50 protein-coding genes (2 of these 50 running past the window's edge) are annotated in these 54,827 nt (G+C 69.1%); 29 read left to right on the forward strand and 21 right to left on the reverse strand.

Going from position 1 to position 54,827, the window contains the following annotated elements; translation table 11 throughout:
* From Q0Q47_RS02425 to Q0Q47_RS02450, 6 genes are all read right to left on the reverse strand, one after another.
* A protein-coding gene (locus tag Q0Q47_RS02425; protein ID WP_293853877.1) for an ABC transporter substrate-binding protein crosses the window boundary here: on the reverse strand, window positions 1-792 show its 5' portion. 120 nt of this gene lie to the left of the window's left edge; only the first 792 of its 912 coding nucleotides appear in the window; its start codon is at window positions 790-792; its stop codon lies beyond the left edge, outside the window.
* A gap of 141 nt (window positions 793-933) precedes the next feature.
* Window positions 934-2,337, reverse strand: a complete 1,404-nt coding sequence (locus Q0Q47_RS02430) for a dipeptidase (RefSeq protein ID WP_293853879.1) — start codon at window positions 2,335-2,337, stop codon at window positions 934-936.
* Window positions 2,334-3,074, reverse strand: a complete 741-nt coding sequence (locus tag Q0Q47_RS02435) for an SDR family NAD(P)-dependent oxidoreductase (protein ID WP_293853881.1) — start codon at window positions 3,072-3,074, stop codon at window positions 2,334-2,336. Before Q0Q47_RS02435 ends, Q0Q47_RS02430 begins: the two co-directional genes overlap by 4 nt.
* 30 nt (window positions 3,075-3,104) lie before the next feature.
* Window positions 3,105-4,142 (reverse strand): ketopantoate reductase family protein, encoded by a 1,038-nt coding sequence (locus Q0Q47_RS02440; RefSeq protein ID WP_293853882.1) that lies wholly within the window; start codon window positions 4,140-4,142, stop codon window positions 3,105-3,107.
* Window positions 4,139-4,840, reverse strand: a complete 702-nt coding sequence (locus Q0Q47_RS02445; RefSeq protein ID WP_293853884.1) for a creatininase family protein — start codon at window positions 4,838-4,840, stop codon at window positions 4,139-4,141. The genes Q0Q47_RS02440 and Q0Q47_RS02445 overlap by 4 nt, the downstream gene beginning before the upstream one ends.
* Window positions 4,837-5,847 carry a GntR family transcriptional regulator gene (locus tag Q0Q47_RS02450; RefSeq protein ID WP_293853885.1) on the reverse strand — a complete coding sequence of 337 codons (1,011 nt, stop codon included), beginning with the start codon at window positions 5,845-5,847 and terminating at the stop codon, window positions 4,837-4,839. The genes Q0Q47_RS02445 and Q0Q47_RS02450 overlap by 4 nt, the downstream gene beginning before the upstream one ends.
* A 141-nt stretch (window positions 5,848-5,988) precedes the next feature.
* On the opposite strand from Q0Q47_RS02450, the gene Q0Q47_RS02455 reads away from it, so the two are divergent.
* From Q0Q47_RS02455 to Q0Q47_RS02510, 12 genes are all read left to right on the forward strand, one after another.
* Complete coding sequence (locus tag Q0Q47_RS02455; RefSeq protein WP_293853887.1) at window positions 5,989-7,584, forward strand: ABC transporter substrate-binding protein; 1,596 nt, start codon at window positions 5,989-5,991, stop codon at window positions 7,582-7,584.
* A gap of 76 nt (window positions 7,585-7,660) precedes the next feature.
* The gene (locus Q0Q47_RS02460; RefSeq protein WP_293853889.1) at window positions 7,661-8,599 is read left to right on the forward strand and encodes an ABC transporter permease; all 939 of its coding nucleotides are present in this window, start codon (window positions 7,661-7,663) and stop codon (window positions 8,597-8,599) included.
* Between the two features lie 8 nt (window positions 8,600-8,607).
* Entirely contained in the window at window positions 8,608-9,420 is an 813-nt protein-coding gene (locus tag Q0Q47_RS02465; protein WP_293853890.1) for an ABC transporter permease, read from the forward strand.
* Window positions 9,417-10,415, forward strand: a complete 999-nt coding sequence (locus tag Q0Q47_RS02470; protein WP_293853892.1) for an ABC transporter ATP-binding protein — start codon at window positions 9,417-9,419, stop codon at window positions 10,413-10,415. The genes Q0Q47_RS02465 and Q0Q47_RS02470 overlap by 4 nt, the downstream gene beginning before the upstream one ends.
* Window positions 10,412-11,404 (forward strand): ABC transporter ATP-binding protein, encoded by a 993-nt coding sequence (locus Q0Q47_RS02475; protein ID WP_293853894.1) that lies wholly within the window; start codon window positions 10,412-10,414, stop codon window positions 11,402-11,404. Before Q0Q47_RS02470 ends, Q0Q47_RS02475 begins: the two co-directional genes overlap by 4 nt.
* 196 nt (window positions 11,405-11,600) lie before the next feature.
* A complete protein-coding gene (locus Q0Q47_RS02480) occupies window positions 11,601-12,857 on the forward strand; it encodes an extracellular solute-binding protein (RefSeq protein ID WP_293853896.1) in 1,257 nt (418 codons plus the stop codon).
* 57 nt (window positions 12,858-12,914) lie between these two features.
* A complete protein-coding gene (locus Q0Q47_RS02485) occupies window positions 12,915-13,817 on the forward strand; it encodes a carbohydrate ABC transporter permease (RefSeq protein WP_293853898.1) in 903 nt (300 codons plus the stop codon).
* Window positions 13,810-14,658, forward strand: coding sequence for a carbohydrate ABC transporter permease (locus Q0Q47_RS02490; protein WP_293853899.1), 849 nt, complete (start codon window positions 13,810-13,812; stop codon window positions 14,656-14,658). Before Q0Q47_RS02485 ends, Q0Q47_RS02490 begins: the two co-directional genes overlap by 8 nt.
* Window positions 14,659-14,686: 28 nt before the next feature.
* A complete protein-coding gene (locus Q0Q47_RS02495; protein WP_293853901.1) occupies window positions 14,687-15,784 on the forward strand; it encodes a Gfo/Idh/MocA family oxidoreductase in 1,098 nt (365 codons plus the stop codon).
* A 17-nt stretch (window positions 15,785-15,801) separates the two neighbouring features.
* The gene (locus tag Q0Q47_RS02500; protein WP_293853903.1) at window positions 15,802-16,443 is read left to right on the forward strand and encodes a ThuA domain-containing protein; all 642 of its coding nucleotides are present in this window, start codon (window positions 15,802-15,804) and stop codon (window positions 16,441-16,443) included.
* 307 nt (window positions 16,444-16,750) lie between these two features.
* Window positions 16,751-18,421, forward strand: coding sequence for a methyl-accepting chemotaxis protein (locus Q0Q47_RS02505; RefSeq protein WP_293853904.1), 1,671 nt, complete (start codon window positions 16,751-16,753; stop codon window positions 18,419-18,421).
* Window positions 18,422-18,467: 46 nt separating this feature from the next.
* A complete protein-coding gene (locus Q0Q47_RS02510; protein ID WP_293854079.1) occupies window positions 18,468-19,475 on the forward strand; it encodes an LLM class flavin-dependent oxidoreductase in 1,008 nt (335 codons plus the stop codon).
* Window positions 19,476-19,563: 88 nt separating this feature from the next.
* On the opposite strand, the gene Q0Q47_RS02515 is transcribed toward Q0Q47_RS02510, so the two are convergent.
* The 4 genes from Q0Q47_RS02515 to Q0Q47_RS02530 form a co-directional block, all read right to left on the reverse strand.
* On the reverse strand, window positions 19,564-20,568 hold the full coding sequence (locus Q0Q47_RS02515) for a hypothetical protein (RefSeq protein ID WP_293853906.1): 1,005 nt from the start codon (window positions 20,566-20,568) through the stop codon (window positions 19,564-19,566).
* 77 nt (window positions 20,569-20,645) lie between these two features.
* Window positions 20,646-21,194 carry an SRPBCC family protein gene (locus tag Q0Q47_RS02520; RefSeq protein WP_293853907.1) on the reverse strand — a complete coding sequence of 183 codons (549 nt, stop codon included), beginning with the start codon at window positions 21,192-21,194 and terminating at the stop codon, window positions 20,646-20,648.
* Window positions 21,191-21,550: a helix-turn-helix transcriptional regulator gene (locus tag Q0Q47_RS02525; RefSeq protein WP_293853909.1), complete on the reverse strand. Its 360-nt coding sequence runs from the start codon at window positions 21,548-21,550 to the stop codon at window positions 21,191-21,193. The genes Q0Q47_RS02520 and Q0Q47_RS02525 overlap by 4 nt, the downstream gene beginning before the upstream one ends.
* 73 nt (window positions 21,551-21,623) lie before the next feature.
* On the reverse strand, window positions 21,624-22,598 hold the full coding sequence (locus Q0Q47_RS02530) for a dihydrodipicolinate synthase family protein (RefSeq protein ID WP_293853911.1): 975 nt from the start codon (window positions 22,596-22,598) through the stop codon (window positions 21,624-21,626).
* A 336-nt stretch (window positions 22,599-22,934) separates the two neighbouring features.
* Here Q0Q47_RS02530 and Q0Q47_RS02535 point away from each other — a divergent pair, with 336 nt between their 5' ends.
* Complete coding sequence (locus Q0Q47_RS02535) at window positions 22,935-24,449, forward strand: glucan biosynthesis protein (protein WP_293853913.1); 1,515 nt, start codon at window positions 22,935-22,937, stop codon at window positions 24,447-24,449.
* An 8-nt stretch (window positions 24,450-24,457) separates the two neighbouring features.
* Here the strand turns inward: Q0Q47_RS02535 and Q0Q47_RS02540 are convergent, their stop codons facing one another.
* From Q0Q47_RS02540 to Q0Q47_RS02550, 3 genes are all read right to left on the reverse strand, one after another.
* Window positions 24,458-25,183: a DUF1028 domain-containing protein gene (locus tag Q0Q47_RS02540; protein ID WP_293853916.1), complete on the reverse strand. Its 726-nt coding sequence runs from the start codon at window positions 25,181-25,183 to the stop codon at window positions 24,458-24,460.
* An 80-nt stretch (window positions 25,184-25,263) separates the two neighbouring features.
* Window positions 25,264-26,541 carry a TadE/TadG family type IV pilus assembly protein gene (locus tag Q0Q47_RS02545; RefSeq protein WP_293853919.1) on the reverse strand — a complete coding sequence of 426 codons (1,278 nt, stop codon included), beginning with the start codon at window positions 26,539-26,541 and terminating at the stop codon, window positions 25,264-25,266.
* A 90-nt stretch (window positions 26,542-26,631) separates the two neighbouring features.
* Complete coding sequence (locus Q0Q47_RS02550) at window positions 26,632-27,399, reverse strand: sulfite exporter TauE/SafE family protein (RefSeq protein ID WP_293853921.1); 768 nt, start codon at window positions 27,397-27,399, stop codon at window positions 26,632-26,634.
* 328 nt (window positions 27,400-27,727) lie between these two features.
* Here Q0Q47_RS02550 and Q0Q47_RS02555 point away from each other — a divergent pair, with 328 nt between their 5' ends.
* From Q0Q47_RS02555 to Q0Q47_RS02580, 6 genes are all read left to right on the forward strand, one after another.
* Complete coding sequence (locus tag Q0Q47_RS02555; RefSeq protein ID WP_293853924.1) at window positions 27,728-29,380, forward strand: ABC transporter substrate-binding protein; 1,653 nt, start codon at window positions 27,728-27,730, stop codon at window positions 29,378-29,380.
* Window positions 29,381-29,461: 81 nt separating this feature from the next.
* The gene (locus tag Q0Q47_RS02560) at window positions 29,462-30,475 is read left to right on the forward strand and encodes an ABC transporter permease (protein ID WP_293853926.1); all 1,014 of its coding nucleotides are present in this window, start codon (window positions 29,462-29,464) and stop codon (window positions 30,473-30,475) included.
* Window positions 30,472-31,350 carry an ABC transporter permease gene (locus tag Q0Q47_RS02565; RefSeq protein ID WP_293853929.1) on the forward strand — a complete coding sequence of 293 codons (879 nt, stop codon included), beginning with the start codon at window positions 30,472-30,474 and terminating at the stop codon, window positions 31,348-31,350. The genes Q0Q47_RS02560 and Q0Q47_RS02565 overlap by 4 nt, the downstream gene beginning before the upstream one ends.
* A gap of 4 nt (window positions 31,351-31,354) precedes the next feature.
* The gene (locus Q0Q47_RS02570; protein ID WP_293853931.1) at window positions 31,355-33,403 is read left to right on the forward strand and encodes an ABC transporter ATP-binding protein; all 2,049 of its coding nucleotides are present in this window, start codon (window positions 31,355-31,357) and stop codon (window positions 33,401-33,403) included.
* 328 nt (window positions 33,404-33,731) lie between these two features.
* A complete protein-coding gene (locus tag Q0Q47_RS02575; protein ID WP_293853934.1) occupies window positions 33,732-35,534 on the forward strand; it encodes a methyl-accepting chemotaxis protein in 1,803 nt (600 codons plus the stop codon).
* A gap of 264 nt (window positions 35,535-35,798) precedes the next feature.
* The gene (locus tag Q0Q47_RS02580) at window positions 35,799-37,004 is read left to right on the forward strand and encodes a nitrate/nitrite transporter (RefSeq protein ID WP_293853937.1); all 1,206 of its coding nucleotides are present in this window, start codon (window positions 35,799-35,801) and stop codon (window positions 37,002-37,004) included.
* An 8-nt stretch (window positions 37,005-37,012) separates the two neighbouring features.
* Here the strand turns inward: Q0Q47_RS02580 and Q0Q47_RS02585 are convergent, their stop codons facing one another.
* Complete coding sequence (locus Q0Q47_RS02585; RefSeq protein WP_293853940.1) at window positions 37,013-38,158, reverse strand: DegT/DnrJ/EryC1/StrS aminotransferase family protein; 1,146 nt, start codon at window positions 38,156-38,158, stop codon at window positions 37,013-37,015.
* Window positions 38,159-38,324: 166 nt separating this feature from the next.
* On the opposite strand from Q0Q47_RS02585, the gene Q0Q47_RS02590 reads away from it, so the two are divergent.
* Window positions 38,325-38,978 (forward strand): GntR family transcriptional regulator, encoded by a 654-nt coding sequence (locus Q0Q47_RS02590; protein ID WP_293853943.1) that lies wholly within the window; start codon window positions 38,325-38,327, stop codon window positions 38,976-38,978.
* A 172-nt stretch (window positions 38,979-39,150) separates the two neighbouring features.
* Here the strand turns inward: Q0Q47_RS02590 and Q0Q47_RS02595 are convergent, their stop codons facing one another.
* From Q0Q47_RS02595 to Q0Q47_RS02610, 4 genes are all read right to left on the reverse strand, one after another.
* On the reverse strand, window positions 39,151-40,209 hold the full coding sequence (locus Q0Q47_RS02595; RefSeq protein WP_293853945.1) for a mannonate dehydratase: 1,059 nt from the start codon (window positions 40,207-40,209) through the stop codon (window positions 39,151-39,153).
* Window positions 40,210-40,253: 44 nt separating this feature from the next.
* Entirely contained in the window at window positions 40,254-41,102 is an 849-nt protein-coding gene (locus tag Q0Q47_RS02600) for a carbohydrate ABC transporter permease (RefSeq protein ID WP_293853948.1), read from the reverse strand.
* Entirely contained in the window at window positions 41,102-42,016 is a 915-nt protein-coding gene (locus Q0Q47_RS02605; protein ID WP_293853950.1) for a carbohydrate ABC transporter permease, read from the reverse strand. The genes Q0Q47_RS02600 and Q0Q47_RS02605 overlap by 1 nt, the downstream gene beginning before the upstream one ends.
* Window positions 42,017-42,175: 159 nt before the next feature.
* Window positions 42,176-43,501 carry an extracellular solute-binding protein gene (locus Q0Q47_RS02610; protein WP_293853953.1) on the reverse strand — a complete coding sequence of 442 codons (1,326 nt, stop codon included), beginning with the start codon at window positions 43,499-43,501 and terminating at the stop codon, window positions 42,176-42,178.
* 176 nt (window positions 43,502-43,677) lie between these two features.
* Between Q0Q47_RS02610 and Q0Q47_RS02615 the strand changes: the two genes are divergently transcribed.
* The 7 genes from Q0Q47_RS02615 (at window position 43,678) to Q0Q47_RS02645 (ending at window position 50,001) form a co-directional block, all read left to right on the forward strand.
* On the forward strand, window positions 43,678-44,370 hold the full coding sequence (locus Q0Q47_RS02615; protein ID WP_293853955.1) for an ankyrin repeat domain-containing protein: 693 nt from the start codon (window positions 43,678-43,680) through the stop codon (window positions 44,368-44,370).
* Between the two features lie 271 nt (window positions 44,371-44,641).
* Window positions 44,642-45,118 carry a DUF3830 family protein gene (locus tag Q0Q47_RS02620; RefSeq protein ID WP_293853958.1) on the forward strand — a complete coding sequence of 159 codons (477 nt, stop codon included), beginning with the start codon at window positions 44,642-44,644 and terminating at the stop codon, window positions 45,116-45,118.
* Between the two features lie 59 nt (window positions 45,119-45,177).
* Complete coding sequence (locus tag Q0Q47_RS02625; protein ID WP_293853960.1) at window positions 45,178-46,212, forward strand: ABC transporter substrate-binding protein; 1,035 nt, start codon at window positions 45,178-45,180, stop codon at window positions 46,210-46,212.
* 195 nt (window positions 46,213-46,407) lie between these two features.
* Window positions 46,408-47,229 carry an ABC transporter permease gene (locus tag Q0Q47_RS02630; RefSeq protein WP_293853963.1) on the forward strand — a complete coding sequence of 274 codons (822 nt, stop codon included), beginning with the start codon at window positions 46,408-46,410 and terminating at the stop codon, window positions 47,227-47,229.
* On the forward strand, window positions 47,222-48,022 hold the full coding sequence (locus Q0Q47_RS02635; RefSeq protein ID WP_293853965.1) for an ABC transporter permease: 801 nt from the start codon (window positions 47,222-47,224) through the stop codon (window positions 48,020-48,022). Before Q0Q47_RS02630 ends, Q0Q47_RS02635 begins: the two co-directional genes overlap by 8 nt.
* Window positions 48,022-49,068, forward strand: coding sequence for an ABC transporter ATP-binding protein (locus tag Q0Q47_RS02640; RefSeq protein ID WP_293853968.1), 1,047 nt, complete (start codon window positions 48,022-48,024; stop codon window positions 49,066-49,068). Before Q0Q47_RS02635 ends, Q0Q47_RS02640 begins: the two co-directional genes overlap by 1 nt.
* 12 nt (window positions 49,069-49,080) lie before the next feature.
* Window positions 49,081-50,001 carry a LysR family transcriptional regulator gene (locus Q0Q47_RS02645; RefSeq protein ID WP_293853970.1) on the forward strand — a complete coding sequence of 307 codons (921 nt, stop codon included), beginning with the start codon at window positions 49,081-49,083 and terminating at the stop codon, window positions 49,999-50,001.
* A 143-nt stretch (window positions 50,002-50,144) separates the two neighbouring features.
* Here Q0Q47_RS02645 and Q0Q47_RS02650 read toward each other — a convergent pair whose 3' ends face one another.
* Window positions 50,145-50,558, reverse strand: coding sequence for a DUF1236 domain-containing protein (locus Q0Q47_RS02650; protein ID WP_293853973.1), 414 nt, complete (start codon window positions 50,556-50,558; stop codon window positions 50,145-50,147).
* A 152-nt stretch (window positions 50,559-50,710) separates the two neighbouring features.
* Between Q0Q47_RS02650 and Q0Q47_RS02655 the strand changes: the two genes are divergently transcribed.
* Window positions 50,711-51,889, forward strand: coding sequence for an HlyD family secretion protein (locus Q0Q47_RS02655; protein WP_293853976.1), 1,179 nt, complete (start codon window positions 50,711-50,713; stop codon window positions 51,887-51,889).
* A gap of 20 nt (window positions 51,890-51,909) precedes the next feature.
* On the forward strand, window positions 51,910-53,427 hold the full coding sequence (locus Q0Q47_RS02660; protein ID WP_293854082.1) for a DHA2 family efflux MFS transporter permease subunit: 1,518 nt from the start codon (window positions 51,910-51,912) through the stop codon (window positions 53,425-53,427).
* A gap of 36 nt (window positions 53,428-53,463) precedes the next feature.
* Here the strand turns inward: Q0Q47_RS02660 and Q0Q47_RS02665 are convergent, their stop codons facing one another.
* The gene (locus Q0Q47_RS02665) at window positions 53,464-53,832 is read right to left on the reverse strand and encodes a hypothetical protein (protein ID WP_293853978.1); all 369 of its coding nucleotides are present in this window, start codon (window positions 53,830-53,832) and stop codon (window positions 53,464-53,466) included.
* Window positions 53,829-54,827: the 3' portion of an MFS transporter gene (locus tag Q0Q47_RS02670; RefSeq protein WP_293853981.1), read on the reverse strand. Its footprint extends 246 nt past the window's final position; only the last 999 of its 1,245 coding nucleotides appear in the window; its start codon lies beyond the right edge, outside the window — the gene reads right to left on this strand; the stop codon is at window positions 53,829-53,831. The genes Q0Q47_RS02665 and Q0Q47_RS02670 overlap by 4 nt, the downstream gene beginning before the upstream one ends.

The following is a 54,827-nucleotide window of genomic DNA, read 5'->3' on the forward strand; positions in this document are numbered from 1 at the left end:
GGGCTTCAGCAGCGTCTCGATCTGCGGATACTTCTTCAGCACCTCCTCGCGCACGATGGGTGCCGGCGCGTAGACGGGCTGGTCGTACTTGTCGTCGTCGAGGACGACCAGGTTCGACGCGGCGATGCCCCCGTCGGTGCCGTAGACCATGGCCACGTTGGCGCCGTTGGTGCGCGACGCCGCGGCCTTGATGGTGGCCGCCGTGTCGCCCCCGGACAGGACGATCATCTGGTCCGGCTTGAGGGAGAAGCCGTAGGTCTTCTGGAACGACGGGAGCGCGGCAGGCGAGTTCACGAACTCGGCCGATCCGGCGAGCTTGACCTGACCGCCGCGTCCGACCCAGGCCGCGAAATCGCTCATGGTCTTGAGCTTCTCGGCTGACGCGACGTCCTTGCGCACCGCGATCGCCCAGGTGTTGTTGGCCGGGGCCGGCGCGAGCCAGACGATCTTGTTGGCGTCGTAGTCGAGCTTCTTGGCGAGTTCGTAGCCTTTGCGCAGGTCCTTCCAGAACGGATCGTCGGCCCGGTTGAAGAAGAACGCCGCGTTGCCGGTGTACTCGGGATAGACGTCGATCTCCCCCGCGATGATCGCCTTGCGGACGACGGGCGTGCCGCCCAGGGTCAGCCGATCCGTCGTCTTGACGCCATTCGCTTCGAGAACGGTCTTGATCACCGTGCCGAGCAGCGTGGCCTCGGTGTCGAGCTTGGAGGACACGACGACCTGCGCCGAGGCGCTCGCGGCCCAGGCAAAGGTCAGTCCGGCGGCGAGGCCGAGCAGGCGGGAAACACGCATCGGGATGATCTCCGGCTAGGAAGGCTGGTCTCGACGAGGCTGCCGCACCTCAATCTCGCGGCAACGTTCGAGCCCGCCTTCGGGTTCCGTCCGGCGGGATCGTCCAACGTTACAGCAGTCGGCGGTCTTTCGCTGGCCCGATCAGGTGCCCGGCCGCGGCGGTGCCGCGCCGAGACGCCGCAGATAGCGCGTCCAGGCCACGAGCCCCTGTTCGAAGCTCGACAGCCGGAAGAACTCGTTGGGCGCGTGGTAGTCCTCGTCCACTGTCGCGAACGAGAAGAAGATCGTGTCGATGCCCAGGACGCGTTTGAAGATCTCGCCGATGGGGATCGTGGCGCCCATGCGCACCCGCACGGGGCGGCGGCCCAGGACGGTCTCGAGAACGTCCTCGGAGAGGGCGAGCCCGGGATGGTCGTGCGGGACGCCCGCGGCACGTGCCCCGCCGGGCTCCCGGTGGACGGACACGCGGACGCCGGCGGGCGCATGCCGCAGCAGATGGCGCTCCAGGCTGTCGAGGACGCGCGCCGGGTCCTGGCCGGGCACGAGGCGGCACGTGATCTTGGCGGATGCGCTGGCCGGGATCACGGTCTTCTTCCCTGCGCCGGTGTAGCCCCCGACGATGCCGTTGAACTCGAGCGTCGGGCGCACCCAGTTGCGCTGGAGCAGGGTATAGCCCTCTTCCCCGGCGCCTTCCGGTGCGCCCACCTCGGCGAGATAGGCGGCCTCGTCGAACGGAATGTCCGCGATGGCGGCGAGCTCGGCCTCGGTGACCGGCTCGGCGCCGTCCATGAACCCCTCGACCGCCACACCGCCACCGGGGGCGTGCAGGGTCGCGAGCAGCTTCACCAGGGCCTGGATCGGATTGGCGACGGACCCGCCGTGCCGTCCGGAATGCAGGTCCTTGGCCGCGCCGCGCACCGTCACTTCCAGGCCGCAGATCCCGCGGCTGCCAACGATGACGCTCGGCAGGTCGGCGCGCCATTGGGCGCCATCGGCGGAGAGGGCGAAATCGGCCCGCAGCATCGCGCGGTTATCCGCGACGAAGTCCTCGAGGTTGGCGCTGCCCACCTCCTCTTCGCCCTCGAACAGGAACACCATGTTCACCGGCAGGCGCCCGTCCTCGCGCAGGAAGGCCTCGGCGACCGCGATGGGAATCAGCAGCGGACCCTTGTCGTCCGCCACGCCGCGCCCGTAGAGGCGGTTGTCGCGGATCGTCGGCTCGAAGGGCGGCGACCGCCACTGGTCCACCGGATCCGGCGGCTGGACGTCGTAGTGCCCGTAGACGAGCACGGTCGGCGCTCCGGGTGCGCCGCGCCAGGCGGCGGTGACGGCGGGATGACCCGCCGTGGCGTGGATTTCCACCTCCCCGAGCCCGGCCGCCCGCAGCCGGTTCGCCAGCCAGGCCGAGCCGGCCGCGATCCCGTCGCGATAGGCGGGGTCGGTCGAGACGCTGGGGATGCGTACGAAGGCCTTCAGCTCCTCGACGAGCCGGCCTTGCTCCGCCGCGAGCCGCGCCTCGACGGGGTCGGTCGAGGGAGCGCTCATTTGCCGCCGTCCACGGAGAGCGTCTGGCCGGAGATCCAGCTCGCCTGGTCGCTCAGGAGGAACAGCACGGCGGAGGCGATGTCCTCGGCCCGGCCGAGGCGGCGCGTGGCGATGCGCGACAGCAGGGCCTTCTGCCCCTCCTCGCCGTAGCTCTGCCACTGACGCTCGGACGTGGGGTTGGAGCGCACGAAGCCGGGCGCCACGCTGTTGACCGTGATTCCGAACTGGCCGAGCTCGTGGGCGAGCTGGCGGGTGAGCCCGATCTCGCCGGCCTTGGCCGAAGCATAGGCCTGGATGCCGGTGAGGCTGACGCCGAGGCCTGCCCCGGACGAGATCATCACCATCCGGCCCTGCCCTTTCGCCTTCATGGCGGGTGCCACGGCCTGGGCCAGGAAGAAGGCGGCCTTCATGTTGATCGTGACGATGGCGTCCCAGTCGTTCTCGCTGATCTCCTCGAGCGGCCGCCCGACCTGCCCGCAGACGCCGCCGGCACTGTGGACGAGGATGTCGAACGGGCCGTTCGCCGCGACCAGGCTGCTGATGGATTCGACCTTGGAGAGGTCGCAGGTCACCGGCCGGACGCCGCGCGTTTCGCCCAGCGCCGCAACCTCGCTGCCCAGGATGTCGGCGGCGACGACGTCGGCTCCGTCGGCGGCCAGCGCCGTGGCGATGGCGCGACCGATGCCGTGGGCCGCGCCCGTGACGAGGGCGCGGCGCCCTTCGAAAGTGATCTGCATGTGGGAGTGCTCCTGTCCTGTCGCGTAGGGTCAGTGATGGGCGCCGATGCGCGCCGAGAGTTCCGCCAGGTTCGCCCAGTCCATCGGCCGGACGCCGGTCTCGATCTCATGGATCATCGCGAGCACGCCGGCGGTCGCAACGGCGTCGATCCCGACCGTGCGTCCGAACGCCACGATGGGCCCGAGCTGGGCATTCGCCTCGGTCTTGCGCTTGCGGACGGCGAGGTCGCGCCAGATGCCCGAATGCGTCTTCGCCGACTTGGCGTTGTGCGCGACCATGGCGTCGAAGGCGGCGTCGGCCGCGGTGTCCGGTGCGCCGGGAGCGAAGGCCGCGGGGTCGTAGCCGTTGAAGCCGAGCGGCGTGATGCCGAGCGCGAGGGCGATGGCCGTCGCCTCCCCGGCGATCCGCCGGTAGAGCGGGCGCGGCGCGCGGGCGTCGAGCGCCTCGCAGATGCTGGCGTCGGTGAGCGCCGTCGCGAAGAGCAGCGCGCCGTAGCCGAGCTTGCCCCACAGGTAGCCCATGACGTTGTCGGACGCGATGGCGTTGGGTTCGAACTCCGTGAGCAGCGCGTGCAGCGCCCGCACCCGGGGCGTGATCCGCCCGTCGGTCTCGCCCACGACCACCGCGCCGCGGCCGCTGAACTGGACGACGCCGGGGGAGAGATAGTCCGCCCCGAAATTGACGAAGGCCCCGACCGTGCGCTGCGGGCCGACGACGTCGGCGATCTCGACCTCGTTGAGCCCGTTCTGAAGCGAGGCGACGTAGCCGTCCGGAGCGAGGAACGGCGCGAGCTGCAGGCTCGCCGCGCGGGTGTCCTGCGCCTTGGTGCACAGGAGGATCCTCCCGTAGCGCCCGGAGACGGCCTCCGGCGTCGACGCGGCGGCGGGCACCGCGAACTCCTCGATCGGCCCCACGATGCGTAGGCCGCCGGCGTTCATGGCCTCGACGTGGTCGCGGTCGCGGTCGACGAAATGGACCTTGTGGCCCGCGCGCGCCAGGTAGGCGCCGACCGTGCCGCCGATCGCGCCCGCCCCCCAGACCAGGATGGTGTCGTCGATCGCGCTCATGACCACGGGCCTTCGATCAGGGCCCGGGTCTCGGCGACGGCCACGTCCCAGATGGCCTGCATCTCGTCGTCGCTGCGCTGGTAGAGACCGCCGAAATTCCCGTCGCCCAGCACCTCGCGCACGCCCACGGGGTCGTGCAGGCGCATGCGATCGGTGTCGACCATCGGCTTGCCCTGTTCCGGACCGCGGATGTTGGGCAGCCGCGTCCAGGGGAAGTTCTCCATCCACGAGGCGTGGGAGGCGACGCGGTCGATCTCCTGCACCTTGGCGAAGGTCTTCGGCGCGTTCCACCAGTTGTGGAAGCGCACGCAGGCGCCCGGGTGCGAGGCCATCCATTCCACCCCCACCGTCTGCGCCGGCCCGTTGCCGCCGTGCCCGTTGCACAGGAGGATGCGACGGAAACCGGTGCGGTGCAGGGAATCGAGGATGTCGGCGACGATCGCGGCATAGGTCGCCAGGCGGATCGACACCGTGCCCGGATAGGCCATGAAGCCGGGCGTGATGCCGTAGGCGAGTACCGGGAACACGGGCACGCCGAGCGGCTCGGCGGCCTCGAGCGCGACCCGTTCCGACAGGATGGAATCAACGGACAGGCTGAGCTGCGCGTGCTGCTCGGTCGAGCCGAGCGGGACGACGCAGCGGTCGTCGCGCTTCAGGTATTCCTCCACCTGCATCCAGTTCAGGTCGCTGATCTTCATCGGGCGTGCCTCCGGGCGGCGGCCGCTGGAGCGGCGCGAAAACGGGTGGCGTCCACCAGCGGCAGCAGCTCGGTCTGGACGGACAGCGGATCGGGAACGTGGCGGTACTCGATGTCCTCGACGCCGGGCGGCAGCGAGGCCAGCGCGGGCTCGGCCCCCGTCGCGTGGACGACGACGTCGACCCGCTGCAGCAGGTCGTCGAGCCGGGGATCGCCGACGACGGCCGCCTCGACCGAGGCGACGTGCGGGGCGAAGCGCAGGACGCCCGGCTTCATCAGCGCGAGGAACTCCGGGAAGACGGAGACCAGGCCGAGGCGGCACAAGGGATCCACTCCGGCCAGGCGCGCGCGGGTCCGTTCCGAGGGGATGAAGCTGATGCTGAGGACCGTCGCGTCCGGGCCCAGCAGCGCGGCCACCTCCGCCCGCCGGTTGGCGAGGGTCACGTAGATGTCGGTCGCGGGACCGCCCTCGCCCTTCAGCTGGTCGATGGTGATGGCCACGATGGTGTCGCCGGGCTTGAGCTGGCGCTGGATCTCGGCGGCGTAGGCGCGGGTCGCGTCCATGAAGACGCCAACCATGGTGAGCCTGACGCCGCGCGTCTCGCGTGCCCGGCCACGGCCGATGCGCGCGCTCAGCAGGGAGGCGATCTCCTGGGCCTGCAGCCCGGCGGCTTCCCCCTCGGCCAGCGCGGCGTCGAGGTGGGCCTCGATGCGGGCGATCGAGGCCGCCGAGGCCGACGCGACACCGTCCGCCACGAAGGTGCCGGAGCCGGCGCGCGTCGCGATGAGCCCGGACTGTCGCAGTTCCTTGTACACCGACGCCGCGGTCATCGGCGCGATGCCGCCCGCCTCCGCGAGTTCGCGCACCGAGGGCAGCCGCGTGCCCGCCGGAAGCTCCCCGCAGGCGATGCCGTACTCGATCAGCCCCTTGAGCTGCACGCTCAGCGGCACCGGCAGGCTCCGGTCGAGCGCCGACGACAAATCGGAGAAGAGGGCTCTGTCCGGCATCTGTTCTAAGAGACTAGGACACCGCCGGGAAACATTGGCAATTTGCAAGCATTCTGGGCCGGCATCTTGGTTGACGCCTCTTCATAAGGCCATCTAGCATCCTAGGACACAAGCACAATCCAACGATGGCGGAGAGGGGAAATGGCGATCCGACGCACCTTCCTGAAGACGAGCTTTGCTGCCTTGGCCATCGCCGCGGGGCTGGGCACGCTGACGATGCCGGCCGATGCGGCCACCCGCGGCGGCAAGATGGTCTACGCGCGCTACGCCGACTCCCTGTTCCTCGACCCCGTGCTCAACGACGCCAACGTCGACATCTGGGTGCTGACCAACCTCTACGACACGCTGCTCCAGCCGACCAACGACGGCGTCGGCGTGCAGCCGGGCCTGGCGACGAAGTGGGAGACGGCCGCCGACGCCAAGTCGCTCACGTTGACCCTGCGCCAGGGCGTCAAGTTCGCCGACGGCTCGGCGATGACCGCCGACGACGTGAAGTGGTCGCTCGACCGCGCCCGCGACCCGAAGGCGGGGGCCTGGTCGTCCTCGCTCGCGTCCATCGACAGCATCGCCGTCAGCGGCGAGACCGTCACCCTGAAGCTGAAGAACCCCGATCCGACGCTCATTCCCGCGCTGGCGACCTTCAACGCCGCCATCCTGCCGCAGAAGCTGTTCGAGGCGACGCCCGGCGCCACGCCCGAGGAAAAGGCCAAGGCCTTCGCCGAGAAGCCGATCGGCACCGGTCCCTTCATGCTGACGTCGTGGAAGCGCAACCAGTCCATGACGCTGAAGCGCAACCCGTACTACTGGAAGGCGGGCGAGGACGGGAAGGCCCTGCCCTATCTCGACGAACTCGAGTTCCAGATCATCCCCGACGACGCCACGCGGCTCCTCAAGCTGAAGGCCGGCGAGGTCGACGGGACGGAGTTCATCCCGTATGCGCGGGTGAAGGAACTGCAGGGCGACCCCAGCCTGCGCATGGAGCTGTGGCCGTCCACGCGCGTGCGCTACCTGACCTTCTATTGCGGCCCGACCTTCAAGGACGGCAAGGCGAACCCGCTGTCGAACGTGAAGGTGCGCCAGGCCCTGAACTACGCGGTCAACAAGGACGCCATCATCGCCATCACGACGCTGGGGCTCGGCAAGCCCATGCGCTCGTACATGTCCTCCACGACGCCACTGTTCTCGGGCCAGGATCTCTACAAGTACGACGTGGCCAAGGCCAAGGCGCTCCTGGCGGAAGCCGGCTTCGCCAACGGCTTCGAGACCTCGATCTACAGCCTGTCGGGCAACGGCGACGACAGCAACGACCTCGCCGCCGTCCAGCAGATGTGGGCGCAGGTGGGCGTGAAGCTGCGCATCGACCAGGTGGACAACCCCACGCGCACGGCGCGCTATCGCGAGGAGAACTTCGCGATGCGCACCTCCGCCTGGACCAACGACATCTCCGATCCCAGCCAGATCACCTCCTATTTCGCCTACTGGCCGAACATCCACTCCCTGCACTCCAACTGGCAGGACAAGCGGGTGGACGAACTGTTCGAGAAGAGCCAGCAGGAGACCGACGCCAAGGCCCGCGCGGCGGAGTACCAGGAAATCCAGCAGCGCTACAACGAGGCCGCGCCGATCGTCTATCTCTACGAGACGCCCTACCCCGTCGCGTTCCGCAAGAACGCCAAGGGCTTCGTGCAGATCCCGCTGGGCAACAACCTCTTCGAAGCGGCCTACGTCGAGAAGTGAGGGTGGCCTTCCGCGTACAGGCGGCGACCTCGGTCGCCGCCCCGTTCCCGGACGGGCGGCGGCGTGAGGCCCGGTCATGAGCCGGGCCGGTCTCGTGCTGTGGCGGCTGCTGCAGATCGTCCCGACCTTCCTGCTGATCGGCGTCACCATCTTCGTGCTAGCGCGCCTGCTGCCCGGCGATCCGGTGAGCGCCATGCTGGGCGACCGGGCCAGCGACGAGGCGGTGAACCGCCTACGCCAGCAGATGGGGTTCGACCGCTCGATCCTCACGCAGTTCGTTCTGTTCATCGAGGGCATCGCGCGCGGCGACTTCGGTTCCTCGACCGCCTACCGCATCCCGGTGACCCAACTCATCGGGGAACGCCTGCCCGTGACGATCACACTGACGGCGCTCGCCACGGTGATCGCGCTCGTGTTCGCGGTGCCGCTGGCCTTCGTCGCCGCCGTGAAGGCCAACCGCTGGCCGGACTTCCTGATCCGCGGCGTGTTCCAGGTGGGACTTTCCTCCCCCGTCTTCTACGTCGGCCTGATCCTGCTCACGGTGTTCGCGGCCTGGCTGCGGTGGTTTCCCGTCGGCGGCTACGGCGAGACGCTGGGCGACAAGCTCTGGCACCTGTTCCTGCCGGCGCTCACCCTGGCGCTCAGCTTCTCGGCCATCATCATGCGCAACCTGCGGGCCGCGATCCTCGAAGTCTTGACCGCCGAATTCGTCGACTTCGCGCGCTCCAAAGGCCTCGCGCAAAGAATCATCTTGTTCCGGCATGTCCTTCGCAACGCTCTCGTTTCCACCGTCACCCTGGTGGGATTGCATGCCGGCTCGCTGCTCGGCGGCGCGGTCATCACGGAAAGCGTCTTCGCGGTGCCGGGGGTCGGCCGGCTGATGGTCGACTCCATCTTTGCCCGTGACTACCCGGTCATACAGGCCCTGACCCTGGTGCTGGCGGTGGTGGTCTCGCTGGCCTTCCTGGTCACCGACCTGATCCAGATGGCCCTCGACCCCCGGGTGGCCCGATGACGGCGCGGATGCCGCGCCTTCGGCTGCCGGGCTCGCTCGTCGCCGGCGGCGCCATCCTCGCGCTCATGCTGGTGTGCGCGCTGGCTCCCGGCCTGGTCGCGCCCTACGACCCCATCGCCTTCGACTACACCGCCCTGTTGCAGCCGCCCAGCGGCGCCCATCCGTTCGGCACCGACCAGTTCGGTCGCGACATCCTCTCGCGCACCATCGCGGCGGCGACCATCGACATCCAGATCGCCGTGTTCGCGACCGTCGGCCCCCTCGTGGTCGGGACCGTGATCGGGCTCCTGGTCGGCTACTACGGCGGCATCGCGGACATGGTCTTCGGCCGCCTGGTCGACCTCGTGGTGACCTTTCCCTTCCTCGTGCTGGTCATCGCCATTGTGGCGGTGCTCGGGCCGGGGCTCGTCAACATGTACATCGCGGTGGGCGTGGTGGGCTGGGTGTTCTACGCCCGCCTGATGCGCGGCGAGGTGCTGGTGCTGCGCAACCACGACTACGTGTCGGCCGGCAAGGTGCTGGGCTACGGCGAGGCCCGCATCCTGTTCCGCCACATCCTGCCCAACGCGGCCCGGCCGATCCTCGTCTACTGGATGACGGACATGGCGCTCGCCATCCTGCTGGGCTCGTCGCTGGGCTATCTCGGGCTCGGCGCCCAGCCCCCGGCCGCCGAGTGGGGGGTCCTGATCGCCGACGGCAAGAACTTCTTCTCGCAGGCCTGGTGGATCACGGTGTTCCCCGGCATCGCGATCATCCTGGCCGGCATCGGCTTCAGCCTGGCCGGCGACGGCGTGGCCGACCTCCTGGACGTGAAGCGATGAGCGGCGGCCCGGACCCGATCCTCGCCGTGGAGCGCCTGGCGGTCACCTTCGACACGCCGCGCGGCAGCGTGCGCGCCGTCGACGGCGTCGACCTGTCGGTGCGGGAAGGCGAGATCCTGGGGCTGGTGGGCGAATCCGGCTCCGGCAAGAGCGTCACCCTGCGTGGCATCGTCCGCCTGCTGCGCGCCAACGCCGCGGTGGCCGGCCGCGTCCTGTGGAAGGGCGCGGACCTGCTGGCCGCCTCGCCGGAGCGGCTGCAAGCGGTGCGCGGCCGCGAGATCGCGATGATCTTCCAGGAGCCGATGACGGCGCTCAATCCCGTGCTGTCGATCGGCACGCAGATCGAGGAGAGCCTCGTCGCCCACACCACCCTCGACGATGCCGGCCGGAAGCGGCGGGCGGCGGAACTGCTCGATCTCGTGGGGATCGCATCGGCCAAGGTCCGGCTCGCCGCCTATCCGCACGAGTTCTCGGGCGGCATGCGCCAGCGGGCGATGATCGCCATCGCCCTGGCCGCGCAGCCGCGCCTGCTGCTGGCGGACGAGCCCACGACCGCCCTCGACGTCACGATCCAGGACCAGATCCTCAAGCTGCTGCTGGGGCTTTGCCAGGATCTCGGCATGGCGATGATCCTGGTCACCCACGATCTCGGCGTCGTGGCGGAAACCTGCGACCGCGTCAGCGTGATGTATGCCGGCCGCGTGGTCGAGAGCGGCCCCGTGGAGGCGCTGTTCCGTCATCCGCGCCACGCCTACACCCATGCCCTGCTGCGCTCCATGCCGCATGGCGGCGCGGCGCGCCAGCCGCTGGTGCCGATCCCCGGCCAGCCGCCACGGCTGGACCGGCCGGTCGAAGGCTGCCCCTTCGCGCCCCGCTGCCAACTCGTCGAGGACCGCTGCCGCACCGTCGCCCCGCCCTTCGAGCCCGTGGGACCGGCCCATGCCGCCGCGTGCTGGGCGTCGGATCGGCTCGCCATGGCGGAGGGAACGGCATGAGCGCGGCCCATCGACCCGCCGAACTGCTCGAGGTCCAGGGGCTGAGCAAGCGCTTCGCGCTGCAGCGCAGCCTCGGCGACGTCGTTCTCCGGCGCGAGGCCCGCGTGGTGCGCGCGGTCGAGGAGGTTTCGCTGCAGGTCGCGCGGGGCGAAACCCTGGGCATCGTGGGCGAGTCGGGGTGCGGCAAGTCGACCCTGGCCCGCTGCCTCGTGCGCCTCTACGAGCCCGACGCCGGGACGGTGCGTTTCGAGGGGCAGGACGCGCTCGCCCTCCAGGGGGACGCGCGGCGCGCCTTCAACAGGCGGGTGCAGATGGTGTTCCAGGATCCCTACGGATCGCTGAACCCGCGCCTGAGGGTGGGCGAGGCGCTCGCGGAGGCGCTGCGCGTCCACCGCATCGTGCCCGACGGGGACGTGGGCGCGCGGGTGGATGCCCTGCTCGACCTCGTCCACCTGCCCCGCGATGCGGCGGGCCGCTATCCCCACGAGTTCTCCGGCGGCCAGCGCCAGCGCATCGGCATCGCGCGGGCGCTCGCCGTGGAGCCTTCGGTGATCATCGCCGACGAGCCCGTCTCGGCGCTGGACGTGTCGGTCCAGGCGCAGATCGTGAACCTGTTCCTCGAACTGCAGGAGCGGCTCGGCCTCGCTCTCGTGTTCATCACGCACGACCTGCGTCTCGTGCGCCACGTCTCGCACCGCCTCGCCGTCATGTATCTGGGGCGCATCGTCGAGACCGGACCGACGGAGCGCGTGTTCGCGGCCCCGCGGCATCCCTACACCCAGGCCCTGGTGGCGGCGGTGCCCGCCGTCGAGCCCGGCCGACGCAGCCGCCAGGCCGCCGTGCGCGGCGAGCTGCCGAGCCCCCTCTCGCCGCCGCCGGGCTGCCCGTTTCACCCGCGCTGCCCGCTCGCCCAGGACGTCTGCCGGCGCGACCTGCCGGCGCTCCGGGAACGATCCGGCGACTGGCCGGTGGCCTGCCATTTCGCCTGACGCGCGCCCGCCCGCCCGAGCCTGACGACCCTTGGTTACATGCCGGACCGGGGCAGCCCGTCGCTGCCTCGGGCGGGAGTCCCGCCAAAAGCTGAGGGGCGCTCCGCATTTTTTGAGTTGCGCCCCTCAACGACATGGTGCCAGTCTGTCGGCCACGATCCGGACCCTTCATGAATCCGGACGGGAGGAGATGACCATGGCTTGGAAAAAATGGGCCTTCGCCGGCGTGGCTTTGGCCTGGAGCGTGGCGGCTGCGACAGCCCAGACGACGGTCAAGTGGCTGCACATCGAGGTCAATCCGAACCAGGTGAAGCTCTGGGAGGAAGTGGCGCGCGCCTACGAGGCGAGCCATCCCGGCGTGAAGGTCGAGATGTCGTTCCTGGAGAACGAGGCCTACAAGGCCAAAGCCCCCACCCTGCTGCAGTCCAAGGACAAGCCGCACATCATCTACAGCTGGGCCGGCGGCGTGCTGCAGTCCCAGGTCGAGGCCGGCGTGATCGAGGACATCACCGACCAGGCCAAGGGCTTCACCGACACGCTGGCGCCGGCCGCGGTCGATGCCTTCAAGGTCAACGGCCGCCTCTACGGCGTCCCGATGAACCTGTCGCAGGTCGGGTTCATGTACAACAAGGAGCTCTTCGCCAAGGCGGGCGTGGACGCGACCAAGATCAAGACCTGGGACGACCTGCTCGCGGCGGTGAAGCAGATCAAGGCCGCCGGCGTCACGCCCATCGTGGTGGGCGGCGCCGACAAGTGGCCCCTGCACTTCTACTGGACGCTCATGGCGGTGCGCCTCGGCGGCAAGGACGGCATCGCCCAGGCCATGAAGGGCGAGAACGGCGGCTTCGAGTCCGAGACCTACGTGAAGGCGGGCGAGCTCTACAAGCAGCTGGTCGACCTGCAGCCCTTCCAGAACGGCTTCCTGGGCTTCAAGAACCCGCAGGCGGTGGGGGCGTTCGGCGACGGCAAGGGCGCCATGATCCTGGCGATCTCGAGCTTCTACCACACGCAGAAGGCGCTCGCGGCCGACAAGGTCGGCATCTCCGACGACAAGATCGGCTGGTTCGAGTTCCCGACGGTGCCGGGCGCCAAGGGCGATCCCACCGACACGCTCGGCGGCATCAACGGCTGGCTCATCACGAAGGGAGCCCCCAAGGAGGCGCTCGACTTCGTCAAGGCGCTCGTCTCCAAGGACGTACAGACCAAGCAGGCGGCCGCCAACTTCATCATCCCGGTGGTGAAGGGTGCCGAGGACGGCATCACCACGCCGTTCATGAAGAACATCGCCGGCAACATCGCCCGCTCGAAGTATCACCAGAACTTCTACGACCAGGCGCTGGGCCCGAACGTGGGCCGCGTCATCAACGACGCCTCCGCGGAAATCGCCGGCGGCAGCATGACGCCGAAGCAGGCGGCCAAGGCCGTGAACGACGCCTGGAAGACGGGCAACTGACCACTCCGGCCTCGTGAATCGGATCCGGGTCGCCGACCAGGCGGCCCGGATCGTCTCTTGGGACGCTTCATGGCAACGACCTCGATCAGCCTGCGCCGGAAGGACGGAGCGTTCACCGCCGTCGTCCTGTTCCTGCCCCCGGCCCTGCTGCTGTTCACGATTTTCGTGGTGCTGCCCATCGGCGAGGCGGCCTGGTATTCGGGCTTCAACTGGAACGGCTTCGGCTCGCCGACCCGCTGGGTGGGCTGGCTGAACTATCTCTCCGTGTTCGACACGCGCGCCTTCCACATCGCGCTGCGCAACAACGGCCTCATCATCGTCATCTCGCTGCTGATCCAGCTGCCGCTGGCCCTGACGCTGGCGATCCTGCTGGCCGACAGGTTCCGCGGCGCGGTGATGCTGCGCATGCTGTTCTTCCTGCCCTACGTGCTCGCCGAGGTGGCCACGGGCCTGATCTTCAGCTTCGTCTACGACGGCGACTACGGCCTGGTCGCGGCGATCTGGAAGCTGTTCGGCGCGGAGGGGCCGCATCTGCTCGCCTCGGCCGACACCTCGATGCTGGCGATCCTGATCGTCGTCATCTGGAAGTATTTCGGCTTCCACATGATGCTGTTCATCGCGGCCCTGCAGGGGCTCGACCGCAACCTCATCGAGGCGGCGCGCATCGACGGCGCCTCGCGGGCGCAGGTGCTGCGCTACGTGGTGATCCCCCTGCTCTACCCGGCCATCCGGCTGTCGGTGTTCTTCGCCATCGTGGGATCGCTGCAGCTCTTCGACCTGGTGATGCCGCTCACCCGCGGCGGCCCGGCCGACAGCTCGCAGACCATGGTGAGCTTCCTCTACACGCACGGCGTGATGCGCATGCGGGTCGGCTACGGCAGCGCCATCGGCGTGATCCTGTTCGTCATCTGCGCCACCTTCGCCTTCACCTACAAGCGCTGGGTCATGCGTGATGAATAGTGCCTCGGAAGCCGGCAACCGCGCCGACCTCACCACCCTCTACAAGGGCCTGTTCCTGGCCGCGGTCGCGGCCTTCGTGGCCGTGCCGCTGCTCACCACCTTCCTGGGCGGCTTCAAGAGCCTGGGCGAGCTGCGCTCCAACCCCTTCGGCTGGCCCACGGCCTTCGAGTGGCAGAACTACGGGGACATTCTCTTCTCGCGCCGCTACTGGGAGCTGATGCGCAACTCGCTCGTCATCTCGGGGCTGAGCGTGGTGCTGACGCTGATCGTGGCCTCGATGGCCGCCTTCGTCTTCGCCCACATCACCTTCTTCGGCAGCCGGATGCTCTTGTCCTACATCACCATGGGCCTGCTGTTTCCCGCCTCGACCGCGATCCTGCCGCTGTTCATCAAGGTGCGCGACCTGGGGCTGCTCGACACCTATCTCGGCGTCGTGCTGCCGCAGGTGGCGTTCAGCCTGGCCATGAGCATCCTGCTGCTGCGCCGCTTCTTCAAGGACCTGCCAGAGGAACTGCTGGAAGCCGCGCTCGTCGACGGCTGCAGCTACCTGAACTTCTTCCGCTACGTGACGCTGCCCCTGTCGCGCCCCATCCTGGCGACGGTCGGCACCATCGCCTTCGTCCACAGCTGGAACGCCTATCTCCTTCCCCTCGTGATGCTGAACACGGACGGGCTCTACCCGTGGCCGCTCGGCATCATGGTCTACCAGGGCGAGTTCTCGGCCGAATGGAACCTGATCCTCGCCTTCATCACGCTCACTCTCATGCCCACCATCATCCTCTTCGTCTTCGCCCAGAAGCATATCGTGGCCGGCCTCACCGCCGGCGCGGTGAAGGGATGAGGCCCGGGCCGCAACGGAGACTTCGCCCATGAGAAAAGTCGGTTTCGGTGTCGTGGGGTGCGGTGTCATCAGCACCGCCTACCTCAACGCCGCCAAGAACTTCCCCCACCTCGACCTGCGCGGCGTCGCCGACATCCGCCAGGATGCGGCCCGGCGCAAGGGCGAGGAGTTCGGCGTGCCGGGCATGCGGGTCGACGACCTGCTGAAGCGCGACGACGTCGAGATCGTGCTCAACCTGACGGTGCCGCTCGCCCACACCGACATCAGCCTCGCGGTGCTGCGGGCCGGCAAGCACGTCTATTCGGAAAAGCCGCTGGGCGTGAACGTCGGCGAGGCGCGCAAGGTCATGGACCTGGCCGCCGAGAAGGGCCTTCGCGTGGGCTGCGCGCCGGACACGTTCCTGGGCGGCGGCCACCAGACGGCCCGCCGGCTCATCGACGAGGGCGCCATCGGTACGCCGATCGCCGGCAGCGCCTTCTTCATGTGCCCGGGCCACGAGCGCTGGCACCCGGCGCCGGGCTTCTACTACCTGCGCGGTGGCGGACCGATGCTCGACATGGGGCCGTACTACATCACCGACCTGGTGCAGCTGCTGGGCCCGGTGGCGAGCGTCATGGGCTCCACCTCGCGCCTGCGCAAGGAGCGCACCATCACCTCGCAGCCGCAGAACGGCACGGTCATCCCGGTGGAGGTCGACACCCACGTGGCCGGGACGCTCGAGTTCGAGAGCGGCGCCATCGTGTCGATCGCCATGAGCTTCGACGTGCCCAAGCACCGCCACTCGCCCATCGAGATCTACGGCTCGACGGGCAGCCTGACCGTGCCCGACCCCAACCGCTTCGGCGGCGAGGTGTCGATCGCCCGGCCGGGCGGCGAGTGGGAGGACGTGCCGCTCAGCCACGGCTACGCCGACGGCAACTACCGCTCGCTGGGGCTCGCCGACATGGCCGCCGCCATCGTCTCGGGCCGGGCGCACCGAGCCAGCGGGGCGCTCGCCTTCCATGCGCTTGAAGTGATGGAAGCCTTCCAGAAGTCCTCCGACGAGGGCCGCCGCGTCGCCATCGAGAGCCGCGTGGAGCGGCCCGCCATCATGCCCGCCGGCCTCGCGCTCGGCGCACTCGACTGAACAGGGATCTCACCGTCATGCGCAAGGCCATGATCGTTTACGGCGGCTGGGACGGGCACGACCCCGACCTGTGCGCCTCCATCGTCCGCGGCTGGCTGAAGGCCGCGGGCTTCGACGTGCGGATGGAGACCAAGACCTCCGCTTTCCTCGACCCGGAGCTGCCCAGCTACTCGCTGGTGGTGCCGATCTTCACCATGTCCAAGATCGAGAAGCCCGAGGCCCTGGCGCTGTGCGCGGCGGTGGCCTCCGGCGTGGGCCTGGGCGGCCACCACGGCGGCATGTGCGACGCCTTCCGCGACAGCGTCGACTACCAGTTCATGTGCGGAGGCCAGTGGGTCGCCCACCCGGGCAACATCATCGACTACCGGGTGAACGTGACGAAGCCCGACGACCCGATCATGGAGGGCATCACGGACTTCGACTACCGGTCCGAGCAGTACTACCTGCACGTGGACCCGGCCAACGAGGTGCTGGCCACCACCACCTTCACCGGCGACCATGCCGCCTGGATCGACGGCGTGGTGATGCCCGTGGTGTGGAAGAAGCGCTACGGCCAGGGCCGGGTGTTCTACTGCTCGCTGGGCCACCGCGCCTACGAGCTGGACGTGCCCGAGATGAAGGCGATGATGCAGCGCGGGCTCATGTGGGCGGCGCGCTGAGAGCAGGCTGAACCGATCCGTCGGCCAGGCTTCGACATCTGCTTCGCGGCGTGGACAAGGGCGCTCTCCCTCCCCTGTAGGGGGAGGGAGAGCGCCGCTCCACCGAATATCAGGTGTGCGCGCGTCGAAGGATCAAGCCCGGGCAGGACGGCGCGGAGGGAGCGCGGACCCGGGAAACCTCGGGCGAAACTGTTTCCCACAAAGTTACGCTTACGCTGGGTATGCTTAACCCGGTTGCAGGAGATTTTTTCGTATTCGGGACAGTGGAGCTCCCCCGGCTTCCGACACATCGTTTCTGGATGCCCCCATGACCGCTGGTTCGTCGCAGACGAACATCGCTTCCATGACGCGGGGGGACTCCCCGCGCGCGAAGCGGGGGGCCTCTTCCAGTCGCATTCCGCTGCTCGCCGGGGGTACGCTGGCGGCGGCGTCCCTGGCCTTCCTGGCCTCCATCGTCACGATCTTCTTCGTCCTCGTGCAACTCGAGCAGAAGATGGCCGAGGTCTCGCGGGAAAACTCCCTGTGGGACTGCTACCAGCTCGACCGCGAAGCCGTCCGGACCCTGAGCGCAGTGGAGGCGGCTCAGAACCGGATCGGGCTGGTGACCCGGGACGACCTCGACCGGATCACGTCCCGCTACGACATCCTCTACAGCCGCGTGCGGACGATCGACGCCAATCATCGCCTGCACACGATGAACTACGACACGTCCATCATCGACAAGGTCGAGGCGGTGAACGCGGCCATCCTGGGCATGGCCCCGGCCTTCGACGGGCTCGAGGCGAGCCGCGACGTGCTGGCGCAGCTTTCGAGCCTGCGCACCACCTTGTCGAACATCATCACCGTCACCGGCGGCCTGCTCGGCTCCGTGCACCAGCACGGGACCGAGCGAACCTACCGGCTGCGTGACGAGACGATCAGCCTGCATCGCTTCCTGGCCTTTGCCGTCGCCGGCCTCGCCTTGACCATGCTGGCGGTGAGCTACGGGATCTGGCGGCAGATGAGGGCCTCGTCCGAGGCGCGCGCCAAGATGGAGCGCGTGGAACGGGAAAATCTCGAGAAATCGCTGGCGCTGGCCCAACGCGACGAGCAGGCCGCCCTGATGAGCCGCGAGGCCGCGCTGGCCGAGCAGATCGCGGCGTTCACCAACCGGATGAACGCCTCGGTGACCAGCCTCGCCTCGATGATCGAGGGCATCACCGGGCAGTGCATGACCATGGCCAAGGCCGCGGAGCGGGCCCGCCTGGGATCGCGCGAGGCGGCGGATTCCTCGGCCCGGGTCGCCGAGCACGTGTCACGTGTCGCCCGCTCGGCGGACTCGATGTCCGACGCCGTCCGCGACATCTTCCGCAAGACAGTGGAGACGGGCCGGACCGCGCACGGCGTCCACGACGATGCCGACCGCACGGGCGAGACCATTCGCGACCTCGTGGCGGCCGCGGCGCAGATCGACTCCGTCGCGCAGCTCATCGCCGAGGTCGCCGGCCGGACGAACCTGCTGGCACTCAACGCGACGATCGAGGCGGCGCGAGCGGGCGAGAGCGGCCGCGGTTTCGCCGTCGTCGCCGGCGAGGTGAAATCGCTGGCCAACCAGACCGCCAGCGCGACCTCCGAAATCGCCCGGCAGATCGAGGCCATCCAGACCGCGACCTCGTCCTGCGTCGCGGCGATGGACAACATCCGCCGCCGCATCGTGTCGCTGGGCACCATCGGCGAGCAGATCTCGCTGATCACCAAGGACCAGAGCCAGATGGCCGAGGGCGTCGCCACGATGATCAACGACGCCGCCGCCGAGACGACCCGGGCCTCCAGCACCGTGGGCTCGGTGATGGAGGCCACCGAGCGCGCCAACGCCGCGGCCGAGGCCGTGCTGGGCCTCATGGTGAGCGTCAACGAGGAAGGCCGCCGCATCCGCCGCGAGATCGAGACGTTCCGCGCCTCCGTGGGCGAGCCATTCGGATCCAGCACGGCCGCCTGACGCGACACGCCTACCGGGAGGCCGCGTGCGCTCCTATATTGGGGCCATGCCAGTCCTCTCCGTCCTCGACCTCTCGCCGATCGTCGCCGGCTCCGATGCCGGCGCCGCGCTGCGCAATTCGCGCGACCTGCTGCGCCATGCCGAGGCGCTCGGCTACCACCGCTACTGGATGGCCGAGCACCACAACATGCCGGGCATCGCGAGTTCGGCGACGGCCGTCGCCCTCGCCTACGCCGCGGAAGGCTCGACCCGGATCAGGATCGGGGCGGGCGGCATCATGCTGCCGAACCACGCGCCGCTGGTGATCGCCGAGCAGTTCGGCACGCTGGCATCGCTGTTTCCCGGGCGGGTCGACCTCGGGCTGGGGCGGGCGCCGGGCACCGACCAGATGACCGCGCGCGCCCTGCGGCGGACGCTGGCGGGCGGCGGCGCCGACACGTTTCCCCAGGACGTCCTGGAACTCATGGCCTATTTCGAGCCGGCCGAGCCCGACCAAGGCATCCGGGCGGTCCCCGGCGCGGGCACGCGGGTTCCGGTCCTGATCCTCGGCTCGAGCCTGTACGGCGCGCAGCTCGCGGCGGCGCTGGGCCTGCCCTTCGCCTTCGCGTCGCACTTCGCGCCGGGTGACCTCGACGAGGCGCTGCTGATCTACCGCCGCACGTTCCGCCCCTCGGCGACGCTGGAGCGGCCCTATGCCATCGTGGCCTGCAACGTCCACTGTGCCGACACCGACGAGGAGGCGCGCTTCCTGTTCACGTCGCAGCAGCAGTCGTTCGTGAACCTGCGGTCAGGCCAACCCGGCCCGCTGCCTCCCCCGCGCGAGGGCTTCCTGGAGACGCTGGATCCGGCGTGGCGCGCGATGCTGCTGCGGACGCTGACCTTCGCCTTCGTCGGGTCGCCCGCCACCGTGCGGGAGGGCCTGCGCGGCTTCGCGGAGCGGACGCAAGCCGACGAGATCATCGTGGCCGGCGCCATCTTCGACCATGAGGCGCGCAAACGCTCCTACACGCTGGCCGCCGAGGCCGCGGCGGGCCTCACGCGCGCCGCCGCCTAGACACCCGCTCGCCCTCCAGCGCGCCGTAAAGCGGGCATGGCGCCCTGACCGGCACCGGATGCCGTCGGGTCCGCACGTGCGCCGGCGATCAGCCGGACGGCCGTGCGAAGCGCGCGATGTCGCGTTCGATCCGCTCGGCGACCGGCCTGCGGTAGTGCGAGTCGTCCCAGAACAGCTCGGCCGCGGCCCAGGCCGGGTCGCCGTCGCGGTAGTCGAGGAGGACGGTGCCCGGCCGGCGACCGACGACGGCGTGCAACGCCTTGCGGCAGGCTTCGTCGACCCGCGCCGCGGAGCTCGCGGGCTCCGGATGCCGCGACAGGTGCACGGGCGGTCTCACGAGGACGACCCGGGTGGTCTCCGGCACGGCCGACAGCATCGCCCCGAGCCGCTCCACCCCTGCGAACCGGGCGGGCACGGGGCCCGCCGCGCCCGCGGGACGGCTCGCCGCCAGCGCCGGCGGCGTCCAGGTCCGCCCCGCCTCGTAGTCCCAGTAGCCGTCGTCGGGCCGGCTCAGGCGGCCGCGGGCCGCCAGCGTGATGCGTTCGGCCGCGGCGCCCACCGTGCGCGTGTTGAACAGGCCGGCGAGGTAGGGGGCCGTCGCCGTGTCGTAGAGCCAGAAGGGGAACGGGTTCGTCTGGAGCAGGCCGCTGCCGCCGTGGCACTCGAATTCGTCCACGCCGAAGACGAGCAGCGCCGGCGCCTGGCGTCGATGGCGCATGAACCAGGCGAGCAGCGCCTCCTTCTCGCGCACCCCGGAGCCGGGAACCGTCAGGGAGACGGTCTGCAGGCCCGTCGCGGCCTTGAGGCGGTCGGGCGACAGCAATTGGACGTGGGAGTTGCCGAAGATGGCGGCCTCGTAGCGCGGATCGCGCGCCCTGGAGACGTGGGCGAACCGGGGGCTGTCGGCGGGCGTCCCGCGCAGGCCGGTCGCCACGGGCCGGCCGGTGTCGTAGGGGTCGATGACGGCCACCAGCGCCAGCGCGGCGATCGGGAGGGCGACGACGCCGAGCGTCGCCCGCCGGAGCCATCGGCGCCAGCGGACGGCGGGGCCGCCCGGTTCGACGGCGGAGGCGATCTTCGCGGTGGGGACCATGGAGGCGTCCGGGCCAGTGATGCCCGGACGCTTAGCATGCCACAACCTAGGGTTGTATAGCCGTCGACCGCCCGGCCTCAGGCCGGCAGGCGCTTGTCGTAGTCCTGCTTCAGCCGTCCCCAGCCGTCCCAGAACGGGCCCTCGGGATCGATGCCGTTCGCCCGCGCGACCAGGATGTCCAGGTGGGCGTGCCAGCCCGCACTGACGTTCAGCATCATGGTGCGGCTGGGCAGGCGGCGGTGGATCACGGTGAGCATCACCTTGTCGCCGACGGGCTCGAGGTCAAAGGACACGTCGCCGCTGCCGTCCCAGGTGAAGGCGAGCCGGCGCGGCGGATCGACCTCGGTGAGCACGCTCTTCATGCTGTGCTCGGCGCCGAAGCCCTCGGGCCTCGTGCCGGGCGGCGAGGTCAGCTGGTCGTTGCGCCAGGTGAGCTCGAAGGCTGCTCCCACCCGCAGGTCCATGTCTCCGTCGGCCAGCCAGCGGCGGCGCAGGTCGGCGTCGGTCAGCCAGGCCCAGCATCGCTCGATCGGCCCGGGCAGAAGGCGCTGGATCTTGACCGTGGCGGGCTCGGTGAGCGTGCCGTAGGCGGCGGGCCGGGAGCCCGTCGTGGCGGTGTCGTTCATGGCTCGTGTCCTTCCTTCGAGGTGCCGGCATCCTCCTCGCGGAGAAGCCGTTCGAGCACGTCCAGACGATCGGTCCAGAAGCGTTCGTAGAAGCTCAGCCAGGCATGGGCGCTGGCCAGCGGACCGGGTGCGAGGCGGCAGACATGGGTGCGTCCCCTCACCTCGCGGCGAATGAGGCCGGCGTTCTCCAGGGCCTTCACGTGCTTGGAGGCCGCGGCCAGCGACATGGCGAACGGTTCGGCGAGCTGCCCGACCGTCTGCTCGCCCCCGGCGAGCTGCAGCAGCATGGTGCGCCGCGTGGCATCGCCGAGCGCATGGAAGACGGTGTCGAGCTGGACGTCGTGTTGTTCAACCATACGGTTGAATATAGGGGCGCGCGGATTGGATTGTCAACCGAATGGTTGAATGAACCCGATGACCTGGTGTCGTCTAGCTCGCCGCGCCGAACTCGCGCCGCAGTTGGGCCCAGCGGCGGCCCGTCTCGCGGCCGCCTTCCACGTGGCCTTCCGGCGCCTGCGTGTAGGGCGGGCGCGGCGGGCCGCTGCGGACCAACCCCGAGCCCTCGAGGCGGCCATAGGCGATGGGCACGTTGTAGTCGACGAAGTTCTCGAGCTTGCCGCCGGGGAACATGGCCGACTGGGCCCAGGCCATGCGCTCGGCGATGTGGTCGGCCCGCGGCCAATCGCGGTCCATGACGGCGCGCTCCAGGGCGATGAGAGGCTCCACCCCGTCGGCGGCGTTGCCGGTCCAGCAGGCCACGGCCTCGTCGGGGTGGCGCTGGGCGAATGCCGGCCAGGCGGCATCGATCGGCAGCACGCGGATGCGCCCTTCCACGGCGGCGATGTCGTCGGCCATGCCGGGACCGCCGATGTGCTTGGTGGCGACCACGCCCGGGATGCGGCTGAGTTCGGCATAGACCGGCGTCGGGATCTTGCCCTTGAAGGCGAGGTGGTTGTCGTAGATCACCACCGGCACGCCGGGCAGGGCCTCGGCGATGTCGCGGTAGTAGCGCAGGATCCCGGGGGCATCGAGTGCCATCCACATGGGTCGACCGAGGAACAGGCCATGGGCGCCGCGGGCGAGCACCGCCCTCGCCCGGGCGATCGTGTCGCGGGTGTTGAGCGTCGTGACGCCGGCGAAGAGCAGGCCGCGGCCCGCCAGGGTGTCGGCGACGCAGGCGGTGAAGGCCTCGTGCTCGCTCGCCGTGAGGGACGCGCCTTCGCCGAAGCTGCCGTTGGTCATCAGGATCGTCACGCCGCCGGAGACGATGCGCTCGACCATTCTGGAGGTCTCGTCGAAGTCGACGGAGTTCTCGCAGGACCAGTGGTCGGCGTCGGGGGTAGACGGGGTCGGGATGATTCCGACGATGCCGCGGATGGCGTCGACGGTGACGTGGCCTTGCATGCGCCTCAACTCCAGATGCTTGCCGCCCAGGACGCGGCGGCGCAGAGAGTGCCCCGCGCAAAGCCTCCCTGCCACCTCTTTCGACGTCGCGGGCCCCGGCCTTGACCCTTCCTTAAGCGGCGAGGGCCACGCTCATGCCGCAACCGACCGTTAAAACGGTTCGAAACAGGACAACGCCGGCTTGACCGTAAGCCCGGCGTCGGGGATGTGGTTGGTCTCTTGCAATCGTTGTGCGGGACACGACTTCGGGGGGTGGGGATGCGACTGACGCGGCGTGCCGTCCTGGCTGCAGGCGCCGGAGCATTGGTCGGGGGCCGAGCGGCCGCCGACGTCAACATGAACAATCTCCTGGCGCCGCGCTGGTTCGGAGCCGCGGAGCTGGAAGACCGGGCCCGCAGGCTCGCCCAGTTCCCGCACGATCCGCCGGGCCGGCGCGTTCCCGCGTCGATCAACGGGCTCGACTGGGATGCCTGGCGCGAGATCCGCTTCAAGCCCGACGGCAACCTGCTGGACAGCCCCAACAGCCGATTCCGCCTGCAGGCCTTCCATCTCGGCCACCTGTTCAAGCGCCCCGTCCGGCTGAACCTCGTGCGCGGCGACGTGGCGGAGCCGATCGCCTATTCGGCCAACGACTTCGACTACGGCCACCACGCCTTCGATCCGCCGCTGCCGGCCGACCTCGGCTATGCGGGCTGGCGGATGAACTACCCGCTGAACAAGCCGGGCGTGATGGACGAGCTCATCTCCTTCATCGGCTCGAGCTATTTCCGCCTGCTCGGACGCGGCCAGGTCTACGGGCTGTCGGCCCGCGGCCTGTCGATCGGCACGGGGCGGCTCGACAACAACGAGGAGTTTCCCTTCTTCCGCGAGTTCTGGTTTCGCGCGCCGGAGGAAGGCGCCGACCCGGCGAACGACAAGCTCGTGTTCCACGCCCTGCTCGACAGCCCGTCGATCACCGGGGCCTATTCCTTCGAGCTGCATCCCGGCGACGTGTCGCGCATCGACGTCAGCGCGACGCTCTTCGCCCGCCGCCGCATCGAGGACCTGGGCATCGCTCCGCTGACGTCGATGTACTTCATCGGCGAGAACGACCGTCACTACAACGACCGCAACCGGTACGACGACTACCGTCCGGAGATGCACGATTCGGACGGGCTGAAGCTGCACCTGGCCGACGGCCGGTGGATCTGGCGGCCGCTGCGCAACCCGCAGATCCAGGAGCTGTCCTACTACCACACCACGGACCTGCGCGGCTTCGGGCTGATGCAGCGGGACCGGGACTTCAGCCACTACCAGGACATCGACCTCGCCTATCAGCAGCGCCCCAGCTACTGGATCGAGCCCAAGGGGAACTGGGGCCCGGGCCGGATCGAACTGGTCGAGCTCGCCACCAAGGACGAGACCGCCGACAACATCGTCGTGGCCTGGCTGCCCAAGGAGGCCATCGAGCCCGACAAGCCGATGACCTTCGCCTACACCCTCCATGCCGGGCTGGACTTCTCGAAGCTCTCGCAGCTCGGGCGGGTGGAGCACACGTTCAACGCGCCGGTCGGCGCGCTCGGCGCCGTGCGCGAGCAGAAGCACCATGGCGCGCGGCGCTTCCTGATCGACTTCGCCGGCGGCGAGCTCGACCGGCATCTGGCCAAGCCCGAGAGCCTGCAGGTCGTGGTCAACGTGACCGGCGGCAAGACCATCCGGTCCTTCGTCACGCCCAATCCCCAGCTGCCGGGCGTCCGGGCCATCCTGGACGTGAAGGGCTTCCCCACCGACACGATCTACATCGACGCGCATCTGCGCGCCGGCGACGTGCCGGTCACCGAGACGTGGAGCTACCGCTGGAAGGTGGAATGACCCGCCCTTCAGGCGGGGTGGCGGGCGTTCCAGTCGCGCGCATAGGCGCTGCAGTTGGCGTCGAGCTCGGCCATGTCCAGCACGCCGGCCGGGCGCACCCGGGTCGGCCCGTTCGCGGTGAAGGGGATGTAGCGCTGGTGCGCCACGCGCCACAGGCGGCGTAGTTCCACCAGCGGCTCGGGGCTGTCGTCCACCCGGATGTCGATGGCGGGATAGGCCTCGGTGGTCCACACGCGGATGGCCGCGGACTGCTTGCCCCGCTTGTCTCCGCCGGCCACCTGCCCCGCCTCCAGGGCGGTGATCAGCCGGTCGTCGAAGTCGAGGTGGTGCGAGGCCTCGTAGGTGCGCAACGTGGCCGCGACCACCTCCGGGCCCGCCAGCATGTTGCCGGCCACCGAGACGTTCGGCGCGCTGACATGGCCGGCCCAGTCCACGCAGCCGCGCCCGGTATGGGCGGCGATCCGTCCTTCACGGTCGATCACGTGCATCTGGCGGATGTCGACCCCCTCGTCCGCCGCCGTGACGATCGCCACGATCTCGTCGGCGGGACGGCCCTCCTGCAGCAGCTTCATGCCGTCGACCCCGTAATACGGGTTCATGAAGGCCTGCGTCGCGAGCGCCCCCAGCCGGCCGCCGCCATAGGGCACGCGCGCCCCCACTCCGAAGGCGCAGGTGGTGACGGCCACGGCATAGGCGCCGGTGGCGGGATCGCGGGCGACGATGGACCAGGTCATGGCAGTGCTCATCCGTTGCGGTTGACGCCCGGAGTGGAGCACGGACGCAGGCCCGTGACGAGTGCGTGGGACGCCGGCCGCTACTGCGTCAGCGTGGGCACGCGCACCTTGCTGGCGATCGCGTCGGCGAGCTTGGTGACCATGTTGGAGTTGCCGTCGGTGAGGGTGCCGCCCACCATGAAGCCGGGCCACTGCTTGATCGTCTGCCAGCCGTTGGCCAGCCCGTCGCGGTCGTTCGTCGACAGGTCGGGATTGCCGAAGAAGACGAGCAGCTTGCGGGTCTGGTCGATCTTGGCGGCGCTGTCCCACTTGGCCTTCAGGTCGGCATAGGTGCGGGGCATCTTGGTGGCCGCCGGATAGTTCGGGTTCTTCAGGCTCAGGGAATAGCTCGGCTTGTGGGCCGCCGCGTCGGTCCAGACGACGACGGTGGGATAGACCGCGTCGAGCGGCTTGGTGCCGCCGGTGGACGGTGTGTCGCCGACCTTCGCCCAGGGGCTGTCGATGGCCTCGTTGACGCATTCGAGCCCCGACTCCGGCGTGTCGCCGCCCCCGTTGGCCGTCTCCGGGTTGACGTAGCCCTGGAAGGTCGTGCGCTCCGCGGGAAGGTTGTAGAAGTTCGACGCCTTCATCGGCGGCACGTCGCCGACATAGGTCCAATAGTCGGAATCGGTGGGCTTCGACGTCTTCGTGGCGTACTTCGTTCCGTTCCAGTACGTCACGTTGTAGCTGGACGTGCCGTTCATGTAGTTGCCGCCGTAGTCGCGGTAATAGATCGCGCGCACGCGCATCGCGTCGAACTTTGGGATGCCGCGGCGCACGAGCTCGTCGTTCAGGTTGGACTCGAGATTGAGCGCGTTGTTCTTCACCGCCGTGAGCGTGTTCGACATCGAGCCGGTCGCGTCGATGCAGAAGACCAGGTCGAGCTGGCGCACGTCGGGCTTGGCGATGGCGGCCTTGGTGGTGACCGTGGCCGACATCGAACCCACGCCGACGATGCTCGCCACCTTCATCGGCACCTGGATGTTGATGTTGGCGGTGATGGTGTTGCCATCCGCCGACAGCGTGAAGCTCGCCGACTTCACGTTGGGCAGGGTGTCGGGGCCGAGCTGGGCCTCGAAATAGCGCTGCGCGATCGCGGGGCGCAGGGTGTCGGCGTCGTTCAGCCGGGCCGCGGCGAGCACCGCCGTGTCGGCCGCCGACTGGATCTTGAGCACGTTGCGCGTGGTCGTTCCGTAGTCGAAGCCGATCCCCGCCATGCCCACCAGGGCGACCGTCATGAGCGCGAAGGCAGGCGCGAGCGCGCCGCGCCTGTCATCGGCGAAGCGTCGCAGTGTCCGGACGGTCGAATGCGGCGTCATGCTCGCGTCTCCACCCCAATCGGGATGGAGCAACCGTAGATTGATAAATTTAAAGATCACTCAATCTGCGGATGTGAATTCGTTGATCCGTCACAATTCACTCAAACCTTTGGCAATGCTGGCCGCGGCGATCCCGGCGAGGCAGAGCACCGAGACGCGGCGATGCAGTTTCGCGTCGCCGCGATGGAAGCCCTGGGCGCCGCACCACGTGCCCACCCACATGACCGGCAGGGCCACGATGGACAGGACGACGGTGTCGCGTCCCATCAGCCCAACCGCGGCGGCGCTGCCCAGGGCGGCGACCGACGTGGCCAGGAAGAACACCAGCAGCGAGGCCCGCACCTGCAGCCGGCCCAGCGGCGAGGTCATGTAGAACGCGACGGCGGCGGGACCCGGCATCGCGGCCACCCCGTTGCACAGCCCGGCGGCGAGCCCCATCGCGATCGTCCACAGGCGCCCGGGAACCGCGGAGAGGCCGAAGCCTCCCCCCACCAGGATCGCCGCGACGAGGGTCAGGAGCCCGATCACGATCCGCGCGCCCGAGGCCGGCGCGACGCTGAGCAGCGCGACGCCGAACGGCGACCCGATCGTCGAGCCAACGATCAGCCAGCGCAGCGACGGCCAATGGCAATCCCGCGAGGCCGCGGGAAAATCGAGGATCCCGCCCAGGAACTGCAGGCCCAGCGCGAGGGCGACGGCGCTGGAGGGCGAAATGAACAGGCTGAGCAGCGGCACGGCGGCGATGGCGAAGCCGAACCCCGTGAAGCCGCGCAGCGCCGCGGCCGCGAACACCACGGCCAGCGCTTCGGCCAGGCGATCGAGCGAGGGCAGCAGACCGAGCCAGTCGTGAAGGGCCATGCACGTTCCTGCAACCGCCGGCACGAGGGACCGGTCCGACGACACCGCGCGGAGAGGCGCGATTCGCCCGCCGCGCGGCGGCCGGACGATACAGCCTTTCCGGGCCGGCATGGCGGCGGCCGCGGCGCGACGCTCAAGCCCGGCGCGCTGGTCGCAGACGCGCTAGCGAGTGTCGCCCGGACGGCTTGCCACGGGATCGGAATGTTTCGACCATCCCTGTCGAGGGGCGTCTCCACTGGAGGCGATCGAGGGGCTGGCCGCGACGCGCGAGGACGGTCATGATGGCCCGACAAGCGCCGAAAACGGCCGAGACATCACGGAGGGGACCATGACCAACGACATCCACGACCAGCATATCCGCACGTTGGGCCGCCAGCTGGCCGACGGCTCGATGAACCGGCGCGAATTCGTTCGCTTCGCGACCCTGCTCGGCATGGCCGCACCGGCCGCCTACGCCGCCGCCGGCCTCGCGGCGCCGACGGCCGCCCGCGCGCAGTCCATGCCCAAGGGCGGCGTGTTGCGCATCGGCACGCGCGTCAAGGAGATCAAGAGCCCGCACACCTATTCGTGGGGCGGCTACGACTCCAACATCTCCCGCCAGGTGCTCGAATATCTCACCTTCACCGACGAGAAGGGCGTCACCGGGCCGGGCCTGTTCGAGAAGTGGTCGGTCAGCCCCGACCTGAAGACCTGGACCTTCAACGTCCGCAAGGGCGTGAAGTGGCACAACGGCCAGGAGTTCACGGCCGACCACGTGATCTGGAACCTGAAGCGCGTGCTCGATCCGGAAGTCGGCTCGTCGATGATCGGCCTGATGAAAGGCTACCTGCTCGACGACACCACCGTGAACGGCAAGGCCTCGACCAAGATCTGGGACGCCAACGCCATCGAGAAGGTCGACGACCACACGGTGCGCATCAACTGCAAGCTGCCGCAGGTGGCGGTGCCGGAGCACTTCTTCCACTACCCGATGGCCATCATGCACCCCGACAGCAAGGGCGTGTTCCAGGTGGGTTCGGTCGGCACGGGGCCGTTCACGCTCACCGAGTTCGACCTCGGCAAGAAGGCCGTGCTCAAGGCCCAGAAGGGCTACTGGGGCGGTGACGCCTTCATCGACACGATGGAGCAGATCGACATCGGCGACGACGCCAGCGCCGCCATCGCCGCGCTCGCCTCCAAGCAGCTGCACGGCCTCGTCTTCGCCGATCCCGGCCAGTACGACGCGCTCAAGGCGCTGCCGCACCTGGCCTTCTACGACGTGCCGACGGCGGAGACCGGCGTCATCCGCATGCGCTGCGACGCCAAGCCCTTCGACAACCCGAAGGTGCGCAAGGCCATGCGCCTGGCCATCGACCCGGAGGTGGTGCTGAAGGTGGCGCTGCGCGGCCTCGGCGTGACCGGCGACCATCACCACTGCTCGCCCGCGCATCCCGACTATGCGGCGATCCCGCCGATGAAGCGCGACGTGGCTGCGGCGAAGAAGCTGCTCGCCGAAGCCGGCTACGCCAACGGCATCTCGGCGGAAATCATCGTCCCCAACGACCACGCCTGGTTCCAGACGCAGGCCGAAGCCTGCATCGAGATGTGGAAGGAAGCCGGCATCACCATCAAGCTGTCGCCCATGCCGGGCGCGGCCTACTGGGACGTGTGGACGAAGGTGCCGATGGGCACGACCATCTGGTACCACCGCCCGCTGTCGATCATGTGCCTGGGCCTCGCCTACCGCACCGGCGTGCCGTGGAACGAGTCCGGCTACTCCAACAAGGAGTTCGACGAGATCCTGACGCAGGCCGAGGGCACCATCGACCTCGCCAAGCGCAAGGAGCTCGTGGCCAAGCTCGAGACGATCATGCAGGAGGACGGTCCGCTGGTGCAGCCGGTGTTCCGCTCGACCTTCACCTTCATGGACAAGCGCGTGAAGGGCTTCTCGATGCATCCGACGAACTACATGTTCGGCTGGAAGATGGGCCTCGAGGCCTGATCCAAGCCCGAGCTTGACGGCAAGAATCGACCGGCCGACCATCGCGTCGGCCGGTCCGTTCCGGCCCGGGCGGGAGTTCCCATGCTGAGGTTCGCGGCGCGACGCCTGGCCAGCCTGCTGCTGACGCTCGTCGCGGCATCCTTCCTCGTTTTCGCCGTCACCGAGTTCTCGCCCAGCAACGTCGCGCGCAAGACGCTCGGGCCGTTCGCGCTGCAGAACCAGGTCGACATCCTCTACGAGAAGCTCGGGCTGTCCGACCCGCTGCTGGTGCGCTACACGCGCTGGGCGGGCGTGCTGCTCGGGCTCAAGGCCGATCCGCTGCAGGATCCCGCGCTGAACCTCAACTTCAAGGATCCGCGCGGCGACAAGTACTTCGGCAACTTCGGCTATTCGACGCTGTACAAGGCGCCCGTGAACGACGTCATCTGGTCGCGGCTCGGGGCGACGGCGACGCTGGCCGGGATCGCCTTCGCCATCATCGTGCCGCTGTCGCTCGCGTTGGGCGTGCTTGCCGGCATGCGCGAGGGCAGCGCGCTCGACCGGACGATTTCCGTCTTCGGCATCGTCAGCACCTCGATCCCGGAATTCGCGTCGGGCGTCTTCCTCGTCGCGATCTTCGTCGTGGTGCTCGGCTGGCTGCCCGGCACGAGCCCCCTCGACCCCGGTTCGGGGTGGCCGATCTGGTCGCAGCTCGTGCTGCCGGTGGCGGTGCTCGTGCTCTATGACGCCGGCTACGTGGTCCGCATGGTGCGCGGCTCCATGGCCGAGGTCATGAACAAGGGCTACGTCCGCACGGCCTTCCTGAAGGGCCTGCCGATGCGCACGGTGGTGATGCGGCACGCGTTGCGCAACGCCATGATCGCGCCCTTCACCGTCATCCTGCTGCAGATCAACTTCCTGATCTCCGGCGTCGTCGTGACCGAGATGGTCTTCGCCTATCCGGGCTTCGGCCGCATGATCCTGGACGCCTCGCTGTTCGGCGACATCGCGCTGATCGAGGCCGCCACCCTGATCGCCCTCACCATCGCCATTGCCACCCAGCTCGTCAGCGACATCGGCTATGCGCTGCTCAACCCGCAGATCTCCCTCAAATGAGCGCCGCGACCGACAAGGCCTCCACCGCGGTCGCCGCCGTCCCCCGGAAGGCACCCGGCCTGCTGCGCCGGCTGCCGACGTCGCGCGTGGCGATGGTGGGCCTGGCCCTCATCCTGGTCTGGGTGGTGCTGGCCCTGCTCGCCCCGTTCCTGCCGCTGGACCCGCCGAACAAGCAGGACCTGATGGCGCTCGCCAATCCCCTGCCCTCGGCCAAGCACTGGCTGGGGACGGACTTCAAGGGCCGCGACATCCTCTCGCGCCTGATCTGGGGAGCGCGGACCGTCCTGACCGTGGCCCCGGCGGCCGCCCTGTGCGCCTACGTCGTCGGCTGCCCGCTGGGGCTCGCCGCCGGCTATTTTGGCGGCTGGGTCGACACGGTCATCAGCCGCGCCTCGGACATCATCCTCTCCTTCCCGATCATCATCCTCTACGTAATCCTGATCGCGAACATCGGGCCCTCCGTGCTCAACATCGTGCTGGCCGTGACGCTGACCGCCGCGCCCGGCATCGCGCGCATCGTGCGCGGCCTCACGATCGAGCAGCGGCATCTCGACTACGTTGCGGCCGCGCAGCTCCGGCGCGAAAGCGCTCTTTGGATCATGTTCGTCGAACTCCTGCCGAACTGCAGGGGGCCGCTGATCACTGATTTCTGCCTGCGGGTCGGCTACACGATCATCACCATCGGCATCCTGGGCTTCCTGGGCCTCGGCCTGCCGCCGCCCGACCCGGACTGGGGGACCATGGTGAAGGAAGGCACGGCCATGATCTCGGTCCGGCCGCACATGTCGCTCTTCCCGGCCATGGCCATCGTCAGCCTGATCCTGGGCTTCAACCTGCTCGCCGACGGTGTCCGCGAGCTGTCGCTGCGGGAGTAGCGCCATGGCCGGCGATGCGCTGCTCACCCTCGACCGCGTGCGCGTGGACTACCACTCCGCCCTCGGCGTGGTCACGGCGCTGCCAGACCTGTCGCTTACCATCCGCAGGGGCGAGAGCTACGGCATCGTCGGCGAATCCGGCTGCGGCAAGTCCACGCTGCTCATGGCGATCCTGGGCTATCTCGGCGCCACGGGCCGCGTGTCGCGGGGCCGGATCGACTTCGACGGGATCGACGTGGGCACCGCCTCGCGCGAGGCGCTGGCGCGGATCAGGGGCCGCGGCATCTCGATCGTCTACCAGGACCCCAACGCCGCTCTCAATCCCACGCTCACCATCGGCCGGCAGCTCGTCGAGGTGCCGATGCTGCACGAGGGCCTCGACGAGGCGGCGGCACGGCAGAAGGCCCGGCGCATCCTCTCCGACGTGCACCTGCCCGACCCCGACGCCGTGATGGCGCGCTACCCCCACCAGCTCTCGGGCGGGCAGAAGCAGCGCGTCGTGATCGCCATGGCGCTGCTCGCCAACCCCAAGCTGCTGCTGCTCGACGAACCGACGACCGGTCTCGACGTCACGGTGGAAGCCGCGGTGCTCGACCTCGTCAATGAGCTGCGGGAGAAATACGGGACCACCCTGCTCTACATCTCCCACAATCTCGGCGTCATCGCGAAAGTCTGCGACCGCGTGGGCGTGATGTATCTGGGCGAGCTCGTCGAGGAAGCGCCGGTGCGCGAGCTGTTCGCCCACCCCCGGCATCCCTACACGCGCCGCCTGCTGGCCTGCGTGCCACGCCTCGACACGGACAAGCACGAGACCTCGTTCCTGCCGATCCCCGGCCAGCCGCCGGCGCTCGCCGCGCGCCCTCCGGGCTGCCCGTTCGGTCCGCGCTGCGCGGGCTTCGAGGAGCGCTGCGCTGCCGGGCCGGTGCCGGCCGAGGCCGCGGGCGATGGCCACGCGGTCCGCTGCCTGCGCTGGCGCGAGGTGGACGGCTTCGACGCCGGCGCCAACGAGGCCGTGCGGCCCGCCCCCGTGCAGCCCGAGACGGTGCTGGAGGCGCGGGACCTCTCCAAGGTCTACGCGCTCGGCAATGCCTTCTTCGGCATGGGCGCGACGCGCCAGCTGGTGGCGAACGAGGACCTCACCTTCGACGCCAGCAAGGGCGAGATCCTGGCCATCGTCGGGGAATCGGGCTCCGGCAAGTCGACCTTCGCGCGCGTGCTGGCGGGCCTGCAGGACGCCAGCGGCGGCAAGCTGATGGTGCTCGGCCAAGACCTGTCGCGGCTGCCGGCCCAGCGCCGCACGCTGGAGCAGCTGGCCGCCGTCCAGATGGTGTTCCAGAACCCCGATGCGACCCTCAACCCGTCGCACACCGCGGGCTTCTCCATCGGCCGGGCCCTGCGCAAGTTCGGCATCGCGAAGTCCTCCAGGGACGTCGAGACCCAGGTGCACGAGCTGTTCGACATGGTGCGCCTGTCGCCGGAGCTGGCGCACCAGAAGCCAGGGCGCCTGTCGGGCGGGCAGAAGCAGCGCGTCGCGATCGCCCGCGCGTTTGCCGGAGACCCCGCCCTCCTGGTCGCGGACGAGCCGGTCTCGGCGCTCGACGTGTCGGTGCAGGCCGCCATCGTGAACCTGCTGTTGCAGATCCAGGCACGCAAGGCGTCGACCATCGTCTTCATCAGCCACGACCTCGCCCTCGTCCGCCATCTCGCGGACCGGGTGGTCGTCATGTATCTCGGCCGGGTGATGGAGATGGGACCGGTGAAGTCGATCTTCGCTCCCCCCTACCATCCCTACACGGAGGCGCTTCTCGCCGCCGTCCCGGTGCCGGATCCCTCCGTCAGGCAGAAGCACCTGCGGCTGCAGGGAGAGCCGCCCTCGCCCATCGACGTTCCCAAGGGATGCCGGTTCGCGGGACGCTGCCCGCGTCGCATCGGACCCGAATGCGACGCCACCCCGCCGCCGCTGCGCGATGCCGGGGGCGGTCATTTCATCGAATGCCACATCCCGATCGAGGACCTGCGCAACGCCGCCCCGGTGCTGGGTCCGGAGGGTTGAGGCCGCGCCCGGACCACACCTTCATCACGCAAACAGTTACATGACACAGAAGAGTGTCCAGAAAGTCGTCAAGGACACGCGCCACATACTTGCTTCGCATAGTGGATAGTCTGACGCCTCTACGGTGAGTAGCCGGTTGTTATTGCGGCAGCGCGGCGTTTTCTTGCCCGTTTTCGAGCCAAAATCCACGGGTTGGAAAGGATTCTCGTCCAGGCTGTGCTGAAGCCTCTGCTGGCTGCACACCTATGAGCAGGTCTCCTTCATGTTCGGATTTGGTACTCATTCGCATGCCGCACCGGCCGACGTCGCGAAGGCCATTGATCGCTCGATGGCGGTGATCGAGTTCGATCTGGAAGGGCGGATCCTCTCCGCCAACGCCAATTTCCTCGCGACGATGGGCTATTCGCTGGACGAGATCCGGGGAAAGCACCACAGCATGCTCGTGGAAAGCGACTATGCGCGGTCCAGCGAGTATCGCGCCTTCTGGGAGAAGCTGAAGAGAGGCGAATTCCACGCGGGCGAATTCCGGCGCCTGCGCAAGGACGGCAGCGGGATCTGGCTGCAGGCGACCTACAATCCGATCCTCGACCGCAGGGGCCGCGCCTACAAGGTCGTGAAGTTCGCGACCGACGTCACCGCCCAGAAGGAGCGGCTCGCCGACTTCACCGGCCAGATCGACGCCATCAACAAGTCTCAGGCCGTGATCCAGTTCGCGCTGGACGGCACGATCCTCGACGCCAACGCCAACTTTCTCGCCGTGGTGGGCTACAGCCTCGCCGAGGTGAAGGGGCGCCACCACAGCATCTTCGTCGATCCGGCCGAGCGTGACGCGCCCGGCTACAAGGCCTTCTGGGACAAGCTGCGCCGCGGGGAGTACGACGCCGCGCAGTATCGGCGCCTCGGCAAGGGCGGCAAGGAGGTCTGGATCCAGGCCAGCTACAACCCGATCTTCGACAGCGAAGGCAAGCCCTGCAAGGTCGTCAAGTTCGCGACCGACATCACGGCCCAGGTCAAGGCGGCCCGCATCGAGGAGGTGGTGGCCCAGATCAGCGACGCGGTCGAGGCCGCCCGCAACCGCGACCTGACGGTGCGCGTGACGGCCACGCAGGACGCCAGCCAGAACGTGAAGACGCTGTGCGAGGGCGTGAACAGCCTGATCGACACCATGGCTTCCGTGATCGACGCGGTCGTCAGCGCCACGCAGGAGACGGAGACCGCGTCGGCGGAGATCACGTCGGGAAGCCGCGACCTCGCGGGACGCACCGAGCAGCAGGCCTCCGCCCTGGAGGAGACCGCCGCCACGACGGAGCAGCTCGCAGCCTCCGTGAAGAGCTCCGCGCAGTCGTCGCGGCAGGCCGTGGCCTATGCGGAGGAAGCGCGCGACGTCGCCGAGGAAGGCGGCCGGATCGTCGGCCAGGCCGTGGAGGCCATGACGCGGATCGAACAGGCGTCGGCGAAGATCACCGAGATCACCTCGGTGATCGACGAGATCGCCTTCCAGACCAACCTTCTCGCCCTCAACGCGGCCGTCGAGGCGGCGCGCGCGGGCGATGCCGGCAAGGGCTTCGCGGTGGTGGCCGCCGAGGTCCGGACGCTGGCCCAGAGATCGTCGGAGGCCGCCAAGGACATCGGTGGCCTGATCTCCACCTCCACGGTGGAGGTCGGACAGGGCGTCAAGCTCGTGCGCGAGGCCGGCGCCACCCTGGAACGGATCGTCGGCGCGTCGGCCAAGGTCGCCGGCACGGTCAACGAGATCTCCACCGCCTCGGCCGAACAGGCCAACGGCATCGACGAGATGAGCCAGGCCGTCGCCCACATGGACGAGATGACGCAGCAGAACGCCGCGCTGGCCGAGCAGAGCTCGGCGTCGGCCATGTCCCTCTCCCAGCAGATCGCAGCCCTGAAGTCGATCGTGGGCGAGTTCCGGACGGGATCCGCGTCGATCTCGCACCGCCCTGCCCCCGCTCCGACCGTTCCGGCCCGGCTGCGCGACATGGCGAGCGCCGCCTTCAGCGGCAAGCCCACCGCTCCCAAGGCCGCGACGAAGCCGGTGGCGAAGCGCAAGGTCGAACCGGCCAAGGCTCCGGCGCTCAAGGCGGCCGCTGGCGGCGGGAGCTGGGACGAGTTCTGAGCCCGCGACACGTCGGCGGCGCCCGGGACCCGGGCGCGGCCAGGTGGGTCGCCGCCTGCGCCGATGTGAGCGGCGCGCCGGCCGGGCCGTTCGCGAGAATGGCGAGTCGGGACAGGATCTTGGCGCCGGCGGCTCAGGGCCGGATTCAACCGAAACTGGTTTCAACGGTTTGATTCAACCAGACCGGGCAAGCCCTTCGCGTCACGAGCATTTCCAGCGTCCGCCGATTGTTCTACAAGGCCGCCACCCTTGCAGGACTGCGCCATGACCTCCCAGTCGCTCCGCGCCCTGGAGGCGACGGTCCTGTTCGTCGCCTTCGTGGCCGCCACCTATGCCTTCGGGCTGTACCTCTTCCCCGCGACGGTTGAGGCGATCCGGCGGGAGATCCCGTTCGACTACCAGGTGATGGGCGTCCTCACCGGCGGCATCCAGGCCGGCTTCATGACCTTCTCGGCGGTCGCTGGGTGGCTCGTCCTGCGCTTCGGCGGGATGCGGGTGATCCTGGGCTCGGTGTGGCTCAGCGCGGTCGCCTTCGCCGCCATGGCCGGAGCCGGGGGGCCGGTCACCTTCGGCGTGCTGCTGTTCGTCATGGGCGCGATCTCGGCGACGATCTGGGTCCCGATGGTGGACGTCCTGCGCGACCTCGTTCCGGAACGCCATCGCTCGAAGGCGATGGGAGCGATAGCGGCCGGCACGAGCTACGGCCTGCTGGTGAATGCCTGGCTCGTCGCCAACCTGCTCGATGGCCAGGGCTGGCGGGCCCTCTGGCTGATCGCCGCCGGGCTGACCGTGGCGCTGGCAACCTTCGGCACGCTGCGCCTGCGCAGGCTCGCCGGGCCGGCCGGCGGGCTGCCAAGCGGCGCGGCCGCCCAGGGAACCCTGGCCCAGCGCCTGCGGGCCCTGCCGCGCGGCACCACCGTGCTGGTGCTGTCGCTCATGTTCCTGAATGGGTTGGCCAGCATCCCCTACCAGACGTTCATCTCGCCCTATGTGGAGGCCGAGAGCACGATGGGGCGGGAGGCGGCCACCCTGGCCTGGCGGGTGATCGCGGTGGTCGGGATGTTCAGCGGCTTCCTCTTCGGCGGCCTGGGCGATCGCATCACGCCGCGCCGGGCGCTGGTGGTCTGCTTCGCCGTGATGGCCTGCGGCTTCGTCGTGACCATCGCCGGCGTGCGGCTGAACAGCGTCGCGGTCCTGGCCTCCGGCGCCTTCCTGTTCGCCTTCGTCTACTACGCCATGTTCGGGCTGGTCGCGGCCTACATCGCCTTCTTCTTCGGCGCGGGCTCGGCGGTCGTCTTCGCCGTCGGCAACGTGCTCATGGGGCTGGGCGCCGTCCTGGGCAACGTCATCGGCGACACGCTGAAGGAAGCGACCGGCTCGTTCGAGAGCGTCTACTGGATGTTCGCCGCCGGAGCGGTCGCCTCGCTCGTCATCTCGGTCGTGCTGCCGCGCAGGCTCGCCGCCGCGTAGGACCGCCGTCAGGCGACGGCGGCGCGCACGGCCTCGACCACACGATCCTGCGTCGCCTCGTCCAGGTAGGGATGCATGGGCAGGCTCAGGACCCGCCGGCTGAGATCCTCGGACACGGGCAGGCCGTTTCCGGCCACCGGATAGTGGCGGTAGGCCACCTGCTTGTGCAGGGGCATGGGATAGTAGACCGCCGTCGGCACGCCGGCCGACTTCAGGGTCGCGGCGATCGCGTCGCGCCGATCGCCCGGCACCAGGATGGTGTACTGCGCCCAGACAGACACGTGCCCGTCCGGAACGAACGGCACCTGGCAGACATCGGCCAGGGCGGCGTTGTAACGGGCGGCGACGCGGTTGCGGGCCTCGATCTCGTCGGCGAACACCGCGAGCTTCTCGATCAGGATGGCCGCCTGGATGGTGTCCAGGCGCGCCGTCATGCCGATGCGGACGTTGTCGTACTTGTCGCTGCCCTGGCCGTGGACGCGCAGGCTGCGCATCAGGGCGGCCAGTTCGGCGTCCTCGGTCAGGATCGCGCCGCCATCGCCATAGCAGCCGAGCGGCTTGGCCGGGAAGAAGCTCGTGGCGGTCGCCAGGCCGAAGGTCCCGACCTTGCGGCCGTGGACCGACGCGCCGAAGGACTGCGCGGCATCGGACAGCACCCAGAGGCCCTCGGCCTCGGCCATCGCCACGATCGCGGCGTAGTCGGCGGCGAGGCCGAAGAGGTCGACCGGGATGATGCCGACCGGGCGCAGGCCCAGCGAGCGCGCCGTCTCCAGCGCCTGCCGCAGGCTGGCGGGATCGATGTTGAACGTGTCCGGCGTGCTGTCGACGAAGATCGGCGTGGCGCCGAGCCATGCCACGACCTCGGCGGTCGCGCAGAAGGTGAAGGTGGGGCAGATCACGGCGTCGCCGGGCTTCACGCCCTTGGCCATCAGGACCAGCGCCAGCGCGTCGGTGCCGGAGGCGCAGGACACGACGTGGGTGGCGCCGCAGAACGCGCCGAGCTGGGCCTCGAAGGTCTTCACCTCCGGTCCCATGATGTACTGGCCATGGTCCAGCACCCGCTTGATGGCCGCCTCGACGGCCGGGCCGATCCGCTGCTTCTGGGCAGCGAGGTCGATGAAGGCGATGGGCTCGGGTGCGGCAGGTGCGTTCATGGCCTTGTCCGATGGTCCGGTCTCTCGCCGCGACGACAGGCAGGGCCAGCACTCGCGACTTTCACGATGGCCAAATAGCACGCAAAAGAAGCAGGCGCACGCACGACCTTCCCTCTCGCCGCACCCGGGCAAATGCTGTAACCCGCGACGAGGACCAGGATCGGACATGGCCAAGCATTCGCGGGAGGAGCTGACGTACCAGGGGCTGCTGGCGGCCCTGCGTCACGACATCCGCATGGGCCATTTTCCGCCGGGAGCACGCCTCAAGGTGGCTGAGCTCGTTCGCCGCTACCGAACGGGCGCCATGCCGGTGCGCCAGGCGCTCGTCGACCTGCAGAGCCAGGGGCTCGTCAGCATCCCGGCCAATCGGGGTGCGAGCGTGAGGATCGTCGACGAGCGGCTGGCGGAGAACCTGTGCGACCTGCGCCAGGCCATCCTCGGGCTCGTGTTCCGGCGCTTCGTCGAGCGCGCGACACCCGCCGACATCGACACGCTCGAGGCGCTCGAGGACGACATCGGCCGGGCGGGCTCGATCGACGAGCACATGGTGCGCAACGACCGTTTCTTCGACCACGTCATGGCGGTGGCGGGCAACGCCGAGGCCGCCGACGCGCTCGACCGCACCTGGCCCCTCCTCTATCCCGCCTTCCGCCACTTCGGCCCGCGCGACCTCGGCGCCATCTCCGCCAACCACCGGGCCATCATCGCCGCCGCGCGCGCCGGCGACGGCGAAGCGGCCGCCCGCATCGCCCAGGAGGCGGTGGAGGCCAACCGCCGCTACATCGTCGGCCGGATCAGGGCCGAGCGGGAGGCGGGGTAGCCGTCATCCAACAGCCGGTGCGGTCGGGAAAGGCCTCTCCCTCTCCGCCGTCATGGCCGGGCTTGGCCCGGCCACCCACGACTTCAGAATGCCTCCGGCAAAGTCGTGGATGCTCGGGCCGGAGCCCGGGCAGGACGGGTGAGAGTTGCATGATTCACGTTTCCTCGGCCCCTCACGCCGCCCAGGACGAGCGATCGCCCATGCGCAGGAGGCCCTGCATGTAGCCGATGGCGTGGGCGCGGCCGCGGTGGTTCCAGTCGGTGTCGTCGTCCATGTGGGGCACGTGGTCGTCGAGCAGGAAGCCGTTGAAGCCGGTCTTCTTCAGGAGCGCCATGGCCTCCGCCGGGTCGAAGTTGCCTTCGCCGATGAAGCACTCGGTGAAGTTCGGCACGGTGCCCTTCACGTCGCGGAAGTGGACGTAGAAGATCCGGCCCTTCGGCCCGAAGAAGTTGATCATGTCGCGCACGTTGATGGCGCCGCCCACCATCTCCGAGCAGCAGCCCAGGCACAGGTCGAGGCCCCAGGCGTCGCTGGTGGGGTTGATCTCCCAGGCGCGCTTGAAGTTCTCGACCTTGTAGAACAGCCGGGCGATGCCGCCGAGCATGGGAACCGGCGGATCGTCCGGGTGCAGGGCCATCTTCACCCCCGCTTCCTCGGCGACCGGCAGCACGGCCTTGATGAAGTAGGTGTAGTTCGCCCACATCTCCTCCTCGGTGACGAGGGGCTCGCCGGGGCCGCGCAGCGGCATGGTGTCGAGCCAGCCCAGCCCCGTGGGCAGGAACTTGCGCCACTCGTCCTTGGTCTGCGCGGCGTCGACCACGGCCATGTCGAACTTGGTGCAGCCGGCGCCGCCGCGGCCCGGCGCGAGGCGCTCGGTGCGCCACACCGAGTTCGGCATGAAGTGGAAACCCAGGATCGGGATGCCCGCCCGGCCGACGTTGCGCAGGGTGTAGCAGTAGTTCTCGATCTGCTCGTCGCGCCCCGGCAGACCCAGCATCACCTTGTGGTAGAAGTGGGTGGGGACGTTCTCGATGGCCTCGAGCTCGAGGCCATGCTCCTTCGCGCGCGTGACCAGGGCCCGCAGGTCCTTCTCCTCCCAGCGCGCGTCGCCCGGCAGCGTCGGGTTGTTGAGCTGGAGCGTCGTGACGCCGATCTGCTGCGCGAATTTGAGCTTCTCGTCGGTAAGTTCCTTGAACTGGCCGACGCCAATGCGGATGCCCTTGGCTGACATGTGTTTCCTCCCGAGCTTTGAGCGGATCGTCGAAGACGTGGACGTCACCCCTTGACCGAACCGGCGGTCATGCCCTGCACCATGAAGCGCTGGGCGACGAAATAGAGGATCATCAGGGGCAGCGACGAGATCACCGCCCCGGCCATCAGCGGCCCCCAAGGCAGCACGTCGCTGGTGATGAGGTAGTTGAGCGCGAGCGGCGTGGTGCGCTGCGATTCCGAGGTGATCAGGACCAGCGCCAGCAAGAGCTCGTTCCAGGCGCCCGTGAAGGTGAAGATCGCCACCGCCGCGATGCCGGGCGCCGAGAGCGGAATGACGATCCGGAACAGCGCGCCGAAGCGCGTCAGCCCGTCGATCATGCCCTGCTCCTCGAGTTCCTTCGGCACGCCGCGGAAATAGCCCTGCAGGAGCCAGGTCGACAGCGGCAGCGAGAAGGTGAGGTAGACGAGGATCAGCCCGTGCAGCGAGTTCCCGAGCCCGAGCCGGGCCATCAGGATCGATAGCGGGATGAAGAGCAGCGTCGTGGGCGTGAGATAGGCGAAGAGGATGAGCCGGCCGACGAAGCCACGGAAGCGGTAGCGGAACCGCGCCAGCGAATAGGCGGCGAGCGAGGAAATCACCACCGAGATGAAGGTCACCGAGCCCGCCACCAGCAGGCTGTTGCGGAGGGCGACGAGAAAGCCCTTGTCCTCCAGCAGGATGCGGTAGTTGTTCCAGGTGATGGTCTGGGGCCACAGCGACGGCACGCGGTAGATCTCGCGCGGCAGCTTCAGCGACGTGATGACCATCCAGTAGATCGGGAAGAGGACGAGGAGCACCGCGCAGGCGAGCGCCACGTAGGTGCCGATGCGGGCGAACAGGAGCCGACGGCTGATGCTGGGGGAGCCGGCCATCAGTCCTGCTCCTCGCGGCTCGTCATCATCGCGGTCGCGAAAATGACGAGGATGGCCAGCACCGGCAGCATGGCCACCGACACGGCCGCCGCCTCGCCGAGCCGCTGGGTCTGCATGCCGAAATAGGCCAGGACCGGGAACACCATGGTGGCGTCGGACGGGCCGCCTTGGGTCAGCAGCCAGACGTGCTCGAAGGAGTTCGCGGTCCAGATCGAGGACAGGAGCGTCGTGATGATCACCACCTGCCGGATGCCCGGCCAGGTGACCGCCCTGAAGCGCTGCCAGGCATTGGCGCCGTCGATGCGCGCCGCCTCGTAGAGCTCGCCGGGAATGGTCTGCAGCGCGGCCAGGATGCTGACGAACCAGAACGGGAAGCCGCGCCAGACGGCGGCGACGATCACCGACGGCATGGCGGTCTGGCGCTGGCCGAGCCAGTCGACGATCTCCGGGTAGATGCCGGTCTGCGTCAGCACGAGATTAATGCCGCCGCCGATGGGCTGGTAGAGCACGCGCCAGGTGAGATAGGCCACGAAGGCCGGCATGGCCCACGGCAGCATCAGCATGGAGCGGAACAGCCCGCGCCCCGCGATCTTCTGGGTGACGAGCAGGGCGAGCCCGAGCCCGATCGCGAGCTTCAGGATGTCGCTGACGACGACCAGCACGATCGTGTTGCGGATGGCGCTGAAGAAGGCCGGCGAACCCGCCAGGTAGCGGAAGTTCCCGAGCCCGATGAACACGCCGTCGTTGCCGACCACGCGGTTCGTGAAGGACACCCAGATCGCATAGAAGAACGGGTAGGCGACGAGGCCCAGGAGCAGCAGCACGACGGGCAGCACGAGCCCGTAGGCGAAGAGCTGGTCCTGCGTGGCGGCGGAGAAGCGGGGCTTCGGGCTGGCCGTGCGGGGCTGGGTCATTCTGCGCCCTTCGACCTGGCCGCAACCGCGGCCGGCTCGGGATGAGGACTTCTGAAACAGTTCAACACCAAGAATGGTCCTCATCCAGAACAGCCGCCCGAGGCGGCGTGTCGAAGGATGCTGGATCTCTCCACATCCCTCGACACAGGAGCAACGGCACTATTTGTACTTGTCGTAGATCGACTGCGTGACCGTCTGTGCTTCATCCATGGCGCGATCGAAGTCCCAGTTGTCGATGACGACGCGCTGGACCATCTTCGGCACCACGAAGTTGTTGTAGGCGTCCGCGAAAGCCGTGTTGTAGACGTCCGGATAGGCGGGCGCGGTGCCCTTCACCACGAGGTCGAGGAGACCCGAGAGGATCGGGTCGCCGCTCGTGAAGGCCTTGAGCTTCGACTGGCCCTGCAGCACGGGGCCGTAGATCGCCTGCTCGTAATAGGCGTTCATGAACTCCGGGCTGCCCAGGAACTCGAGCAGGGCGCGCGCGGCATCGGGGTTCTTGCTGCTCTTGGGGATGGCGCGCAGGTTGGTGTTCGTCGCCGAGACGACGCCCTTCGGGCCGCCCGGCAGCGAGGAATAGAGCGTCGCCTGGTAGAGCTCGGGGTCCTGGCTCTTGGCGGCGATGCCGACGGAGCCGGTGTTGGCGATGAATGCCGCCTGGCCGGCGAGATAGGCATTGTTGTCGCCTGCCCCGTCCCACGTGGTGTTGCCGGGCGGGAACAGCTTCTTGTCCCAGGCCGCCTTCACCCACTTCAGGTATTCGCGGGTGGCCTCGGACTTGATGGCGGCCTTGGTGCCGGTGTCGTCGGCGATGCGTCCGCCATAGGACTGCAGCACGCCGACCTGAACGTTGCCGTCGCCGACGTTGGACAGCGCGAGGCCCAGCCCGTAGAGCGGCGGCTTGTTGATCGCCGCTGCCTGCTGCGAGAGTTCCTCCCACGTGGTCGGCGGGTTCTTGAAGCCGGCCTTCGACAGCAGGTCGTTGCGCCGCAGCAGCAGGTTGCCCGAGACGCCGTAGGGAATGCCCGTGCGCCCGCCCGCCACCTTGGACGTGTCGGACGCCGAGGCGATGGCGGGGAACCAGCCGCCCTGGGCCTTGCCGAGGCTGTCGAAGATCTCGTCGACGGTGTGGAACACGCCCTGCCGCGACAGGAGCATCAGCAGGTCGAGGCTGAGGTCGAGCGCGTCGGGCAGGGTGTTCGAGGCCACCGCCGCCGACACCTTCTGCACGGTCTCGTTCTGGTTGATCATCACGACTTCGGTCTGGATGCCGTTGTCGGCGCCCCACTTGTTGATCGTGTCCACCAGGAGCTTGTTGGCCTTGTCGGAGAAGATCAGCCCGCCCCAGTAGGTGAGCTTGGATCCCTTCACGAGGGCCGGTGCCGCGAGCGACGAGGTCGCCCGTCCGGCCGTCAGGGCCGCCGCAGCGCCTGCCACCGATGTCTTGAGGATATGCCTGCGCGTCCACGCGAAATGCGCTGTCACCTTGGTCCTCCCTGACGTCCTTGTCTCACGCGCGGGACAGACCCCGCAGCGCGGCTGGTCTTCGGTCGTCGCCCTGCGCGGCACGCGGCGCGGGAGCGCTAACACTGGCACCCATCTTTTTGATCAAAAACGACATTGTCAAGCGAAGCCGCAGGCTCGCCAAGGTCGCAGCCGCCATGGCAGACTTGCGCGATGAAAACGCCCCTCCCCCTCTCCCGCCGCGTGCTTCTGGGCCTCGTGCCGATGCTGCTCGCGGCGCCCCGGAGCCATGCCATGACACGCGACGGCCAGGCCCTGAGGCTGCCGACCGGGGGGACGCCACCGCCGTCGCGAGGCTGGTCAAGGCCGGCGCCGACATCCGCGAACGCGACAAGCGCGGCCGCACGGCCCTGCTGGCCGCCACCCATGCCCGGGCGGCCGAGGCGGCGCGGCTGCTGATCGAGGCCGGCGCGGACGTCAACGCCAAGGACGGTATCGACGACAGCCCCTACCTCTATGCGGCGGCGGAAGGCCCGGTCGAGATCCTGCGGCTGACGCTCGCGGCCGGCGCCGATCTCAAGAGCGTGAATCGCTACGGCGGCACCGGCCTCATCCCGGCCGCGCATCATGGGCACGTGGAAAACGTGCGCGAACTCCTGAAGACCACCATCGCGGTCGACCACGTCAACAGGCTCGGCTGGACGGCCCTGCTGGAGGCCGTGATCCTGGGCGACGGCGGCGCCAGGCACACCGAGATCGTGCGCCTGCTGCTGCAGGGTGGCGCCAACCCGTCGCTCCCCGGCCGGGACGGCAAGACCCCGCTGGCCCACGCCCGGGCAATGGGACAGGCGTCCGTGGTGAAGCTGCTGGAGGCTGCCGGGGCGCGGTGATGCCTTTCGGCAGCGATGGTCCTCCAGTTCGTCCTGGCCGGGCTTGGCCCGGCCATCCACGACTTTGCCGGGGCCGTCCCGAAGTCGTGGGTGCCCGGGCCAAGCCCGGGCATGACGGCGGAGAGGGAGAGAGCGAACGAGGTGAGCGGCGACCTGCTTGCGTGAAGCCTAAACCCCGATAAGCTTCCCTGATATCGCGTATTAAGAGTCCGGATTGGACAGCCCCGCTCCGGGCCGCTGGAATGACGTGGATCGTGCCTCGGAGGGAAAGATGGCCAAGGACAAGAAGCTCTATCTCAAGTTCGTCGACGCCGACGTCACCGGCATCATCACGATGTATTGGGACAACGCGCCGCAGACGTGCAAGGCGCTGTGGGGCGCGTTGAAGAAGCCCATCCGCTGGCGGGCCACGCACGCCATGTTCTCGGGTCCCGAGATCATGATGGGCCTGCCCAAGGAGGCGCAGAACTTCGATCCCACGAAGTTGCCGCCGGAGAACCAGACGGTCATTCCGGAAGCCGGCGACATGCTGTGGTTCTATCAACCGCCGAACTTCTTCAAGAACGACCCGACCGAGTTCTGGGAGATCGGCCTGTTCTACGCCCATGGCGGACGCACCTTCGGTCCGACGGGCTGGATTCCCTGCACCTATTTCGCGCACATGTCGGAAGGGCTCGACGCCATCGCCGAGCAGTGCCGACTGATCCGCATCGAGGGAGCCAAGTGGGTGGAGATCGGCCGGCTGTGATCAGCCGCGCCGCCTACGGACCGCGCCCGGCCGGGCGCCACAGGGAAAGGGGACTATCCATGAGCATCAGGATCGCTTCCGCCGCCATCATCGCCACCGTGCTGATGAGCGGCACCGCGCTCGCCCAGGCGCCGACGCTGGTCATCAACTCGTTTGGCGGCGCCTACGAGCAGGCGCACCGCAAGTGCGTCATCGACCCGTTCGAGAAGGCGACCGGCGCCAGCGTGAAGATCGTCACGGCCTACTCGGCGGACGCCTTCGCGCAGGTCCGGGCCCAGAAGGCCGCGCCGCAGTTCGACGTCATCCACTTCTCGGGTGGCCAGGAGATCGTCGCGGCGTCCGAGGGGCTGCTCGCCCCGATGGATCCGGCCAAGATTCCGAACCTTGCCAATCTCTACGACTTCGCCAAGAAGAACGTCGCCAAGGGCGAGGGACCGGCCTACCAGATCGCCGCCATCGGCCTCGTCGTGAACACCAAGAAGGTGCCGAAGGAGCCGACCAGCTGGAACGACGTGATGGATCCGGCGATGGGCGACCACGTCGTCCTCACCGACATCTCCAACGTCTACGGCCTGCTCGGCTTCCTCATGCTGAACCAGGTGAAGGGCGGGACGCTGGACAACATCCAGCCGGGCCTCGACGCCGTGAAGACGCTGCTCAAGGGCGGCGCCGTCGTGGTGAAGACCTCGCCGGAGATCCAGCAGGCCTTCGCCCAGAACGACGCCTGGATCGCGCCCTACGCCTCCGACTATGCCTTCACCCTGAAGAAGGCGAACATGCCGGCGAAGTTCATCCAGGCCAAGGAAGGCACGCCCGCGAGCTTCATCACCGCGAGCCTCGTGGCCGGCCGACCCAACGGCGACCTCGCCGCCAAGTTCGTCGACATGACGATCTCGGCGGACGCCCAGGCCTGCTTCGCCGAGGCGCTGCGCTACACCCCGACCAATGCCAAGACCAAGGTGTCGGACGAGGTGGCGCAGGACATCGTCTCGGGCGAGAAGGCCGCGGCGGGCATGATCCGCTTCGACCCGACGGTCATCGAGGCCAAGCGCGCGGCCTGGGTGGACGCCTGGAACAAGGCCATCGCGAAGTAAGGCGCCCTCGATCTCCCAGGCTCCGATGCCCTCGCAACACAGGCCGTTACCTCTCCGTTCGTCCTGCCCGGGCCTGGCCCGGGCATCCACGACTTTGCCGGGGCCGTCCCCAAGTCGTGGATGGCCGGGCCAAGCCCGGCCAGGACGTCGGACAGAGGGAGCCAGGATGATCAAAGCTCTCCCGGGGACGGCGGGGTGAACGACCGCACGGAAACAGCGGCCCTGCTCCTCCCGGGGATCGCGCTGCTCGCGCTGGCGTTCGCCCTGCCGATCCTGCACATGCTCGTGCTGGCGGTCGCCGGCCCCAGCGGCTTCACGCTGGAGTATCTCGCCAAGGTGCTGGGCGACGGGTTCTACCTCGGCGTCCTGTGGCGCACCGTGCGCCTGTCGCTGGTCATCACCGCGCTGTGCGCGCTCATCGGCTTTCCGCTCGCCTACATCATGGCCCGGGGCGGTCCGCGACTGCGGCTCGCTTTGCTCGTCATGGTCGTGCTGCCGCTGATGACGAGCGTCGTGGTGCGCACCTTCGGCTGGATGGTGCTGCTCACCCGCAGCGGCCTCGTGCCGCAAACCCTTCGCGACCTCGGGCTCGTGAACCGGTCGTTCTCGCTCATGCAGACCGAGACGGCCATCGTGCTCGGCCTGACCCAGGTGCTCCTGCCGTTCATGGTGCTCTCGATCCTCGGCGTCCTGACGCGCATCGACGGACGCCTGGAGGAGGCGGCGCGGACCATGGGCGCGAGCTTCGGGCGGACGTTGACCGCGGTCGTCCTGCCCTTGTCGCTGCCCGGGCTCGTCGCCGGCTCGCTGCTCTGCTTCACGCTCTCGGCCAGTTCCTTCGTCACGCCGAACCTGCTGGGCGGCAGCCGCCTGCACGTCCTGGCCTCGTCCATCTACGGCGCGGTCACCCAGACGCTCGACTGGAACTTCGCCGCCGCACAGGCCGTCGTGCTCTTCGCCGGGGTCCTCCTCGTGCTGGTGCCCTATGTGCGCCCGACGGGGCCGCGCCATGGTTAGGGCCGTTCCCCTCCCCTGGCGCATCGCCGGCGGCGTCGTCGTGGTGCTGGCGGGCCTCGTCCTGCTCGGCCCCCTGGTGGTGGTGATCGGCGCCTCCGTGTCGGAGAACCAGTTCATCTCCTTCCCGCCGCAGGGCTTCAGCCTGCAGTGGTACCAGGCCGTGCTCTCGTCCGGCGCCTATCTCGCCGCGGCCGGCACGAGCCTGCGCCTCGCGCTGCTGGTGACGCTCTCGGCGACACTCGCCGGCGGGGCGGCCGCGATCGCGATCCACCGCCGCGTGCTGCCGGGCTCCGACGTGATGGCGACCGCCTTCCTGGCGCCCCTGGTGCTGCCGAGCATCATCTTCGCCATCGGCATGCTGATGGCCTGGAGCCGCACCTTCGGGGCGGTGTCCCTCGTGACGCTGTGGCTCGGCCACACCGTGATAGCGATCCCTTATGTCGTGCGGACCACGCTCGCCGTGCTCGCCGACTCCGACCCCTTCCTGGAGGAGGCGGCGCGGACGATGGGCGCGGGACGGCTGCAACGCCTGTTCCTGGTGGTGGTCCCGCAGTGCCTGCCGGGGCTCGCGGCCGGCGCGTTCTTCGCCTTCAACATCTCCTTCGACGAGGCGGTGCTGTCCCTCTTCCTGCGGACGCCCGTGCTCATCACGCTGCCCGTGCAGATCTACGGCCAGCTCGAATTCAGCCCGGATCCTTCGGTGGCCGCGGTGTCCACGATCATGATCGGCATCACCGTGCTGCTCATGGTCGTCATCGACCGCCTGCTCGGGCTCGGAAAGGTCACAGCCTGATGTCCGCGGTCGAGCTCACGGAAATACGCAAGTCCTTCGGGGCCACCCCCGTCCTGCATGGGGTCTCGCTGTCGATCGAATCCGGGTCCTTCACCAGCCTTCTGGGCGCGTCGGGATGCGGCAAGACCACGCTGCTGCGCATCGTCGCCGGGCTGGAGGGCGTGACCAGCGGCGCGGTGTCCATCGGCGGGCGGGACGTCACGGGCCTGCCGCCCGAAAAGCGCGACATCGCGATGATGTTCCAGTCCTACGCCCTGCTGCCGCACCTGTCCGTGGCGGAGAACGTGCGCTTTCCGCTGCGCATGCGCCGGCTGGGCTCGCGCGACGAGCAGGATGCCAAGGTGCGAGCCGCCCTGGAGACCGTGCAACTCGCGCACCTCGCCGACCGCCGGCCGCGGCAGTTGTCCGGTGGCCAGCAGCAGCGCGTCGCGCTGGCCCGGGCCATCGTGTCGAAGCCGCAGGTCCTGCTGCTCGACGAACCGCTGTCCAACCTCGATGCGCGCCTTCGCGAGGACATGCAGGTGGAACTCATCGAGATCCATCGCCGCATCGGGCTGACCACCCTGTTCGTCACCCACGACCAGGAGGAGGCGCTCTCCCTGTCCGACCGGGTCGTCCTGCTCAATGCCGGCCGCATCGAGCAGGCCGGCGCGCCGGAAGACATCTATGGCGCGCCCCGCTCGGCCTTCGCCTCGGGCTTCCTGGGCTCGGCCAACCTGCTGCCGGCCGACATCGCCGATGGCCCGCGTGGACCGTCGGCCCGCCTCGCCGACGGGACGAGCCTGCCGCTCGCCGCGACGGAGCCACGCCGCGGGCGCGCCCTTCTGGTCCTGCGTCAGGAGGACCTCCGCATCGTGGCCGAAGGCCAGGGGATCGCCGGCGTCGTTCGGGCGCGCGTCTATCTCGGCTCGCGCGTCCGTTACGTGGTCGCGGTGGGCTCCGAGGTCGTGAGGGTCGTCGCCACCGGCGACACGGCGTTCGCCGAAGGGGACCGGGTCGGCTTGAGCATCGAGCCGTCCCGCGTGCGGACCGTGGCCGCGGAGTGACGGGAGGCGCCGATGCGCATCGTCGACATCGCCACCTTCACCACGCTCGCCCGCGTCCGCCATTTCGCGCGAGCGGCACGCGAGCTCAACACCACGCAGCCGGCGATTTCCATGCGGCTCGCCGCGCTCGAGGAGGAGCTGGGCTGCAAGCTCGCCATCCGCTCGGGCGGCGCTTTCCGCCTGACGCCCGAGGGCGAGCGGGTGCTGAAGACCTTCGAGGAGATCTCGCACGCCCTCGAGGCGCTGCGCACCGATCTCGCCGGCCAGACCGCCTCGGCGATCGACGTCATTCGGGTGGGGGCGATCGACACCATCTCGTCGACCTGGATGGCCCATCTCGTGGAGGCGCTGCATCGCCGCGCGCCACGGCTGAAGGTGGAGCTCACCATCGAGGGCACCAAGAACCTCGTCGAGGGCATGCAACACGGCGCCTACGACGTGATCTTCGCCCTCGACCCGGTGATCGGCGAGAGCTATCGCAGCTTCATGAGTTGCGTCTTCGAGATGTCGTGGGTGGGATCGGACAAGGTCATCGATCCGCAGCGCACCTACAGCGTGGAGGAACTGGCGCTCCTGCCGGTCGTGACCTTCCCGCGCGGCACGCCGCCGTTTCGGATGCTCACGCCCTATTTTCAGGACGAGCAGGTGCTGGCCTCCAAGCTCACCAGCACCAATTCACTCTACTCGATCATCAATCTCGTCATCGAGGGCTTCGGCATCGGCGCGCTGCCGACGATCACGGTCCAGCGCGAGATCGGCATGGGCCTCCTGCACGTGCTGAAGACGACCAAGCCGCTGACCCCGATGCCGATCATCGGCACCTACCAGGCCTCGACCAACGCGGCCCTCGTCGCCCTGTGCGTCGAGCAATCACGGCTGAGCGCGGCCCACTACTGCGGGCAGGTCGACACGGAGCGGGCCTGGGTGGAGTAGAGCCCAGGGCGAATAGCGAATGGAGAATGGCGAGCAGGGAATGGCGTAAGCTCCACCCCACTCCCCACTCGCTACTCGCTACTCCCCACTCGCTACTCGCTACTCGCTACTCGCTACTCGCTATTCTCTAGTCGCTACTCGCCTTACTCGATCACCTGGATCACGCGGCGCGTCTGGGGATCGACGAGCACGGTGCGGCCGTTGACCACGGAGTAGCGATAGGTCGTCTTCACGCCCACGTCGGAGGGGATCTCGTAGTAGGTCACGGCGCCGGGAAGCGTCGAGCCGACGACGACGTCTTCTTCCACGCGCACCGACGGGCGCTGCTCGCGGACGACGTATTCGCGCACGCGGGTGCGATCGGGCTGCGACAGGGCGCCGCCGACGATCGCGCCGGTCACGCCGCCGACCGCGGCACCGACCGGGCCGCCGACGATGGCGCCGCCCACGGCACCGGTGGCCGCACCTGCGGCCGCGCCGCCGGCCTCCTGGGCGAAGGCGGTGGCCGGGAGGATGGCAAGGGCTGCAGCGGCAGCGATCAGGGTCAGGCGGGGCATGATTTCACCTCGTCGTTTGCAAAGAGGCGGGAAAACGCGCCGCTGACGGCTTCGTTCCGGCCTGCCTGCGACAACTTGGCCGTGCCACATCGCGCAATGTGAATGGAACCGAGGCGCGCCCGCCGGATTGGCATTCGTCTCGAGGACCCTCCATGTCGAACGTCGAAACGACCCCGCTGCGTCGCGTATCCCCCGACGAGCCTTCTCCCGCCGCGGCTCCCCTGCCCGGTCCGGCCACCCCTCCGGCCCCCGCGCCGCGAAGCGCCGACGACGCGCCGCAGCGGCCCTGGCGGCGGCGCGTGCTGTTGCTGGCGGGGCCGCTCGTCGTCCTGGTCGGCGCCTTGTGGTTCTACCTCGCCGGCGGCCGGGCGGTCAGCGAGGAGAACGCCTATGTGGGCCGCGACACGGTCGCGATCGCGCCGCAGGTGTCGGGCGTGGTGACGACCCTGCCGGTCAAGCAGAACCAGCCGGTGAAGAAGGACGATGTTCTCTTCTCCATCGATCCCGAGCCCTACCGCATCGCGCTGGCGGGCGCCCAGGCGCAGCTCGGCGTGACCCGCGACCAGATCGCCGCCCTCACCGAGACCTACCACTCGCGGCAACGCCAGGTGGAGCAGGCCCGCGCCACCCAGGACTTCGCCCAGCAGGCCTTCGACCGCATCCACGACCTCGTTCGCCGGGGAGTCTCGTCCCAGGCGCAGCTGGACGCGGCCGAGCGCGACCTGCGGGTGGCGCAGGCGAGCCTCGCGGGTGCCGTGGCCGAAGCCCAGTCGACGCTCGCCCAGATCGGCGGGAACGGAGAGACAGGGGTCGACGAGCGCCCACAGGTCCGACAGGCGCAGGCGGCCGTCGAGAGCGCCGAACGCAACCTGCGGCTGGTGACGGTCAAGGCGCCTTTCGACGGCATCGCCACCAACGTGAACGCCATCGCCATCGGCGCCTACCTGACGGCCGGCCAGCAGGCGATCAGCATGGTCGCCGACCAGCCCGTCTGGGTCGATGCCAACATCAAGGAAACCGATCTCGCGGACGTCAGGGTCGGGGCCCACGCCACGGTGAGGGTCGACGCCTATCCCGGACGCGACATCGGTGCGACGGTCGAGACCATCAATCCGGCCAGCGGCGCGACCTTCGCCCTGCTGCCCCCGCAGAACGCCTCCGGCAACTGGGTGAAGGTGGTGCAGCGCGTGCCCGTCCGCCTGAAGCTCGACCTGCCGCCCGAGCAGGCCTCGGTGCTGCGGGCCGGGATGACCGCGACCGTCTCGATCGACACCGGACGCCGCCGGTCGCTCGGAACGCTGGTGGACGACGTCAGGGGCTGGTTCGAGTGAGCGCATCCGCCGCGAAGGCCATGCCCGCCGGGATGGCCCGCATCGGTGCGACGGCAGCCGTCATGCTGGCCGCGCTGATGCAGGCGCTCGACTCGACCATCGCCAACGTCGCCCTGCCCTACATGCAGGGAAGCCTCTCGGCCACGTCCGAGCAGGCGAACTGGGTGCTCACCTCCTACATCGTGGCCGCCGCGATCATGACGCCCACGACCGGCATCCTCGAGAACAGGCTCGGGCGACGGCGGCTGTTCATGGGCGCCGTGGTCGGGTTCGTGGTGGCGTCGATGCTGTGCGGGGCGGCCACGTCGCTCGACCAGATGATCCTGTTCCGCCTCCTCCAGGGGATCTTCGGCGCGCCTCTTGTGCCCCTCGCCCAGGCGGTGCTCCTGGACAGCACGTCGGCGGAGCAGCGCGGGTCGGCCATGGCCATCTTCGGCCTCGGCGTCATGCTGGGGCCCATCATCGGACCGAGCCTCGGCGGCTGGCTGACGGAAAGCTACGGCTGGCGCTGGGTGTTCTACGTGAACGTGCCGATCGGCGCCCTCACCGTCCTGCTTCTCTGGCTGTTCCTGGCGGAACCGCCCCGGCAGGGCGTCCAGCGCTTCGACATCTTCGGCTTCGCCATGCTCAGTCTCGGCGTGGGAGCGCTGCAGATGTTCCTGGACCGCGGCGAGCAACTGGACTGGTTTTCGTCCACCGAGATCATCGTCGAAGTCACTCTCTGCGTGCTGGCCTTCTACCTGTTCGTGGTCCACATCACCACGCGGCGCGAGGCCTTCCTCGACGTGCGGCTGTTCTCGGATCGAAATTTCGTCATCGGCCAGGTCCTCATCTTCGCCATCGGCGCGATCCTGCTCGCCACGCTCGCCCTCATCACGCCGTTCCTGGAAAGGCTGATGAACTTCCCCGTGCTGGAGGCCGGCCTCGTGCTGGCGCCGCGCGGCATGGGCACCATGGTGGCCATGGTGCTGGTCGGCCGCCTGCTCGGCCGGATGGACGGACGCTGGCTCATCGCGACCGGCCTGCTGCTCACCGCCTTCGCGCTCTACGAGATGTCGCTGTTCACCGCGGACGTGTCGCGGGCCACGATCATCCGCACCGGCGTGACGCAGGGTTTCGGCCTGGGCTTCGTGTTCGTGCCGCTGAGCACCCTGACCTTCGCGACACTGCGCCCCGAGTTGCGCACGCAGGGCACGAGCCTGTTCAGCCTGACGCGCAACATCGGGTCCAGCATCGGCATCGCCTTCACCACCTTCCTCCTGACCCGGCTGACGACGACCATGCATGCGGAGATCGCGGCCACCGTGACCCCGTTCAGCCGGGCCGTGCGCGCCGAGGACCAGTTCCACCTCGCCACCCCGGCCGGTCGCGCCGCCCTCGACCAGCTGGTGACGTTGCAGGCCGCCACCATCGCCTATGACGACAATTTCCGGCTGATGATGATCGGTTGCCTCGTGGTGCTGCCGCTGCTGCTGCTCATGCGCCCGCAGCCGCGCGCGGCTGCGGCGGCCAAACCGGCGCGCAGGCTCGCGGCGTGAGGCCGGAATTCCGCTCCGGCTGGTGAAGCGGGCGCGTCAGTGCCCGCCTTCCACCCAGGGAATGCCGCCGGCGATGAAGCTCTCGGCCAGGCCCGCCTCGATCTCCAGGGCCTCCCACGCCCGCATCGGATTGAGGTGCTCCACCATGCCGGGCAAGAGGTGCACGCCGAAGCGGCGGACGGCGCCGCTCGCCTTGTAGCCGGTCTTGTGCTGGTCGAACCGCCAGTCGGGATCGCGCCCGGTCTGGCCGACATAGAGGCCCCACGGATCGGGCCGCTCGTCGTTGCGCAGCAGGACCACGTAGACCGAGTGCCGGGCACCGCGGGCCTTGTGGCTCACCGCCTTGTAGCTCTTGGCGATGCGGAAGGCCTTCGGCAGCCAGTCGGGCGATAGGCCGGAGATCATGGGGACGACCCCGGCGGCGGGCCCTGGACCCGCCGGCCCGCCAGCCGCCGGGCGAGGCCCAGGCCCACGATGCCGGTCGCGAAGGTGAGAGCGCCCAGCACGGCCGTCGTGGCGCCCAGCCCGAGCAGAGCGAAGAGGCTCGACGCGGCGAGATAGCCGATGAGGTGGCCGCCGAACACCGCGCACATCTGCAGGCGATAGACCTGCGCGATCCGGTGCGGCGGGAAATCGTGCTGGATGATGTGCAGGAGCGCGAGGTTCTCCAGCGGCCCGTTCACGGCGGCCAGCGCCGCGGAGGCCATCAGCCAGGCGCGGTCGGGCGCGAAGGGGAGCAGGAAGACGCCCAGCCCGAAGGTCAGCTTCGCGCCGATCAGCCACAGCATGGGACGTTGCGGGCGACGGCCGGAGAGGTAGACGTTGGAAGCCAGGTTTCCCACGCCGTAGGCGGCCATCATCAGTCCGTAGTCGGTCAGGGGCGTCGGGCTCGTGTCCTGCAGGTGGAGCGCCATGCCCAGGAGCAGGCCGGCCGACCAGGTGACGTTGCCGACGATGTCGGCCGCCAGCCCGTAGTAGAGCACGAGGTGGCCGCGCATGGCGCGCGCCCCGCCGACGACGGCGTCGCGGACGGCCTCCAGGCCGCGGACGGAGGTCGTGTCGGGCATCGCGACCCGCGACAGGCCCCGGTGCACGGCCCAGGCCGACAGCAGGAACGCGACCGCGGTGATGGTGAAGAACTGGCCGGTGGGAACGAAGCTTCCGACGAGGGCCACCAGCCCCGGGCCGAGAATGCGGGCGATCCGGCGCGTCGCGTCGAACAGGCCGTTGACCCCGTGGCGCCGCTCGCCGTCGGCCACCAGCACCGGCAGGGTCGCCTGCAGGGCGGGATCGTAGACCGCGGTGGCGAGCGCCACCAGGACGGCGGTGACGATCAGCATCGGCAGGCCGATCGGCCCGACGAGGTCGGCGCCCGACAGGACGAGCAGCAGCAGCGCCCG

Origin of the sequence: uncultured Alsobacter sp., assembly GCF_945952055.1 — a bacterium.
In the GTDB taxonomy this organism is placed as follows: domain Bacteria; phylum Pseudomonadota; class Alphaproteobacteria; order Rhizobiales; family Beijerinckiaceae; genus Alsobacter.

What these genes read in the sequence shown, in the direction of transcription:
- Q0Q47_RS02665 (WP_293853978.1), bottom strand. Translation starts at nt 53,832, where the DNA reads ATGATCTCCGGCCTATCGCCCGACTGGCTGCCGAAGGCCTTCCGCATC.
- Q0Q47_RS02570 (WP_293853931.1), top strand. Translation starts at nt 31,355, where the DNA reads ATGGCCGGCGATGCGCTGCTCACCCTCGACCGCGTGCGCGTGGACTAC.
- Q0Q47_RS02525 (WP_293853909.1), bottom strand. Translation starts at nt 21,550, where the DNA reads ATGGTTGAACAACACGACGTCCAGCTCGACACCGTCTTCCATGCGCTC.
- Q0Q47_RS02600 (WP_293853948.1), bottom strand. Translation starts at nt 41,102, where the DNA reads ATGGCCGGCTCCCCCAGCATCAGCCGTCGGCTCCTGTTCGCCCGCATC.
- Q0Q47_RS02435 (WP_293853881.1), bottom strand. Translation starts at nt 3,074, where the DNA reads ATGCAGATCACTTTCGAAGGGCGCCGCGCCCTCGTCACGGGCGCGGCC.
- Q0Q47_RS02620 (WP_293853958.1), top strand. Translation starts at nt 44,642, where the DNA reads ATGGCCAAGGACAAGAAGCTCTATCTCAAGTTCGTCGACGCCGACGTC.
- Q0Q47_RS02500 (WP_293853903.1), top strand. Translation starts at nt 15,802, where the DNA reads ATGCGCAAGGCCATGATCGTTTACGGCGGCTGGGACGGGCACGACCCC.
- Q0Q47_RS02495 (WP_293853901.1), top strand. Translation starts at nt 14,687, where the DNA reads ATGAGAAAAGTCGGTTTCGGTGTCGTGGGGTGCGGTGTCATCAGCACC.
- Q0Q47_RS02535 (WP_293853913.1), top strand. Translation starts at nt 22,935, where the DNA reads ATGAACAATCTCCTGGCGCCGCGCTGGTTCGGAGCCGCGGAGCTGGAA.
- Q0Q47_RS02480 (WP_293853896.1), top strand. Translation starts at nt 11,601, where the DNA reads ATGGCTTGGAAAAAATGGGCCTTCGCCGGCGTGGCTTTGGCCTGGAGC.
- Q0Q47_RS02470 (WP_293853892.1), top strand. Translation starts at nt 9,417, where the DNA reads ATGAGCGGCGGCCCGGACCCGATCCTCGCCGTGGAGCGCCTGGCGGTC.
- Q0Q47_RS02450 (WP_293853885.1), bottom strand. Translation starts at nt 5,847, where the DNA reads ATGCCGGACAGAGCCCTCTTCTCCGATTTGTCGTCGGCGCTCGACCGG.
- Q0Q47_RS02445 (WP_293853884.1), bottom strand. Translation starts at nt 4,840, where the DNA reads ATGAAGATCAGCGACCTGAACTGGATGCAGGTGGAGGAATACCTGAAG.
- Q0Q47_RS02530 (WP_293853911.1), bottom strand. Translation starts at nt 22,598, where the DNA reads ATGCAAGGCCACGTCACCGTCGACGCCATCCGCGGCATCGTCGGAATC.
- Q0Q47_RS02565 (WP_293853929.1), top strand. Translation starts at nt 30,472, where the DNA reads ATGAGCGCCGCGACCGACAAGGCCTCCACCGCGGTCGCCGCCGTCCCC.
- Q0Q47_RS02590 (WP_293853943.1), top strand. Translation starts at nt 38,325, where the DNA reads ATGGCCAAGCATTCGCGGGAGGAGCTGACGTACCAGGGGCTGCTGGCG.
- Q0Q47_RS02655 (WP_293853976.1), top strand. Translation starts at nt 50,711, where the DNA reads ATGTCGAACGTCGAAACGACCCCGCTGCGTCGCGTATCCCCCGACGAG.
- Q0Q47_RS02595 (WP_293853945.1), bottom strand. Translation starts at nt 40,209, where the DNA reads ATGTCAGCCAAGGGCATCCGCATTGGCGTCGGCCAGTTCAAGGAACTT.
- Q0Q47_RS02540 (WP_293853916.1), bottom strand. Translation starts at nt 25,183, where the DNA reads ATGACCTGGTCCATCGTCGCCCGCGATCCCGCCACCGGCGCCTATGCC.
- Q0Q47_RS02440 (WP_293853882.1), bottom strand. Translation starts at nt 4,142, where the DNA reads ATGAGCGCGATCGACGACACCATCCTGGTCTGGGGGGCGGGCGCGATC.
- Q0Q47_RS02455 (WP_293853887.1), top strand. Translation starts at nt 5,989, where the DNA reads ATGGCGATCCGACGCACCTTCCTGAAGACGAGCTTTGCTGCCTTGGCC.
- Q0Q47_RS02465 (WP_293853890.1), top strand. Translation starts at nt 8,608, where the DNA reads ATGCCGCGCCTTCGGCTGCCGGGCTCGCTCGTCGCCGGCGGCGCCATC.
- Q0Q47_RS02635 (WP_293853965.1), top strand. Translation starts at nt 47,222, where the DNA reads ATGGTTAGGGCCGTTCCCCTCCCCTGGCGCATCGCCGGCGGCGTCGTC.
- Q0Q47_RS02460 (WP_293853889.1), top strand. Translation starts at nt 7,661, where the DNA reads ATGAGCCGGGCCGGTCTCGTGCTGTGGCGGCTGCTGCAGATCGTCCCG.
- Q0Q47_RS02475 (WP_293853894.1), top strand. Translation starts at nt 10,412, where the DNA reads ATGAGCGCGGCCCATCGACCCGCCGAACTGCTCGAGGTCCAGGGGCTG.
- Q0Q47_RS02645 (WP_293853970.1), top strand. Translation starts at nt 49,081, where the DNA reads ATGCGCATCGTCGACATCGCCACCTTCACCACGCTCGCCCGCGTCCGC.
- Q0Q47_RS02430 (WP_293853879.1), bottom strand. Translation starts at nt 2,337, where the DNA reads ATGAGCGCTCCCTCGACCGACCCCGTCGAGGCGCGGCTCGCGGCGGAG.
- Q0Q47_RS02510 (WP_293854079.1), top strand. Translation starts at nt 18,468, where the DNA reads ATGCCAGTCCTCTCCGTCCTCGACCTCTCGCCGATCGTCGCCGGCTCC.
- Q0Q47_RS02640 (WP_293853968.1), top strand. Translation starts at nt 48,022, where the DNA reads ATGTCCGCGGTCGAGCTCACGGAAATACGCAAGTCCTTCGGGGCCACC.
- Q0Q47_RS02550 (WP_293853921.1), bottom strand. Translation starts at nt 27,399, where the DNA reads ATGGCCCTTCACGACTGGCTCGGTCTGCTGCCCTCGCTCGATCGCCTG.
- Q0Q47_RS02560 (WP_293853926.1), top strand. Translation starts at nt 29,462, where the DNA reads ATGCTGAGGTTCGCGGCGCGACGCCTGGCCAGCCTGCTGCTGACGCTC.
- Q0Q47_RS02555 (WP_293853924.1), top strand. Translation starts at nt 27,728, where the DNA reads ATGACCAACGACATCCACGACCAGCATATCCGCACGTTGGGCCGCCAG.
- Q0Q47_RS02575 (WP_293853934.1), top strand. Translation starts at nt 33,732, where the DNA reads ATGGCGGTGATCGAGTTCGATCTGGAAGGGCGGATCCTCTCCGCCAAC.
- Q0Q47_RS02625 (WP_293853960.1), top strand. Translation starts at nt 45,178, where the DNA reads ATGAGCATCAGGATCGCTTCCGCCGCCATCATCGCCACCGTGCTGATG.
- Q0Q47_RS02585 (WP_293853940.1), bottom strand. Translation starts at nt 38,158, where the DNA reads ATGAACGCACCTGCCGCACCCGAGCCCATCGCCTTCATCGACCTCGCT.
- Q0Q47_RS02605 (WP_293853950.1), bottom strand. Translation starts at nt 42,016, where the DNA reads ATGACCCAGCCCCGCACGGCCAGCCCGAAGCCCCGCTTCTCCGCCGCC.
- Q0Q47_RS02650 (WP_293853973.1), bottom strand. Translation starts at nt 50,558, where the DNA reads ATGCCCCGCCTGACCCTGATCGCTGCCGCTGCAGCCCTTGCCATCCTC.
- Q0Q47_RS02615 (WP_293853955.1), top strand. Translation starts at nt 43,678, where the DNA reads ATGGCAGACTTGCGCGATGAAAACGCCCCTCCCCCTCTCCCGCCGCGT.
- Q0Q47_RS02505 (WP_293853904.1), top strand. Translation starts at nt 16,751, where the DNA reads ATGACCGCTGGTTCGTCGCAGACGAACATCGCTTCCATGACGCGGGGG.
- Q0Q47_RS02545 (WP_293853919.1), bottom strand. Translation starts at nt 26,541, where the DNA reads ATGACGCCGCATTCGACCGTCCGGACACTGCGACGCTTCGCCGATGAC.
- Q0Q47_RS02515 (WP_293853906.1), bottom strand. Translation starts at nt 20,568, where the DNA reads ATGGTCCCCACCGCGAAGATCGCCTCCGCCGTCGAACCGGGCGGCCCC.
- Q0Q47_RS02490 (WP_293853899.1), top strand. Translation starts at nt 13,810, where the DNA reads ATGAATAGTGCCTCGGAAGCCGGCAACCGCGCCGACCTCACCACCCTC.
- Q0Q47_RS02580 (WP_293853937.1), top strand. Translation starts at nt 35,799, where the DNA reads ATGACCTCCCAGTCGCTCCGCGCCCTGGAGGCGACGGTCCTGTTCGTC.
- Q0Q47_RS02520 (WP_293853907.1), bottom strand. Translation starts at nt 21,194, where the DNA reads ATGAACGACACCGCCACGACGGGCTCCCGGCCCGCCGCCTACGGCACG.
- Q0Q47_RS02660 (WP_293854082.1), top strand. Translation starts at nt 51,910, where the DNA reads ATGCCCGCCGGGATGGCCCGCATCGGTGCGACGGCAGCCGTCATGCTG.